Genomic DNA, 57671 nt, shown 5'->3' with positions numbered 1-57671 from the left:
TTCAAGATGACCGTGCAGCCTGCCAATAAGGCAGGAACCATCTTGGCAAGCGCCGATTGGTTTGGTGCATTCCAAGGAATAATAGCTGCGACGACGCCGACCGCTTCGCGACGAATGATCGGTCCCTTGCCGTCGTTTAATGTCTCTTCCCATTGGAGGTTCTCAGCTGAGCGAACATAAGCGTTCGTTTGTTCCGCCAAGGAGTGCTGAAGACCATTCGTGAACCAGCCCGGCGAACCGTTCTCGGACGTAATCAAAGCTGCGATCTCGGCTGCGCGCGCCGCATGCAGCTCATTAAATCGTTGGACGGTTGCCTGACGTTCAGCCGGCGTCATTCGGGGCCATGGACCATGATCGAAGGCGAATCTTGCTGCGGCGACAGCAGCATCGATATCAGCCGGAGACGCTTGAGCCGCACGGCCGACGAGCGACTGGTCATGCGGTGACCGGATGTCGAGCAGCTGCTGTGACACTGGTGCTTTCCATTGACCGCCGATAAACAATTTGTCATATATCTTCATGATGATTTCTCTCCTTTATGTTTTGGAATGTTTGTTCCAGAGTCAGTATAGGACGATTCGGTTCATACGTCAATGATTTTTGGAATGTATATTCCAACCAATTAATAAAGAAAGAATCTGCCGGAGCATGAGCAAGAATGCTTCCAGTAGATTCTTCAAGTTCGTACTATACGAGTATCGCTTTCCAGGCCGACTCGATCATTTGCCTGATTTGCTCTTCGTTCAAAGGATATTTATTGACATAATAACCTTTCAAAATCGACGATATGATACCGTGAATGAGCTGGTGGCACAAGTGCGAATCCATTTCTTTGATGATGCCCTGCCTTTGGCCATCGACGATCAAATCCTGCACGGTTTTGCTGGAGTTATAGCCATCGTCCGTATTGCGCAGCTCAGTTGATATATAAGGTGAAAACGAATAACTGTCGATAAACAGAAACTTCTTCGGAAAATGCATGCCGAACCGCAGCCGATTCATCTGCAGGCACTTGAACCGTTCATACAAGCTTGCATGGGCATCGTACCCTTGCAGGAGGTATTCCCCCATGTGCGTGCGCGACTCTTTATATACTTCATTGACCAAGTCTTCTTTGTTCGCGAAATAGTTATAGATCGTGCCCGATCCGACATTCGCTCGCTTGAATAACTTGGCGAACGTAACGGACTGCAGCCCCTCTTCATGAATCAAGTCGAGCGTGGCCATCATAATGTCCTCTTTTTTACTCATATCTCCCACCTCTGTTTTTATTGTAAACGCATTTCGTCGATTTTAACATGGCGGGATTCAAAAAGCCTTTCCTGATAAACATCAGAAAAGGCTTCTTGACCGTTTAAAGTTACTTATAATTGCTCGCTATTGTCTCCAAATATTGTTCGATCGGCATGGAGTTTCGCATCGCGAGCAGCCCATTACCTGCTGCGCCCACGACGGTCCGGAAGTTGCTGCTCTCTCCAGTCGCCTGCGACACAATCGCATCCACAATGACCTGAGGATCATCCAGTTGACTTGAATCCCGGCTAGCCATCAGTTCTGACACCTTTGTCATGAGTGGATCGTAATCGCGTATGTTCTCGTTACGATTCCAGGTGATGTTCTGTACGAAGTTATTCCCAGTAGAACCGCCTTGCTCGATGAGTCTAAGCTCGATATTCAGCGGCTTCAGCTCGTAATACAGACCTTCCGTCAGCCCCTCCAGAGCAAACTTGGACATGTTATAGAGTGAGCCAAGCGGGACAGCTGTTGTTACACCCATGAAGGAGCTGATATTAATAAACATCCCTCCGCCATTGTTTCTGAAATGAGGCAGAAATCCGCGAATGACATTGATCGGACCGCGCGCGTTTACTGCAAACTGCCAATCAATCGCATCTTCCTCCGCTAACTCCAACGCACCGTAAGTGCCCATTCCGGCATTATTGACGACAACATCGATTTGGCCAAATGTGTCGATCGCTTGCTCCACGGCAGCTCGGACCTGATCTACTTTGGTGACATCCAGCTTGAATATCCGAATATTATCGTACCTTGTAAGCTCGGTTTCCCGCTCGGGCGAACGCATTGTAGCCGCTACGTTCCATCCCATTTCAGCGAGTCGAATAGCCGTTAATTTTCCCAGTCCAGAGCTTGTTCCTGTGATAAAGACTGTTTTATTCATAAAGAATTCCTCCAAGAATTTGATTTACTTGATTTGACCAGAACATGCTGCAGAGTTAACATAGAAAGCAGATATCTCATAACCGGAACGAGGTCCGGATGCTTATCAATATAACCGGACCGCAGTCCGGTTGTCAATGCTGTTTTTAAGGGGGAAGTCTCTATGGTAGAGCGCACATTACGCAAGGATGCAGAGGAACGAAGACAACTCATACTGGAGAAGGCGGCCGAGCTATTCGCCGAACACGGGGTCGAAAACGTCAGTATGCGTCAGATCGCAAGGGAAGCCGGCGTCGGACAAGGAACGGTATATCGCAGCTATACGAATAAAGGCGAGCTGTGCTGGGACCTGATCGGCGAGAGCTGCATACAGAATCGTGACAAGATGGATCGTTATCTGGAGGAGCATCCTTTGCAATCTCTTCAAGAAAGATTGACGACTATTTTGACCTATCACATGGAGTCCGTGGACAACCATCTGCCCACTCTCGTTGCCATTCAAGCGGACTACAATCCAGATTCAGAACATAGTGCGGCATTCTATAAAGAGCATTATGACTCCATTCATTCCGTCATTGCGAAATTGCTTCAGGAATATAAGGAATTGATCCCTTCAGCCGCATTAGATCCCGTATTTACGGCGGATGCGATACTTTCTATGCTGAGTGCGGAAGTTTATCTCTTCCTGAAAGCGCAGCGCCACTACACATTCGATGATATTAAAGAGAGAATGATTAGCACTTTCGTGAATCCGTTGTTCAAGTAAGTAAGTAAGTAAATAAGTAAGTAAATAAGTAAGTACGTAAGTAAAATTGAATAAATAGGCAAACAAGGCAGTCGATCTGGATGATCGCCTGCCATTGTTTTTTATGCTATGGTTTGCGCGAAGAGCCCGATTGTTCAGATGGTCATTGACAGACATCTCTCCCTTGTGTTACTAATTTATTAGTCAATAAATAACATTGAGGTGGCGCATTCGAAATGACATCCAAAGACGACGCTTCCCTAAATCGCAAAGAACAGATCCTCGATGCTGCTGCGGCTCTCTTCGCGGAGAACGGCTACTACAAGACGACGACTGCGAAAGTAGCGGAAGCCGTTGGCGTTACCCAGCCTTATGTGTTTCATTTCTTCAAGACGAAAGAAGCACTTTATCTTGCTGTTCTGGAGCGCGCATATCAGCGCATTCTGTACGCCTTCACCTCCGTCCAGGCTCCGCCTGAACTGCTGCAGGAAACGATGGGCAAAGCTTTTATCGAATTGCTGGCCGATCACCGGAACGAGATTCTACTCATCATGATGGCTTACACGACTCCCGAACCTGTCATACGCGATCATACACGCAGGCAGTTCGAGATGATTTACGAACGGGTCTTGAACCGATTTACGCAAGCCGGAATCGCCGATTCAGAGCAAAAAACAAGCAACTTCATCAGTTTTGGCCTTCTGATCGCAATGTCGGAAACGTTGGACCTTCCATATCTGTGCCGGTGGCGGGAGAAAGATTCCGATAGCCACCAGAATCATGAAAATCACGACAATCACGATTCTCGCTGAAACAACGATTCCATTTTGCGTGACAGATTGAAACGCAGCGGTTGTTATTATCATGACTACATGTCAATTGATTCCGCTGCGTATTATTTTCGGCATCCATTTATTAATCGATAAATAATTAACCTTTTTATGGTTATTTATTTATTTACTAATAAATAAACAAAAGGAGTGGTATCATTGTTCACATCTTCACGCGTCAAATTGCTTGTCATCACTTGTGCAGCGCTGTTCATGGCGATGCTCGACAATCTCGTCATCGGTGTCGCACTGCCTTCGATTCAGAAATCGTTTCAAGCCAGCATCTCTGATCTGGAATGGTTCATGAATGCTTACACCCTCGCGTTCTCCATCTTGCTTATCCCTTTCAGCGTCCTTGGTGAACGCTTCGGCCGCAAGCGGATGTTCCTAACCGGCATAGTGCTGTTCACGGTCGGCTCTGCCCTCTCGGGAATTAGCGGAAGCTCCATTCAGCTCATTTTGTCTCGCGCACTTCAAGGTATCGGAGGCGCCGCGGTCGTACCGCTCAGCCTCACGCTTGTCAATTCCGCATTCCCTGCGGACAAACGAGCGGTCGCGCTCGGAATCTGGTCCGGCATCTCCGGACTTGGCTTATCTGTCGGTCCGCTTGTTGGCGGCCTGATCGTTAACGGCGCGCCTTGGCAGCTTATTTTCTGGGTCAACGTGCCTGTCGGTATCATTGCCTTCTTGCTTGGCATGCGCTGGCTGCCGGAAGCACGCGGTGAACGCAAGCCGATTAACGTGCCCAGCATTCTGCTCCTCGGCACTGGATTGTTCGGCATCGTCTTCGGACTCGAACGCGGCAATAACGACGGTTGGGGTTCTGCGCTTGTCCTCTCCTGCCTGATCGGCGGCGCAGCCCTGCTGGCTGTATTCTATCTATGGGAACGAAGCCGCAAATACCCGTTAATCCGATTCGAGCTCTTCCGCCGTTCCAAATATACCGGCCTTGTTCTGGCTGGATTCTGGATGAACGCCGGCATCTTCTGCGCGATCTTCCTGCTCACCTTGTTCCTTCAGCAAGCACAAGGCAATACCGCGCTTGGCGCCGGCGTGCGTGAGATGGTATGGACCGGCTGCACCATGCTGGCCGCACCGCTTGCCGGCCTGGCAGTCGGAAAGTTCGGTACCCGTAACGTACTTCTGATCGGATTATTGCTTCAAGGAGGCGCGCTGCTCGGATTCGGGCTGCAAATTCTTAATCTCGGAGTCGATTTCTCATTCGGCTACATGGTTCCATTCATGATAATGGCCGGAACCGGCATGGGACTGAGCTTCACGCCCCTCTCCCATGGCATCCTCTCTTCGGTCCCTGATTCAGCTGCTGGCGAAGCGAGCGGTGTGAACAATGCGATGCGTGAACTCGGCGGTGTATTCGGTATCGCCATCGGCGGTCTCGTGTTCCAGTCTGGCGCAGCCATCCAGTCGCCAGCGGACTTCGGCGATCACATTGTACCGGCACTCTTCACTGGTGCTGCGATGACTTTGCTCAGCATCTTCAGCGTGATCGCCTTCTACAGCAGAAGCAGGCAGACGTCGCGCCAGCCGCAAGCAGTCAATGAACTCGGCTAACGCGCGCGGTCGGTTCATCTTACAAATCCCAAAAAACCATCGCCGTATTATGGCGATGGTTTTCTTGTTACTTGCGATCCTGAGGCATTTCTTTAACCGACTACGTTCGAGATGACTTCAATATTGCCGCGAGTCGCTTTCGCGTAAGGACAAACTTTATGCGCTTCTTCGACGATCTCCTCAGCGACACTGCGCTCTACGCCCTTCAACGTAATGTCCAGCGTCACAGCCAATACAAAGCCGTCGTTCGCATCTTTGCCGAGCGTGACATTAGAGACGATCGAAATACCTTCTGCTTTAATCTTTCTCGATCGAAGCACGGTTCCCATTGCACCTTCGAAACAAGCCGCGAACCCTGCAGCGAACAATTGTTCCGGATTGGTACCCTCGCCGTTACCGCCCAATTCCTTCGGGTATCGCAGATCTACATTCAACCTGTCATCATTGGAAACAGCTTTGCCTTCTCTTCCGCCTTCAACATTTACAGTAGCCGTGTACAGTGTTTTCTCTATTTTGTCCATATTCGTTTAAGCTCCTCTTCATTAGTTTGTAGACGTTGTGTTTGTAGACTTGTATATGATTGCCGTTTACCAGTAATCGCAATCCAGGTAAGGCTCGTTTTCTTCGACCCATTTTCCATAATTCTGTATCACTTCAGTTACACGGGAGTAAAAGCTCCGTATCTTATCCATCAATAAATCGCGCAGCATCATGTTTCCCCCTAAAATAATTTGACGTATTTCTCATATCCGCTCTTCGCCAGCTCATCCTTCGGTATAAAACGCAGCGATGCGGAGTTCGTGCAATAGCGAAGTCCCGTCGGCGCAGGACCGTCTTCGAACACGTGGCCGAGGAAAGAATCTGCATAATGGCTTCTCACTTGGATCTCGTCCGAGTAGAACCCTCCGACTTCTCGGTAATCTACGCTGTCCGGTTCCAATGGACGTGTAAAGCTAGCCCAGCCTGTACCTGCGTCGAATTGGTCCTTCGAGCTGAAGAGCGGTTCACCGGAGACGATGTCTACATAGATACCTTCTTCAGTATTATTCCAATACGCATTCTGGAACGGAGGCTCGTCCTGATCCTGCTGCGTCACTGCGAACTGCAGTTTCGTCAACGACTTCAGTCTTTCGTCTTTATTCATGCGGGAAAACGGGCTTTCCATTCCTTTCACCTCTTGGTCGTCGCCCCAGACGCGTTTCAGGAACGCTTCTCGGCCGGAAGCAACGTCGTTGTACTTGTAATCCGCGGGATGGGTCCTATAGAAATCCTGATGGACATCCTCGGCTGGATAGAATGCAGAGGCCGGCAAAATCTTCGTCACCAGCGGCTGTTCAAACTTAACCTGCGCCGACAACTCTGACTTGGAAGCCTTCGCTGCTGTTTGTTGTTCCTCACCGTTATAGAAGATAACCGAACGATATTCGTTCCCGCGGTCGGCGAACTGACCCTCCGCATCTGTCGGATCTGTATTTCGCCAGAAAACTTGGAGAAGCTGATTATATGAGATCCGTTTCGGATCGTACCGGACCTGAATGGCTTCCAGATGCCCCGTCGTTCCCGTGGATACTTTCTCGTACGTTGGATCGTTCGTGTGTCCGCCGGTATAACCGGTAATGACGCTCACGACGCCGTCCAGTTTCTCGAACGGAGCCTCCTCGCTCCAGAAGCAGCCACCGGCGAAAACGGCAGTCTTGGTGTCGCCGGCAACCGTCTCGACAATGTGATTCACTTTATCGGACACGCCTTTCGCATCCGCAGTATCTCGGTTGTGAAACGGACCAAAAGCGGCAATGGCCGCCATGGCCATCAATCCAACCGGAAGCACGTATCGTTTCACTCTCATTAGCTTTCACCTCCGAGTAGTCCAATTTAAGTCTGTGATGCGCTTAGTAATTCAAGAAGCAATTGAGTTCAAAAAAAGACCCGACCACCAGCACCAGCAGAAGCGACACCGTCGCAATCCGCAACGTTAACCTGACTTTTTTCTCCGTCATCACATTCACACTCCAATCGCTAATTGTGCTCGGGCTGAAGGATGGATTCGCGTTTGCTCTGGCCTTCGTTCTCGACCTTGCTCTCCTTCGCTCTTGCAACTTGATCTTACCAAGGATCGCGGACTGCCAAATCTGTTGAAAGTCATGAATATAGAACAAAAAAAGCATCGCCTTTGAACATTGTGCATGACGTATTGCATGCACTATGCCAAAAGTAATGCTTCTCCCATGAAATCAGATCGAATGTCGAACCGCATAGACGGCTGCTTGTGTTCGGTCACGCAGACCCAGCTTGGCGATCACATTCGAGACATGATTCTTCACCGTGCCTTCCGTTATCGACAGTGTTTCTGCGATTTCCTTGTTGTTAAACCCCTGCCCTAGCCGAGCAAGCACTTCCTTTTCTCGCTCAGTTAGCAGCGCCAAAGACAAGGCATCCTGCGTTTCTTGCAAGCTCGAAGATGCCGTATGATCCGGCTGCCGCTCCGGTATTTTCCGCACTTCTCTGAGCAGCATCGCGGTAATGTCGGGCTGGAGTACTGTCCCCCCGTTGTAAACCGTATGAATTGCGCTGACGATCGCCTCCGAAGGCAGATCCTTCAGTAAATAACCTTGGACGCCTTTCTCCAACGCTTGCAATATTAATTCCGCGTCGTCGAAGGTGGTCAGGATCAGCACCTTCGTTTCCGGCACATGGCGAAGAATCAACTCCGTCCCTTCAACGCCATCCATGCCTGGCATTCGGATATCCATTAGAACAACGTCCGGACGCAGCTCGACGACTTGGTTGTAAGCGTCTCTTCCGTCCACGGCCGTCCCCACGACCTCCATGCCATCTTCCAGGCCGATGATCGTCGCAAGCCCTTCACGCATGAGACGCTGATCATCCACGATAAGAATTTTCAATTGGTACCGCTCCGTTTCCGCCAGCGGAATAAGGGAAACGAACATCGACCGACAAGCCTATGCCCGGCTCGGTACGCACATGCATTTCCCCGTTCCACTCCTGTACTCGTTCTTGCATATTAATTAACCCAAAGCCTGGTTTTAATGTATCAGGCGTTTCACCATCGTTGCGGATACGCAGCGAGAATTCACTCTCGGCATAATCCAACACGACCTCAGCTCGACGGGCATGTCCATGCTTCTGCGCATTCGTCAGCGATTCCTGTACGATTCGATATGCCGTCAATTGCAGCTGGCCTGGCAGCTCAACCGGCTGGCCTTTCACCTCAAGCGACGTTTGCACTTCAGCCCATTTGGTAAACTCCTGCGTAAGCTGTTCAAGACGCTCTTGGAGCGAGGTCGAGCGGACCGGTTCTTCGCGGATCGCCCGGACTGACAGCCGAATTTCTTGAAGTGATGCACGGATCAGGTTCTCGCACTCCGCGTAGGTTCGTTCGCTGTACGGCGGATCCACCAAGCGTATTTTGCGCGCAGCCTGCATCTGCACGAGCAATGATGTGAGCTTATGTCCAACCGTATCATGGATCTCGCGCGCGATTCGGATCCGCTCCTTTGCAGCGCCCCACTCTTCCGTTTGCAGTGCATACGACTGCAGCTGCGCATGAGCTTGCGTCAATTCCTCATACAGCTTCAACGTCTTGTCGCGCGTGTTCCGCTGAACTTGAATCAGCACGTTCACAATACCTGCGAACACGATGAACGACCCGGCTGTAAAATAGCCAATTACGTCCCATTCCCTGTAGACATACCAATCCACGCTCCCCATCGTGATCAAGTAGACCAGCAGCAGTAATAGACAGGTCAAGATGATTTTTCGGGTGCCTTGGATGAAGATCAATATCGCGAGAGCCGTAATGCCGACGAAGAGATGATTCGGGAACATCCCGCCAATATAGATGTAGCCGTAAGCGGCAGAAATGACGAAATCCAGGATGAGCAGGTGAAACAGTCCGCTTCGACGCCTGCCCCTGTTCAAGTAGACGTAATTGACGAACAAGAAGACCGCGATCGTAATAAATATAAAGCTCACGCGCCAAAACAGGTCGATCGAATAATCAAAGTAAAAGATGCCGGCCAAAGTTAAATTAAGCAAAAGCTTGATACCGAAGATGAGCTTCCACTTTCGGGAATCGCTCCATCCGCTTGCGTCGCTATCCGCTCCCACACGGTTAACACTCATAGCAAATAATCGATCGCGGCTGCGATCGCCCGATTAAGATCGAGCGGTTGCCGAATAAGCAGGCTCCCCCACAATACGCAGCCGATCGTTGTAATGACGACGAACAATGTTTTTTCTTTTCGGCTCGCATTCTTCGCTCTCAGGATATAGAATCCTGCGATGAGAAATGCGGCATACAGCAATATGAGCCAGATCATGCAGCCGCCTCCTTCGAACGTCTTTTGTTTTTGCGCAGCCAAGCGGATATGAGGAACAAGAGCGGAAAACCGAAGGCGAACGGGATGTAATAGTAAAACAAATAACGCTCGACCCATTCTGTATTCTCGACGATATTAGCGAAGAATAGGGCGTATGCCGAGATAACCCAAACTAGCGGATAAGCGACAACGGCTCGATTCTCGACCGCGAAGAGCTGGCAGATCGCCTGAACCGCGAAAAAGAACAGGACGCTCAGCTTCACGAACACGAGCAGAAGCGCAGTCACAGACAGAAGGCTCTCTAGATGCTCGATAAGATTCGAAAATTGCATTTCCCGAAAGATAATGTAAATGGGATAGGTCAAATGCGATCCCCGGTACACCCCAAGGATGCCAATCGTAAAGAAAACAGACAACGCGAGCTGGACGCCCATAAAGACGATACCGCCCAGAAAGGCACTGCCGCGACGCCGCTGAACCAAGGGGAAAGCCATCATGAATGCGACGGTTTCCATGAACGGAAATCCCAGCGCGTATTTGGTCTTCGCGATCGTCGGCCCCCATTCGAATGTACCAGGATATGAGAAGTTCCGCCAGTCCCATTCACGAAGCATGACCGTAAACGGCGTCCAATAGGCAAGCGTCAGAATGGGCAGAATCAATACGCTCACCAGCGCAATCGTATCAATGCCCTTGATAACGGCATAAGCGCATACCAGCAGCGCTGCGATATTAAAGACGCCGATCGGCGTTCGCGGCATCAGGTTAATCTGCATGTAATCGCTCATGTTGCGCGTTACCCATGCCGCAAGTTGAACGAAAAACAGGATATAGCAAAGCGCCACGAAGCCTCCTACGTGCTTGCCGAGCGCCTGCTGGGCAATCTCAACGAGAGACATGCCGGGATAACGGCTCGCTACATACAGCCAGAAGGCGCCCGCAACTACTCCGAACAGCACGCTCCACAGCTGAACGAGCCATCCGTATTGCCGCGCTGCAGATATGAGTCCGGCCGGCAGCAAGATGAACGTCGTCCCCGCGACGAACGCGGAAGTCATTGCAAATAAAGGCCAGCCGCCGAGCTGCTCAGGTTTCTCCATATCGTCTCTCTCCTTATTGATACGGCGTTCTCGTGTTGCCGAACACGGTAGCTTTGGAGCTTACGTCGAACGTCACGTCGAAGTCCCTCCACCTGCCTCGGCCTTGCTTCGTATCTCCGATGCCGAGCAAATCCCAATGTTTTTGTTTCGCCAACTGGACGAATTGGTCTGCTTGTTTCTGAAAGCTCTTGTTGAAGGCCATCTCAATCTGGTGCGCGTTCCTGGCGGTGAGTGGGCTCTTCTGCCCATTGTACAGCACTTTCAAATTGGAATGGATCGTTATGCGGAGACGCGATTTCCCCCAGTACCGCTTGACCTTGATATGATTGGCTTCCACATCCACGTGAGCGCCGTTCACTTTCAAGTTATCAAAGCTTTTGCTTGCCTCGCCGTTCAGAACGAAAAATAGCGTCATCGTGTCCCGATCGACTTTCCCCGCCATTTTCGCTTGAAGGAACACCGCGCCGTCTGCAAGCTCAAATCCTGGCTCAATCGCGTCAATGCTCTCCACGCGATCCGATTGCGACGCCTGGCCATCGCCATGGAAATGCAGCATCGGCACAATCGTCGGCCGGCTAAGCGGAATCCCTTCCACGATATCTTTCAATTGCGTCATCCTGCGGGACATGCCCAAGGATCTCGCCTGCCAATCCATCATCATCCGGATATTGCGCCCCGGTATACGGTCTAGCGGCGTGAAGCTATACATGACTTTCTGAAGCGGCGCATCGGTCACAACGGCGTACACGTTGGTTCGCCTGTCCGTGAATTGCTCCAGGTAATTGATCAAATCGCGCAGACCTTGATTTGCATATCTTTCGGTGAACACGTAGCACTGCAAATGAGGCGTGAACAACATTCGCGACATCACCGTATTGGTCTTCTCGGTAAGCAAGCCAGGGCTCTCTTCCGTGACCGTATAGGTATAGACGGAAGCCTTCGTCGGACCGGATTGTTTGGCCGACATGCTGGTCGGATTGATCACCTGGTAATAAGCAATGAATTTACCGGTCTTCGGATCGATGTCCGCGGCAGTCATGTTCACGATGGCCAGATAATTGATTTCCCGCATATCCCAGCAGCCGGTGCACAAGAACAGCAGCATGATGATTAGCATTCGCATAAGTAAACGCATCATGATTCGCTCACCTCTTCACTTTTACCGCTTTGAACAATTCCGGACGCCGTTTTAACCGCGGTCTCGGCGCGCGCACGAATGTATCTTTCCAATCCGGAAGGTACAGCGGGGCAAGCGGGGCGAAATACCGCACGCCAAATGATCGAAGCGAAGCGAGATGAATGAGCAGAAAAAAGACGCCGCACATAAGCCCGAACAACCCCAGCACGCCCGCGAGCATCATGAAGGTAAACTGGACGATCCTCTGGGCGATGCCGAAGCTGTACATGGGCGACACGAAGTTGGCAATCGCGGTGATCGAAACGACGATGACCATGGCCGCGGAAACGATCCCTGCTTCAACCGCAGCCTGTCCAAGCACGAGGGCGCCTACGATGGAAATCGCCTGTCCGGCGATTCTCGGCATTCGAAGTCCTGCCTCGCGCAGCAATTCGAACGTCGCCATCATCAACGTTGCTTCGATGAAGGCCGGAAATGGTACCCCTTCTCGCTGCGCAGCCAAGCTCGCCAAGAGCGGAGTAGGGAGAAGCTCTTGATGATAGCTAATGACCGAAATATAGAGTGCGGGTACGAATATTGCGAGCAGGAAAGCAGCCATCCGAAGCCAGCGAAGCAGCGTCGCGATATCGGCGCGCTGGTAGTAGTCTTCGGGCGCGGTGAACAGCTGGAAGAACGTGAGCGGTCCGGCAAGCGCAATCGGCGTGCCATCGGTCAGCACCGCAGCTTGGCCTTCCAGCAGCTTCGCCGCGATCGCATCCGGACGCTCAGTGGTCAATAATTGCGGGAACGGCGTTATCGTCTTGTCTTGAATCCATTCCTCGATGTAGGCGCTCTCCAGAATACTGTCGGTTTGTATCGCGTGAAGACGTTTGCGAAATTCATCCACCAGATGATCCGATGCGATTCCGCGCATATATGCAAGGCAGACCATCGTCTTCGTCTCCGAGCCGATAACCATCGGTTCAAATACGAGCTTGTTGCTCTTCACACGCTTGCGGATAAGCGACAGATTGCGGATCAAATCCTCCACGAACCCTTCCCTCGGTCCACGGATCGTCGCTTCCGTGCTCGGTTCCTCCACGCTGCGCTGTTCCCGTTTGCACATGTCCATTGCAAGCGCATTGCGTTCCGGAATTATAATGAGACAATGACCGTTGAGCACGGCATCCACGCAGTCGTCTACTCCGGTCTTTTCCTTCACTTGTCCATGGAAAATATTCGCTTGCAACCAGGAGAAGGAATCGAATTCATTGCTCTTTGTTTCTGTCTGCTGCGAAGCGAGCAGAATCGGACGAATGACGACTTCATCCACTAGTCTCTGATCCACGAGCGATGTAAGATAAAGGCAGGAGAGCGCAAGCCCCTCCCGCGTTCGAAGATGACGGCATACGACGTCCGGAGAAACACCAAGCCGCTGCGTGACCTCGTCCGCGAAATCCGGGTTTTGCATGTTCATTGGAAGACTTTCCCTCCTCCCTTTCTTTCCTTAAGCGTGTCCAGAAAGAGAATCGTTCATTCGGCTTGCTGTTAGCAGCCTGTAAAATATAAAGATTGAACATCCCGGGTAATCAAACAAAGGTAGCCGATCGTTTCTGACCAGCTACCCTCGTATATTGAGCCTATGGCTTATTTTCCTTCCGCTTCTTTCTTCGCAGCGACTCTTCGGCGATATTCCAGCGCGGGGAGTCCGCCCCAGCCCCAATTATCGGTATCGACTTCCTCGATCACTACGAAGGTGGATTCCAGCGGTTTGTTCAGGACGTCCCGCAGCACTTCGCTGACCCCTTTAATGAGCGCAGCCTTTTCTTCTGCAGTGACGTAATCGCGGTCTGGCGTAGTACCCTCTCGGGTTACTTGTATATTAACGATTGGCATACTGAATTCCCTCCATTGGTTTGCTTGTCATAGTATGGGCAAAAGCCCGTTTTCAATGCCTTATGCACGCAAGGTGACTGTTAGTTAGTGCCGGTCAAAGGCGCGGATAAAATCAGCTGGCGACTGGAGTCCGGATAAAGCGGTCTTCTCGTTGATCACGTAGAACGGCACGCCTCGAACGCCAAACTTTTGCGCGCGTTGTTGTCCCGCTTCTACGTAATGCAGCCCTTCACCCTGCAAAAGCAGCGTTTTGAGCTTATCGGGCTCGTTGGTGACGCCGATTGAAGATGCGATTTCCACAAGAGCATCTAGATCACCAAGGTTTACTCCTTCTTCGAAATACGCCGTATACAAGCGATCGATCAATTGCGATTGTTTGTCCGGCGGTGTCAATGCGATCAATTGGTGCGAGTACGTCGTGTTCGGTGTATATTTCACCAGGTCCATGTTGAAGTTCAAGCCGAAGTGCGCGCCAGTCTCATTGTATTGCTTCATTCTCGCTTCGAATTGCGCCGTCCCGCCTAATCGGCCGATCATGACCTTCCGATAATCTTCGCCTTCCGCACGAATGTCCGGGTTCAGCTGATAGGCATGATAACGAACTGAGGCAGTAGTCCCTTCAGGCAATGCCTCGAGCGCGGTGCGCAAGCTCGCAGTTCCCATTCGGCACCAAGGGCATACGGTATCGAGATATACATCAATCGTCACGTTGTTATTCATGATTTGGATGCTCCATTCTATATGATCTATCTACTGATTGATAGGTTAACCATAATTGAATTCTATCTATTAGTAGATAAATTGTCAACTATTATATGAAGTGAATATCTTCCATTTCCTTCAGCCTCAGACTTATTAACCCCATCGCATCGGCAGTTCAGCGGGTTGACACACAAATTCTATAATTATATATTATTTAACATTAATATAATGGGCCTGATTAAGGAGTGCTGCAGTATGACTGAGCGAGATGCTGATGGCAAGGCACTTGATTTAAGATTGATCCGGGTAATGGTTAGAGCTGTGGACACGTTGTACTCGAGCTTGGAACATGCCATCGAGAGTTACGGGCTTAGCATGGATACTTTTCGCATACTCGAGTTTCTTTATAATAAAGGTCCTCAGACTATTCAGAAGATCAGCGAGACATTCTCGATTCCGAGCGGGAGCATCACATACGTTGTCGATAAGCTTGAGAAGAAAGGATTCGTCGAACGGCTCCCCCGCCCAGGTGATCGCCGGAAAATCAATGCTGCATTAACGACAGATGGTGTTCATTTTTTCGATGAAATCTTTCCTAAACACGTCCAGATCATCTCCGACAATCTGTCTTTCGCGACGGATGATGAGAAGCTTCAACTGATTGAAGTTTTGAAGAAGATCGGATATGGAATTAAGAATCGCACAACAGATACGAGTAAACGAGATACGGAATAAATGAACTTCTCTCATGAAACCATCGCCTGCTTGAAGGCGATGGTTTTTATTGTGCCAATGCCACGCGTGCCAAGCTTAACGTACGCCAGCTTCTTCTTCTTCGGCTTCCCATCTTGCAATTTCTTCCCGGACACGCGGAGCGACTTCGGTCCCAAGCAGCTCAATGGCCTTCATCACTTCATCATGCGGCATCGTGCCTACAGGCATGTGCAGGATAAACCGTGTGAAGCCTAATTTCTTACGCATGTAGATGATTTTCTCTGCTACCGTTTCGGGATCACCCACGTAGAGACTGCCTTCCAATGTTCGTTCGGCGTCGAAGCGCGAGCGGGTATAATCGCCCCAATGGCGCTCTTTGCCGAATAGATTGAACGAAGCTTGCGTCGGCGGAAAATATCTGTCGACCACGAGCTGCATGTTCTCGGCGACGAAGCCTAGGGAATGCACCGCTACGCGCAGCTTGGACGCATCATGTCCGGCGTGAGCGGCTGCCTTCTTATAGAGCTGCACAATTGGCGCGAAACGAAGCGGGCTTCCGCCAATGATCGCGAGCACGAGCGGCAATCCGAGCGCTCCGGCACGTATGGCCGATTCCGGATTGCCCCCACTTCCGATCCAGACAGGCAGCTGCTCCTGTACAGGTCTTGGATAAATGCCGAGATCCTTGAACGCCGGCCGATGCCCGCCTCTCCAAGTCACCTTCTCCGAGTCCCTGATCTTCAGCAACAGCTCGAGCTTCTCTTCGAACAGCGTTTCATAATCGTTCAGATCAAAGCCGAACAAAGGAAACGCATCGACCATGGATCCTCTTCCCACGATAATCTCCGCTCGTCCGTTCGAGATGCCATCCAGCGTAGCAAACTCTTGAAATACGCGTACGGGATCTGCAGCGGATAGAACGGTTACTGAGCTGGTCAGGCGAATGTTCTTGGTCACGGAGGCAGCTGCTGCCAGCACGATTGCGGAAGCGGAATCCCCGAATTCCTTACGATGATGCTCACCTACTCCGAATATGTCCAGCCCGACCTTGTCGGCCAAAGCGATTTCTTCCACGACCTGACGCAACCGCTCGGCATGCGTGATGGTATTCCCTGTACGAACATCCGGTGTTGTTTCGACAAAAGTATCAATGCCAATTTCCATTTTCATTATAATGACCTCCTCAAACTCTCTTTTTTACCTGCAAATTAAATATTCTAATATTAGATAATATACTTTTAGGTCACTAATCTGTCAACGATCAAATCTCCCTTCACATCCACATCGTTCCAGATGAAATCCCATAAAAAAAGCCGCGATATACGCGGCTAAACAATGAATCATTCGGATCTTATATCCAATTAGCGATTAGCGTGTGGACTTCTTTGGTACAGTTGTCGAAATATATGCGTCGTCCTTAAGAATCTTCGCAATGTACAGAATCTGCCCCATGTGCTCGGAGAAGTGTGTCACGCTCTGAATAAAAATTTCTATATTCGTTTGTGCTCGACTTCCCGTTTGTTGCAATTCGGATAGCTGCTCTGGGGTCATGGAGATTAAAGTCGACGTGACTTCTCCAAACATGGTTTCGGTCATCTCGATTAATTCCTGTTTGCTCTTTACTTGCGATTCAAATTCATCATCGCGATTTCGAGTATAAGGTTTGTTATTCATCCCTTTACCGATTCGGTCGTTTATATTCCCATTCATATGCACGATCAAATTCGTGATGCTGTTGCTTGCCTCATTCGGCCGCCAATTGACCTGCTGATCGTCTAATTGATTCAATACCAGTAGAATTCTGCTCGCAATAGCGTCGAATCTGTCTTTTAATAACGATTTAAGATCTATCATGAAATCACCTCATTAAGTTGTTGTTCACGCTTGCCAATACCAAGGGGCAAACTAATAGCTCCTACCAAAACGATAAGAGCAGCCCCGATGATCACATGGTTATAGCTGCCATCCTGCGAGATCACCCGGCCCGCAACGAGCGGTCCGATCATTTGCCCAAGACTGAAGAAAGTAGTCAGCCAACCGATGGTCTTGCGGTTGTTGTTCGGATAAAGATCCTTGGCGTATGCGACGAATAACGTCGTAATGCCCATAAAGGTCGCCCCGAAAAATACCGCGCCGATGAGTACCGTCGTTAAAGAAGGAAGCAATACCGGAATCGCGATGCCCACGGACTGAATCAGCATGGAAACGCTCAACGTACGCTTCTTCCCCCATCTGGCAGCAAGTAACGACCATATGATGCACGAAGGCGCACCTGCAATCCCCACAACCATCCAGCTGATCGATGTCAGATTCGGCAAGCTCGATACGGTTTTGGCGAATGCAACCAGGTATGTTCCTGTTACAATATAGCCTAAACCTTCCAATCCATACGCAATCATCAGAAAGATCATGATTCTGCGTGCAGCGTTTTTCGTGTATTTCGAATACGCCTGTTTTGAAGAAGCCATCGCCTTCTTCTCCGTACTTGGCTTGTCACGCAGCGCAGACCACGCCACAATGCTTAGGATCAAACTGATTACGCCAAGACCTTTCCAAATTGTGGTCCATTCTCCGTTCGAGCTAAGGACAGGAACTACCAATCCAGTCAACAGTATGCCTGCTCCAACGCCGCCGTAGAATGAGCCGGCTTGTAGTCCCGATAGATGCTCGAGAACGATGCTTGAAGTAATAACAAACACGACTGCACTGGCGAAGCCAGATAAGAATCGGAGCACGAGCCAGCCGTCGAGGCTGCCGAACTCGCTCATCATCCAGGTGGTCGCGATACTGACGAACAGACCGGCAAACAGCAGCGCAGATCGGTTTCTCACGTTAATCAGGGACAGCAAGAACGCACCGAGCAAGTAACCGAGATAATTGCTTGAAGCCAGGTAACCCGACTCCGCTGTCGTAAACAAGCGATGTTCCAACATGAAGGGCAGGATCGGCGTAAAGGCGAACCTGCCGATCCCCATAGCCACCATCAAGGCAGCGATGCCTCCGAATAGCACGAGAAATGTTCGTTTATTCATGTTCTCCTCCTGCCTGACCTCATGCCATACGCACTGCACATTGGCATGATTATCAATTACCTGTTGACGAGCGACATGCCGTCCTCCGTATACCGTTCGCCCGATGTGATGCCAATCGGCGCGGCTTCGTCCAGCATATTGACTTCATCCGGTGTTATTACGATACCTGTTGAAGCCACGTTCTCTTCCAAATTCGCTAGGCGGCGAGTGCCTGGAATCGGGATGCTGCCCTTGGCGATCGTCCAAGCCAGAGCCAGCTGTGCAGGCTTCACTCCCCGCGATTCTGCGATTTGGCGGATCGCCTCGACGATGCGCAGATTAGCTTTCAAATTCGCAGCATTCAGCCGAGGATCGGTATTGCGAAAATCCGTCTTGTGAAGCTCGTCCATCTTCAATTGGCCCGTTAAGAAGCCCCGTCCTAGCGGCGAGTATGGCACGAAGCCTATTCCTAATTCTCGAACAGTATCGAGCACTCCATTAGCCTCAACGCCTCGCTCGAACAAGGAATATTCCGTCTGTACGGCTGTAATCGGATGAACGGCGTGCGCGCGTCGAATTGTGCTTGCCGCAGCTTCGGATAATCCGATATGGCCAATCCTGCCTTCGGCGACCAGCTTGCTCATCGCGCCGATTGTCTCTTCAATGGGCGTTGTCGGATCGATGCGGTGAAGGTAGACCAAATCGATGTAATCCATCTGCAAACGGCGCAGCGAGCCTTCGATGGCTCTGACGACATTAGCCGGTCTGCCGTCCACGACGCGTTTTCCATCGACAACCTTGATCTTCCCGTCGTCCCCGAAACCGAATCCGACCTTCGTTGCGATAACCACACGATCGCGTATGCCGGCGAATGCGCGTCCAAGCAATTGTTCATTATGCCCCATCCCGTATGTTTCTGCGGTGTCGAAGAAAGTGACACCGAGTTCAATTGCCCGCTGCAGGGTAGACAAGCTTTCTTCATCATCGCTCGGACCGTAAATGTACGTGCTCATTCCCATGCAGCCAAGGCCCATTTGGCTCACTTTCAACCCTTGTGATCCCAGATCAACGTTCTTCATGCTGTTTCACGCTCCCTAGTTGTGATAGAAGTCTGTTGTTCATGCCGCCGTTTATTCTTGAACGATTCTAACGCCGGTTAGCTGCTCGCTCAGCTGCCATAGCCGCCCTGCAGCAACGGAATCGAATGCACGAGGACGCACGCCATGCATTTCGGTCGATTCATCGCTCGGCAGCGCTGCAGCGATCTCGCAATCTGCGCAGTAGACGCCGCCCATGCCTTCAAGCTTAGGGCTTGTCGCGCACCAAACACTCGTTGCAGCTCCTTGCTGAGGAGTCTTCCGGTTGTTCTCCGGATCGATAATGGGCTTACCGGACTTATCGATGATGTCCAGCGTATCTATCTCAGTCTTGGTAAGATAGCGCTGCAGATCTGTTGCAATGCCGCCTGGATGGACGGAGAATGCGCGCACGCCATGGCGCTGTCCGATCGAGTCAAGCGCGACAGCGAACAGTGCATTTGCCGTCTTCGCTTGTCCGTAAGCGACCCAAGGATTATATTCACGATGCTCAAAGTTCGGATCATGGAAGTCAATCCCCGCCCGCCGATGCGCGTAAGACGAGAGCGCTACGACACGAGCTCCTTCCGCGCGGACGAGTGCCGGCCAAAGCCGGACAGTCAGCTGAAAATGTCCAAGGTGGTTCGCTGCAAATTGGGATTCAAAGCCCCGCTGGTCATGTTCCAGCGGCGTGGCCATGATGCCCGCATTGTTGACGAGGATATGAAGCTGATCGAACCTGGTGAGGAATCGTGCTGCAAAAACATCGATTGACTCGGGATTAAGCAAATCCATGCTGTCGATCACTACACCCGGCATATCCGAGAGGCCCTTCTCGGCTTTCTCGATATCGCGGGCTGGCACAATGACCTTGGCGCCTGCGGAGTAGAATGCGCGTACGGTTTCCAGACCAATTCCGGAGTAGCCCCCAGTTACGATGACGATTTTGCCAGTTAAATCTATGCCTTGAATGACCTCGGCTGCTGTGGAAGCAGCTCCGAATCCCGAACCAATTGGTGCTTGTGGTGTTGCCATGCTATATCTCCTCCATGTATTGTGATTGTGTAATGATCTCGGCTCGACTTGAGCATCTTCATTATGCAATAGATGAACCGAATAGGGTTATCACGATCGTCTCAAATGATTGCATAATCCTATCACCGTATTTGCGCCTGAACGGCACAGTGTACTATGATGGGACTCAAATGAAACTTCACAGGAGAATGTTATGTCCCAGCAGCTGCAAGAACAACGAGAGACACTCGTTAAGTTAATCGATCGACATTCAGGGCGTGAGAACGGCGTCCACCCTACACTCATTCCTTCACTGTTCTTATTTCGTGAGAATCAAGCGACAAAGCCTAAGCACGGAGTTCACTCCCGTTCGGTTTGCTTTGTATTTCAAGGAGAGAAGGAAGTGCTGCTTGCCAAGGAAAGATATCGGTATACTCCGGCCGAGTATCTTGTGGCGACCGTTGAATTGCCGGTTATCAGCCAAATCATCGATGCTTCCCCTGAAGCTCCTTATCTAGCCCTCAAGCTGGATTTCACGCCGGAACAAATTCTCGAGGTCATGAAGGAATCGGGGATCCATCCTTCTCCTCAAGATCAAGCAAAACGCGGCATGTTTATCAGCCCGGTCGGAGCGCCATTATTGAATGCCATCTCCCGAGTAACCCAATTGCTGGATACCCCAGCGGACATCCCTCTTCTTGCGCCGCTGTTAATCAAGGAAATCCTGTATCGTGTGTTACAAGGAAAGCACGGCGGAACGCTGGCGCAATTGGCTGTCGAAGGCGGCGGTGCCTTTCGGATCAAAGAAGTCATTGACTATATAAAGGAGCATTACGTCACTTCGTTCCGTATCGATGAGCTTGCGGAACGAGCGAATATGAGCATTCCCACGCTGCATCGTCATTTCAAAGAGGTCACCGCCATGACGCCGATTCAGTTTCAGAAGCAGCTGCGTCTGCAAGCCGCTCGGCAGCTGATGCTCGCCGAATCATTGAATGCCGCCGATGTCGCCTTTCAGGTTGGATACGAGAGTCCTTCCCAATTCAGCCGCGAGTATGCCAGAATGTTCGGCCTCTCGCCGATTCAAGATGTCAGACGGCTGAGAACGTTAGATGCATAACGCAAAGCAGCCGGTCCGATGGGCCGGCTGCTGCGTTCCATTCATTTCGCTGGAGCTGGGAAGAAGGGTGCATTGTTCATGAAGATCTCATCGATTTTCTCATACAAGGGTCCATTGCTCTCCGTTTGCTTACGGATTTGGGCCCATTCGGGATCTTCCATGAAAGCCTGGAAGTTCTTCTCGCGCGCTTCTAAATCCTTATGCTCGATCACATAATAAAACTGGTTCACAGCTTCGTCGGCGTTCACCCAGAAGTTCGTGATGTTCAAGTCATACTTCGGGAACAGCCGCAGATTGTGTACCCGAAACCGATTCAATAGCTCTTGCAAACGCCCTGGTACAACGTGATAAATGCGCAATTCATACAGCATGGTCTCTATCCCCTTTATTATTTGTGTTAGAGTTGCTTGCGCTCGCTGCTTACCACTGACCTGCGTTTTGTCCGCCATCTACATGCAAGATTTCGCCGGTAACGAACGGCGCGGAATCCAGATAGAGAACGGCATCCACGATATCGTTCACGCTGCCCATTCTGCCAATAGGATGAAGCTTCGCCAGAAATTCATGCGTCTCTTCCGGGTGCATCGGTGTCTTGATGATGCCCGGCGCGACGGCATTGACGCGAATGCCTGTGCCGGAGAGCTCGATCGCCAGCGATTTCGTCGCCGTATTCAATGCGCCTTTGGTCAGCGCGGCAAGCACGGACGGAACGGATTTGAGCGGTTGCTCCGCGACTCCGCTCGCGGTGATTGTAACGATATGGCCGGCACCTGCGCCCAGCATTGCTCTGACCGCTTGCTGCGTGACATGGAAGAATCCGTTCACGTTGGTTGAAAGCGCCGAACCGTATTCTTCGCTCGTGATCTCGGCGAATGGCTTGGCAATGAAGATGCCCGCGTTGTTAAGCAAAGTATCAATGCGACCAAACCGTGTAATTGCTTTCTGAATCAATCGTTCGGCAATTTGAGGATCGGAGATGTCGCCTGCTACGAAATCTGAATGTTGACCACTCGGATCAATCTCTTGAAGGGCATGTTGAAGCGCCTCTTCACGACGGCCGTTAATCACGACGTTAGCGCCTTGCTTCGCGAATTCAATTGCTGCCGCCTTGCCCATACCGCTGCTTCCGCCTGTAATAACGACTACTTTTCCTTGGAACTTCATTCGTTTTCTCTCCCCTATTATATCTATTAGTAGATAGATTTATTTGAAAAAATTTTTTTAATAATTAATGAATTACGCTACTGTTACTGGTACTGCACCGCGAATGTGTTTGATATAATCAGCCGTACTCTTTGCCAAGCGTTCATCTGATAAATTCGATACGTCGCTCAATGCGAAATGTGGCAGATAAGTGCCGCTGATAAATTGCGTTGTTGCTTCGATCGGACGCAGAATTTCTTCAAGCGTGAAGCGATTGGAACCCGTAGGCTGATACGATTCTGCCGAACCATATGTCGAGATTGCCGCGCCGAATTCTTTGCCGGCTGTCTTCGAGCCATCCGGACCATAAGCCCATCCGTATTGCAGCACGGAATCGAACCATTTCTTCAGCAACGACGGAGAGCTATACCAGAAGATCGGATATTGGAAGATTACTCGGTCATGCGCTTCGATTAATTGCTGCTCCTTCTCTACATCGATGTTCTCGTCGGGATAAGCTTTGTATAGCTCGTGAACGGTAATATCGCTGTGCTTGCGAAGCTCTTGCAGCCACGCTGCATTGACGCGGGAAGTTTCGATGCTTGGATGTGTAACGATAACGAGTGTTTTCATGGTTGATTGCTCCATTCTTATAGTTAGTTTTGTTGTTTGTGGTTGATTAAGTTGATGTCCTTCATGAAATAGCTTTCTTGCTTCTTGACCAACGGGCCATCCACCTCGGATGCTGATTTAACCGCAATCCACTCAGGATCACTCCTGAAGCGTTCATAATTCATGTTGCGAATACTCATGCTGTCATGTTCAACAATGTAATAAAGGCGATTGTTCGGCTCCTCGACATCTTCCCAGAACTGCTTAATGCGCATGCCATGCTTCTCGAATAATGCGATCGTATCGTTCTCGAAGCGATCCATCAGAGCTTTCATCTTGCCTGGCTGAACGTCATAGACGCGGAGTTCGTAGATCATTTTGCCACCTCCCTTCAAGTAATCTCGCAGTCTATCTATTAAAAGGTAGATAGTGTCTGAAAAAAATCCGCTTCGTTAACTTGCAGTCAAAGCGGAAAGCAAGCCAGTCGCAATCATATCGAACCGGTTTGCATCGCGAAACCCTCGTGACAGCAGCTGCGCGCCTTGCAGTGAAGCGAGAAATTGATGTGCTTGAGCCTGCGCACTGCCGTCGAAGCGCAATTCTCCTTCGAGACGTCCTTGTTCGAGTACTCGCTCGAGGAACGTCAAGTTGGCCGTGAAGAAAGTGGCAAGCCCTTCTCTTACTTCCTCCGACAACGTCGCAAGGTCTGATGAGAGCATCACGCTCAAGCAAGCGCAGTTCTGCTGAACAGGTCCGCTGAAGATCAACGTGAATCTGCGAAGCTTGTCGAGTTGATTCGTCGCCTCGGCATCGATCTGAGCGCTGGCAGCATGGAAATGCTTGAGATACCGTGCGATCAGGGCTACACCCAAATCCTCCTTATTCGGGAAGTAATAATGGATGCTGGCGTTTCGAATCCCGACTTTCTCTGCAATGTGCGAATAGCTGAAGCCGTTAAATCCGAATTCCTGGACGAAGGCTTGAGCCGTATCCAAGATCAGCTCGGCCGTGTTGTTTGTTTTCGTCATGTGCTCATTCTACCTTTTAGTAGATAGTAAGTCAACTCATTTTTCGATCCTGATTTTGGTTACCTAACCGGAGCTGGTTTTGTTGTAGTTTGCATAGCCTCGCCCTGCTTTATTCTGAACATCCGATATGCTGCAGTTACAGACATAAGCACGCCTGTCGTAATAAAGACGCCAACCGGGAACCACCATGTTCCCCATGCCGGATAGATGAGTGGCATCAATGAGACGCCGAATGCCACAGGGACAGGAGCTTTAAACCATTTGCACAGAAGAAATGTGATCACTACGTTTATGACTCCAACCCAAATAATCGAGTCCGGCAACAAGTGTAACACGACAACCGCTACAATAGCCGCAATAGTTAACACCGTTAAACGCGGTGGGATCATTCGATAACCAAATTTCTGTGCATGAAACAGTTCAAATATAAGCGCAAATACAGGCGGAACAACGATGACCTCCATCCCTGCAGCGAATGCTACCCCAATCCATGCACATAGAATGATGCTGATGATGAGCGTGTCTGTCTTCTTTCGAAAACCCGCAGAATTACTCGTTCCCTTCTCTTGTTTCCGCATGTAGAATGCAGCCAACATGATCATAAAGGTAAAGATCGTCGTTGAAGTCGCAAATACATAATCATGCAGCACTAAGAAGATGGGCAGTAATCCAGCAGGAATGGTTGGTCCAAAATGAACGCGAAACACATGCATCAGGATGACGATGATGATAAAACCAAGCCAAAGCTTTAGCAGCGGCGATACATGTAATTCATTTAAGGCAGTTCCTAAGAAAGCAGCCAAACTTGGCGAAAGCCACAAGTGAACCGGCCTTCTTATCCAATGAGCGACAGGGAAAACCATGACGCCCATCGCCATGCCGGCAATTTCGGGGAAGAGAATATCCCGCTGACCGAAAACGATCGAACAAATGAGCATCGCGCTGATTAGCAGTAATGCTGCTGCCCAATTCCTGATCTTCCGCATATCTTCGAACATTTAGATATCCTCCTTTATTATGAACTCATCTCAGGCGAAGGCATTTGAATGAATGAGGTTTGAGCTCTGGCATACTGTTGACCATTTACCCATACATGATCGTTGTCATAACGCTCGACTAAGCCCCCGCCTGCCATCTTCGCTTCCACTACAACCATGATATATTGTGCGAAAAGAATCGCATTTTCAAAATCCACGTCATATTGAAGTTTTGTATACATTGTCACTCAACCCCTTAATTGGTTTGTGTTGGAATCGGTCATTGTTTAAGCAAATTCCCACTGAATAGCAGCTTCGTTGTTCGAATAAACAGGATGACAACGACCAAACTTAGTAAGACTAGAATGATTCCCGAAACGTCGATTAAGAGCCATGAGTCAACGAACATCGCGTATTTTAAAGCGGCATTGCTAAGAGCTGCCATCGGGAAGCTTACCCCCCACCAAGAAGCGCCAAACGGATTAGACTTTCGAAATACTTTGAAGAACAAGACGACGAATAGGAACAGTCCAAAGTAGTACAGAATGGAAGCGAATGAGTCAATGCGTTGTTCCAAATTCGTATACCCTAGAAAACCGACTTCAAAAGGCGCAATCATGATGATCATGGATGGCGTTAGACCTGTCGGCATCGGCGCATGATGAATCAGCCTGGAGAAGATTAATGTAAAGAATACCAAGGCCACGAATCCTCCGACTGCAAGGGACAATAAATTAATCTCATGTGCCCAAGGGAATGGCATGGTACCTCCGGCAACCGAAATGTCTAGTGTTCCAACTACGGGAATCAGTGATGCCGGAACCTTGTTAACGGGCTCGAAATTCCCGTTCAATAATCGAGTAACGAATACGAAGCAGAGAACTAAAGCCGATATCGTACCTATGATCCAAATGACTTGCCCCGTATGCTTGCTGTAAACGCCGACTATAGATGAAAGCAAGAGAATGGCAACCGCGATTGTTCCGTAAAAATTGCCGATGATCGGATGCATGAATTCGGTTTTCACCTTATGCGGATACAGCGCCCATTTCCATAGATATCCGATACCAAGCACGATAAAAAGTAAAATTGCGATCATTCCACTGATGTCTGCGATGATCGTTGGAACGCTAAACAATTGACTTGCCTGCCTCCAAGCTAATGACAATCCCGAGATCCCCATAACCGCCGCAAATAAATTAACGGGCAAAAATTGTATGGATCCTATGCTTCTTTGTTTCGTAACGGCAGCCATAGTTTGCATGAAACGGTACCACTCCCTATTAATAGATAGACAATTTCCAGTCATGATTCAGTTCCGAAATTTGCCGATGCCTTATTCTATGAAATCTAAAATGATTGTTCAATGTCATTGTTTCGATGAGAATGATAGATAAAAACAATCATAAGGGATTACGATCATAGCGAATGGAATCGTCTATTCGTTATCCCTGCTTCAGCATTCTAACGTGCGCGGTCAGCAGATCAATGAATCCTTGCGAAGCTTTCCCCATGTATTTATCACGAAGGTACACGATGCCCACTTCCCGGCTTAGCGTCGGATTCTCAATCGGGATTGGAATCAAATCTTCGTAGTTATACATCTCGAAGAGGGTTTTCGAAAGCACAGTCCCTCCTGCACCTGAGCGAACGAGCCCAAACAACGAATCAATCGTCGTCGTTTCGATCAGAGGCTGGAAAGTGAAGCCTGCCCTTATACACGTCGAATCGACCAGCTGCCGACACCGGTGGGTCTCGGGAAACATCACGATCGGCACATTCATAATCTCTTCGAAATTGATGGAGTCGCGGCCAGCATAGGGGTGCTGCGCGGTCGCAACAAAATAAAACCTCTCCTCATAAAGGGGAATCGTGTAAACCCTCTCGTTCTCGATCGGAAGAATCGTAATGGCTAGATCCAATTCATTCTGCAAGACACGTTCTACAATGTCTTCGACGCCGAAGATCTTGATTCGAACCTTTGGATAATCGCGATGAAATTGGAGCAGCAAGGACGAGACTAACTGATTCAGCTCTCCTGGAAGCGCGCCGATCGCTAATGTGCCTCGTTCAATTTGCTGGAGCTCCCCAATCTGTTCTTTGGCACTGGATAGATTGCCGAACGCCAACTTACTCTGTCTGTATAGAATCATTCCCGCTTCCGTTATTGCAATCTTCTTCCCGATCCGGTCGAATAACGGCACGCCAAGCTCGTCCTCAAGCGCCTTGATTTGATGACTTAATGAAGGCTGAGTAATGCCGAGCTTGACGGAAGCCCTGGTGAAATGCAATTCTTCGCATGTCGCGATGAAGTATTCCAACTGACGCATCTCCATCTTGATCGCCCCTTTCCCTCCGGCTGTCCATCTATGCTCTATGCTCTGTGCTTTGATGCTTACTATCCCTCATTTTGCCTCGATTATTAGGAATCGAAAGTTTGGAGCGGCCGAGCATATTTCCTCCACATTTCTGGAAGATCCGTGACCTGCTTGCAATAAATAGCCTCTATATAACGGGACAAGCCTGCTACTTTCCCTTCAACAAGGATTTCAAATATTTCGGAAGGTTTTGCAGGTAAGTAACTTGCTTTCATGGTTTCGAATTGCGCAATGGGCAAGAACATGTCCAAGCTTTTCTTATAGGAAGTACGAGCGGGATATCGAGGCGAGCTTCCGGAATCGTACTTGGATAACTTCACATTGTCAAAGAAGTCGCTTAGCAGCGCTTGCGCATCCAGCTGCAGCACGGCAAATCCCTCATCAGGTTCCCTTCTCGTATAGGTCTCCAGCATTTTGAGGCAGTTCCTTCGGGTCGGCCAGAAGAATACGTGCTGATCGAGATACTGCTGAAATTCACGCTGCGTGACGCCCGCAGCCATCACTTGATCTACAATACGCAGATGGGCATTCGCCACGAAAACATGACCATGTAGCTGCATTTCAATGCTGCTTCCTCGACTTTCTTCAGCTAGAGCAGGATTAGCTTCTATACATGAATACAGTGCATCGGCACGCGCCATGGAAGCGAGATTGCGGACTCTTGTAAAATGGAATAATGATTTCCGCTTCGCGCTGTTCGTTATTTTGTTCACGATTACTTCATCCCTATCCATCCAAGCTACCGACCTTTCAACGCTTCGTTCGTATCAAATCACAGCAACAGCAATCTGGATAACATCGATCAGTTTATTGAGCTGTCTTGTTATTTGTTCAAGCGTTTTATCATCTCCGGCTGTCACAATGATCATACGGGACAAGCCTGGTTCTTCCGACTGCCCTACAGACAGACTCTCAATGTTGAACCCGCGGCGACTGAATAATCCTGCTACTCGCTGCAGGACACCAGGATGGTTGTTTACTAGCATCGAGATCGTGTGAGTGTTCATTGTTCATCCCCCATAATCATGTCATCTATCGTCGAGCCTGGGGTAACCATTGGATACACGTTCTCGTCCTGACTGATTACGAAATCAATGAGTACGGGACCTGAGGTATCCATAGCTTCTCTCCATGCATTGCGCGCTTCGTCTTTGTTTGTGGCTCGGAGCCCTTTAACGCCGTAAGCTTCAGCCAGTTTGACGAAATCGGGGCTTCCGGAGAGGTCCATATGACTAAAGCGATCATCATAGATGAGTTCTTGCCATTGCCTGATCATGCCGAGAACTTGATTATTCAGAATGACAATCTTCACAGGAAGATTATGAATCGCGCAGATCGCAAGCTCTTGCGCGCACATCTGAAACCCGCCGTCCCCGTTGATGGAAACTACAAGACGGTCTGGGTTACCTGCCTGCGCCCCTATTGCAGACGGAAATCCGAACCCCATCGTTCCCAGGCCGCCTGAGGTAATGAGCGAACGCGGATGTTTAAACGAATAGAATTGAGCTGCCCACATTTGATTCTGGCCGACATCCGTTGTAAGGATTGCCTCGCCATTCGTTGTATCACTAATCATTTCAATCACGAATTGCGGCTTTAAGGGGTTGTCCGAATCAGTGTAACGAAGAGGGAATTGTGCCTTATTATCCTGTATTTCGGTCAACCACTCCTCTGACATGGCAGGTTTCACATGAGCGTTAGCGAGCATCAGTACGGATTTCACATCGCCAATGCACGGAATTGCAGTATGGACGATCTTCCCGACTTCTGCCGGATCGATATCAATATGCGCGATTGTTCTTGCTTTCGGAGCAAATCCGCTTAGCTTCATCGTTACCCGATCGTCGAATCGCGCACCGATGCTAATGAGGAGATCGCAATTCTGTAACGCTCTATTGGCTGTGTACGTACCATGCATCCCGGGCATCCCCATCCATAATTCATGCGCGCTTGGAAATCCGCCAAGACCGAGCAGTGTCGTCGTAACAGGAATTCTGGTTTTCTCAGCAAACGCAAGCAATTCCTTGGATGCATTCGAATATACAACGCCGCCGCCGGCCAAAATCACTGGCCGCTGCGCATGTTCAATAGCGCTCAGAAGCTTCTGAATTTGTGACTCGTCGGGATTGTCGTTCGGGCGATATCCTCGAATATTCGGCACATCTAATGGATATTGGAACATCATCATTTGGCTTGTTACATCCTTCGGTATATCGACTAGGACAGGGCCTTTTCGTCCAGTGGATGCAATATAGAAGGCTTCGTGTATAATCTTCGGAAGCTCATAGACATCACGAACGAGAAAGTTATGCTTGGTTATCGGCATCGTTAATCCGGTAATATCCGCTTCATGGAACGCATCCGTGCCAATTAACTCCGTCGACACATTCCCAGTAATGACGACCAGTGGAACGGAATCCATGTTAGCGGTGGCAATGCCGGTAATCAGATTCGTCGCTCCTGGACCAGAGGTGGCAAAGCAAACGCCAACTTTACCTGTAGCGCGGGCGTACCCGTCTGCGGCGTGAATCGCCCCCTGCTCATGCCGCGTTAATACGTGTTTAAAAGCAGGTACTTCATGAATAGCATCGTAGATGTTCAACACACTTCCACCGGGAATACCAAATACGCATTCCACGCCTTCAATAAGCAAGCTGCGAATAAGTGCCTCTGATCCTGTTACCATATCGTTACTATGCAGTCTGCCAAGCCAACCCTTCCTCGACTGTTCCTTCTCCTGCTGTCTCAACTCGTTCCCCTCCACTCACTATGACTAACTACGTTTGACTCATTCTATGAAAATCAAAATTATTGATCAATATCATTGTTTCTATGAAAATGATAGACAACATCGATAGTTACCAAATTCTGCATAAGGTCGCTCCATATCATCCATAATATTCAGAACGACGACGAGCAGGAAAGGAGCTGGACAGCCTTGCGATTAATCAGCAGTAGTCTTCAAGAGAATGAAGCCTCTTTACGAGAACAATTAGCGAACTGTTCGGATCTTGTGATCCGATCCTTTACGTTAAAGGATGAATCGCTGCTCTTGCTTGTTTATTTAGATGGCATGACCAAGCTGCAAAGCGTCGAGGATAATTTGCTGAAGCCTCTGATCTTCAGCGGCTTGCCGCATGGCATTGCACGTATCCAGACACTCACCGAGATGATCAAGCACGAATGGCTTCCATTATCCAATGTGAAGACGGACGAGAGTTTGGAGGATCTGATCCAGCATATCCTGCAAGGAAATTTGGCCATTTTGGTGGATGGCGAAGCTTCTGCGATCATCGCGGGGGTCCAAGAATTTGAGAAGCGAGGAATCGAAGAGCCGAAGAAAGAATCCACCTTGCGCGGCGCCAAGGAAGGCTTCGTGGAGAATCTTCGTACGAATACGTCGTTAATCAGACGGAGAATTATTCATCCCCAACTGAAAATGGAATCTTATACGATAGGCAAATACACGCAAACCGGAGTGGTCCTTGCTTACATGCAAGGCATCGCGGATGAGAAAGTATTAGCGGATGTAAGAGGTAAGCTCGATGAGATCGATGTCGACGGCGTCATCGAGTCTTCTTATCTCGAGGAATGGCTGGAGAACACCTCCTTCTCCATGTTTCCGCAAATCATGAACACCGAGCGCCCGGATATTGTGGCTGCTAGTTTATTAGAAGGCAAGATCGCACTCATCACGAACGGAACCCCGTTTGTGCTTATTCTTCCCATTACCTTCTGGTCAGGACTGCAATCAGCGGACGACTATTTTGAAAGGTTTGTGTTCGTCGTTTGCATGCGTGCGATTCGCTACCTCATGGCGTTTATCGCCTTTTCCTTGCCAGCGATTTACGTTGCGCTATCGACGTTTCATTCCGAGATGGTCCCTGTGAATCTGATGCTTGGCATTGCGACGGCCAGGGAAAGCGCGCCTTTTCCAACTGTCATTGAAATGTTGCTCATGATGGTCATCTTCGACGGATTGCAAGAGGCTGGCGTTCATCTTCCCAATCAACTCGGACCGATCATTAGCATTATTGGTGCGCTTATCATCGGGCAAGCAGCGGTTGAAGCAGGAATCATCTCGACGCCGATCATTATCGTCATATCCTTGACTGGCGTTGCCGCATACACGATTCCGAAATATAGTGCCACCCTTCCATTTCGCATGATCAGATACATCCTATTGCTCATTTCCAGTCTGCTCGGCTTTGTCGGCTTCACGTTCGGCATTATCTTCTTGCTCATTAATCTGGTGATGCTCGAATCATTCGGAACACCGTATATGAGCCCTGTTGCCCCGTTCGATGGTACGCGGATCAAAGACATGATTATTCGTTACCCCTTCTGGATGAAGAACGGTCGAAACAAGAAAGTGCGTTCGTGATGCTTAGGTTCATGGCACTCGCATTCTTTTCTTTAATCATGATTCTGTTCTTCTCTGGGTGCACGGATTTTGACGAACCGAATCAATTGGCTTTTGTCCTCGGTACAGCCATTGATCGTGCGGATAATGGAGAGATGGAAATTAGCCATCAAGTCGTAATCACCTCTCAAGCTCCGAGTAAAGGTGGAAGCTTCGGCGGTTCCAATCATTTCATTATTCTGTCGGCCAAAGGCAAGGATATCTACGAAGCGCAACAGAAAATTCAAAGGGAAACCTCCCGCAGATTGATGATGAACCATCGTATCTTGATTGCGATAAGCGAAGAGTATTTCAATCAGAATGATGTAAGGAAGATATTTGATAAGCTTGGCAGGGATCCAGCGAATAACTTAAGAGATATTATCGTGCTAATTAAAGGTGCCAGCGCCAAACAATTCCTGAAGATGAAGCATCCGATGGAACCGCTCTCCAGTATCGGGGAAGACAAGAAAATGCAGACGAATGCAATCAGGAACTTCTCTTCCAGGACTCTCATCATTGAGACTCTCTCGGAAGGCACGCGCTCTATGCTGCCCGTCATTCAGATTAAACCTTCCAAGAAAGGCAGCAATCTAATGAGTACGAATACCATCGTGTCGAAGTACGCAGTCTTGGACAAGCAGCTTAAAGTCAAAGGCATAGTAGATGATGTCGAAGGTGCAAAGGTAGGATGGATGTCGGGAAATGAAACCGTCCAAGGCATAACTATTCCATGGAAGGACGGCATTGGCTACCTATCGTTCCGATTGAACCATCTTAAACGCCGAATTCATGCTGTTCGCGTAGAAGAATCTAAACAAATCATAATGAGCGTTAAGGCACAAGCTTATCTTCTTGAAAATACGACACAGCTAAACTTGTCAGAGGTCGATAACATGATTGTCATCCAGAACTACATGAATAAACAACTGGAGAAGGAAATGCAGCAGACTGTTGATAAAGTGCAGAACTGGGGAGCCGATGTATTCGGGATCGGCGAATATCTTCATCGCAAATATCCATACTGGTGGAAGTCGAAGAAAGAGGATTGGGATCAGCACTTCAAGGAAATGGACGTTAAAGTTCAGGTGAATATCGAGCTCAAATCCATCGGGATGATCGGTAAGCTGTAAATAGTCGGAGGTGATCGAAGATGAAGATAGGCAGTTATCCAATGTTCTGGATGGTCAGTATTTCCTCGATAATCGTGAGCTCCTTCCTCCCTATTCGATTAGCTATGGAAGAATCAAGGCAGGATTGTTGGATTTCCATGCTGCTCGGAGGCATGATCATGATGGCCGCCACATGGATCATGCTCCGGGTATGCATGCAGAATAAGGATAAAACGTTAGTGTTCTTCATCAAAGACCTCTTAGGCACTCTGCTAGGCAAAACGATTGTCATCGTATATTTCCTGCTGTGGCTCTGGCAGTTATCGACGTTAACTACGGCTATGGTCGAATTTCAAAACTTAATTCTGTTGCATAATACACCTACGATCGTGCTCATCGTGTGTACGTTGTTTCTCGCGGTTTATGCGGTATATAGAGGCGGATTAACGGCAATTAGCCGCTGTGCAGAGGCGATTGGCCCCTTCTTTATCATCTTCTGTTACTCTCATCTGTTCCTGAATTTCAAATACATCGATATGAAGCGTATACTGCCCATCTATGCGGACTCGGGCTGGATTCACATCCTGAAGGGAACCTTCTATTCGTACAACTATATCGTAGATCCAACAATCATTCTCATGCTGTTCTTCTTCGCCGAAAATAAGCGAACTGCCTCGCGCGCGATTCTCTGGGGAACGGCGGTTGCAATGATATGGGGTATATTATCCACCTTGGTTGTCCTATTCGTGACCGGTCCGAACTTGGCTTCCGAATTGGTGCACCCGACTTACTACCTTACGAAATTTGTAACAATTCTCAATTTCATTCAAAACATCGATTCGTTCTATGTCACCTTCTGGATGTTCGGCAACTTTATTAAGCTATCCGTTTATCTGTTTATCCTTAGCTATGGGTTATCCGAATGGACGGGCTATAAGAACTGGAAACTGATCGCTTGTTTCATGACGATTGTCTGGCTCGCAATTGTCATCTACAGCTCGCACCATATCCGAATATCGCATAGCTTCAAAAACCTGTATCTCATCGGTTACTTCTACCCTTTCGTTTACTTTGGAATCCCTTTACTATTATGGTTGATTGGAAGTTTGCGAAAAGCTGTGAAGCAGCCACTATAACGCGGGTAAAGGAATGAGATTCGATATGAATATAACTTCATTTAAAGCACTTATGGTCGATAAGCAGAGCGATCGCTTCGAAATCGGCATACGTGACCTTAGCCTTGCTGATCTCCCTCAAGAGAACGTAACCATTCGAGTATCCTATTCCAGTATTAATTACAAAGACGGATTGGCTGCGACACCAGACGGTCGAGTTCTCCGTGCGTATCCCATGATCCCCGGAATCGATCTGGCAGGAACAGTCGTCTCGTCATCAGATTCGCGTTGGCGAGAAGGCGATGAGGTTATTGCGACAGGATATGGGCTAGGGACTGATTATTTCGGTGGTTACAGCGAATACGCGCGAATACGAGGTGACTGGCTCACGGCATTACCTCAGGGTCTAACGCTGCGCGAAGCGATGATAATTGGCACTGCCGGATTCACTGCGGCACTCTCGCTGCACCGGCTTGAATCCAACGGGCTTGTTCCTGGAGCTGGCCCGGTGCTTGTGCTGGGCGCTACGGGCGGGGTTGGGAGCCACGCTGTCGCGATGTTGGCCCGAGCGGGATACGACGTGACTGCCAGTACGGGCAAATCAAGCGAACATGACTATTTGCGAATGCTCGGCGCACGTGAAATCATCAGCCGCGAGGCGCTGCAAGCTCCGGAAGGCTCGCGCAGAGCATTGAACTCGGAGCATTGGGCCGCCGCTGTCGATCCAGTGGGCGGCGCATCGCTGCCGTACGTCTTAAGTACGATTCGCTATGGAGGCTCTGTCGCTTTAAGTGGTCTGACTGGCGGCGGAGAGTTCCCAGGAACGGTCTTCCCTTTCATATTGCGAGGTGTGAACTTGCTTGGTATCGACTCTGTCTACTGCCCTTCTCCGATGCGCGAGACGTTGTGGCAGAGAATTGCTTCGGACTGGAAACCGGCAAGGCTAGATGCGATGGTGTCCGATGAAGTCTCTCTTGCTGATCTGCCTGCTGCGCTGCCCGCAATACTGAAGGGCGGCGTCCGCGGCAGAACTGTTGTGAGAATTGCACAGGAATAGATCGGCCCAAGTTACACCGCTATCAGCTGGAGCTTGGCTACACAAACAAAAACCATCGTCTACATAGATGATGGTTTTTGAGTTTGTTTGTGTTACGGGTCATCTTATATCTTACCGTTTAAGCAGATTGATATGGTCAAGGTTTGTACTGCTATTGAAAATAAACGCGAGTTTGTATGTGCCGCGATTATAGGTGATTTTCTGCTGGACCAGGGAGCCGTTCCGAATCACATTCGACTTGGAAGGCTTGCCCCACTTCCCAAGGAGCATTCGCTTCGTTATTCCGCCAATATTCGTATCCCGTTCAACATTGGTTCCGAAGTAGCGAATTTCCCGAGCTTTATTCAGCTTATAGGCGATGGCATAACCGGGGTGCCCCATATTCGCATTATATTGGTCAAATCCATCCGCATTCGTTCTCGTCTTGTCCGGCTGACCAATTAATGCAAGCACATTCTGACGGGTGCTGACCCCGATCTTCAGCCCATTCACCGCGCCGGGGAACCTGCCATTCAACGCAGGCTTATAGAAACTATTCAGTGTCTTCAGAGCTGAGGCTGCATCCTCCGCACTCAGTTTCCGTATCTTCGCTGCTTCATGGCCATATGTCTGAGCGGTAAATCCCGATGTGAGTGCAAAGCTGGCGATCGTCACGGTGAGAGCGACCTTATAAAGTTGTTTCAAGATTGGCAATCCTCCTGATGTCGATGTATGAGCCGCATTTCGTATGTCATAGATAACTTACCACGATGTCCAATTCATTATTAGGTCATTTTCCCTCATAGTTACCCCATTTTCTGCCAAAAATAACGAGACTTCTATGGAGGAGGCGAATTGAAATCGCAAATTCTGTTCAGGAATTGAAATTGACGTTCGCTGAGCAACATGATTTTCACATTCGGGAAGAACGCTTCGATGACGCCACGATCTATCTTGTCGGTTTCAACACGCTGATCGATTTTACGAAAACCACCTTACATGTTCGGCAGATGGCTGAACGATTTACTTCCGTACACGAACTATTCCTAAATCTCCGCGAGCAGCTTGATGCGGATGCATCACAGCTCAAACAGGCTGTACTTGATGGCAAGCTAGTACTGATCTCGGAGAACGGCAATAACGCGATCATGGAACCTGTCCCTGTTTATGGAAAATCAACCGTTCGCGCTTGTTGTTCCCCATCTGTTCTCGGATATGCTCAGTACTGCAAACGATCACAATCTCCCTTATGGGCTTTCCATCTTAGTTCGAATTCTAAGGGGCTTAGGAGCTTTTGCCACACTTTTACCAAAAGAAAAGTTGCGATAATCTTCCTCGAAATGAAGGAATCGACTATCCTTTTCCAGAAAACATAGGAAAGCGTTTACGAAAGGAACGACTCCATGGCCTCCAATTCCGACTTCATTCTTAATGCGTTTATTATTTTTCTGCCGCTCATTTTTTACCGTCCTTTCTATAAACGAAAGTATCATCCTCTATTCGTGTACGTATTATTCTTGATACCGATGATCATTACGATGAGCTTTCCGGTCAAAATCTTCGATTCCATACTTGATCTAAGAGGAGTTCCGCTCGTGATCGGCTCACTTTACGGCGGTCTCTCTACGACTCTCCTCTTATTCGCTAGCTTGCTTGCTTACCGGCAGATCTTGGGCGGCATCGACCTGTTTCATTATTTCCTTTCACTGCTGCCTGCGATCATTCTGATCCTGTTTCTCTTGAAGAAGTTCGAGAAAGCGAGCTCCAAGAAGAGAATGCTGCTTGTTCTCGCCGTGTGCTTCTTTCTGCGCGTGACGGTCGTCAATCTGTACGCCTTTCTCGAAGGCGCGGATTCATTCTTCATGGCATCATTCGTACCCACGCTGCCGATTATCTTCTTGCAGTGCTTCATGGCGGTGATGCTGGTGTTCATGATTGAAATGCTGCGAACGCAAAACCAGATGAAAGAGGAAATCATTCAAGCGGAGAAGATGAAGGTCGTCAGCGAAATCGCGGCTTCCGTCGCGCATGAGGTCCGCAACCCATTGACGTCCGTCCGCGGCTTCATCCAGCTGATGTCCGATCCGGCACTCAGCGATCGGAAGCGTCAACAGTTCTCCTCCATAACGCTCGAAGAACTGGACCGGGCGGAATCGATCATATCGGATTATCTATCGCTGGCCAAACCGCAGATCGAGAGCCTCGAACCCATTGCGCTGGGGGAAGCGCTCACCAAGGCGTCTCAGATCTTGAGTTCTTACGCGAATTTGCAAAATGTCGAAATCGTCACGGACATGAATCATTCCGCAACGATCTATGGAAGCAAGTCCAAGTTCAGACAAGCGATCATCAATATCGGAAAAAACGCCATCGAAGCTATGCCTGGCGGAGGGATTCTGACCATAGCTTACACGGTCAATGAATCGAACCAAACAGTCGTCATCACGATCACCGATACCGGCATTGGCATGAACGAGGAACAGCTTAACCGGCTGGGAGCGCCTTATTACACGACGAAGGACAAGGGTACCGGGCTTGGGACCATGGTAATCTTCAGCGTCATTCGCGGCATGAACGGGAAGGTCGAGGTCAGCAGCAAATTAGGCATTGGTACCACGTATTTCATAACGCTGCCGTTAACGCAGCAGTCTTAATAAACGGACTTTTTCGTCAGAGAATAGAGGGTCAGAGAATAAGAAACGGCAAATCTGGTTTAATCAGCTGCCGTTTTTTGTTATCTCCACTCATTCAACTGGCATTGTTACGCCCCGTCTTTACCGACTTCAGCGTGATGGCATGGTCGGTACCGCTGCGCCGCTCGTAGAACAGCTGCCGCTTCCTGTTGAACAGACACATGATAAGATGAATGCCGAATATGGCGTTTACGGCGAAGACGATCAGTAGTAATGGGAGTATGGCTATCGAGCTGCCTCCCCGATGTGCGCCGATGCTGATCATAAGCGCATTTACACCCCCGACGATACCGTAGAGCAGGCCGTACCGGATCAGCAGCTCGCGAATACCCAGCCGACTTGCCGCCCCGCGTACCCGGATGCGAACAAACCATTTGCCGAACGTCTGTCCATTGCTCAAATATGGTATTACGATGAAGTAAGATACGACTGCAATGATGTACGGCACAGGTACTTTCAGGATTGCAAGCACGGCGATGACTGGATTTAATACGAACCAATCTAGCATGAACGCAAGCATTCTTCGCGTGTACGACACACGCTTTGAGGCGAGATCGATGTTCGCGTCAAGCTTGTCGATTCGGGGCAGACGCAGAGACAGCCATTCAGCGGCCACGAAACCGAGCATCCCTCCTACCGTGTTCGTCATCACATCGTCGATGTCCATCAGGCGGTATGGATAATCGAAGATCCCGTAAATTCCGGTCACCTGCGTCACTTCAAAGAAAAGCGATAATCCGAGTGTCAGCAGCAGACATTTCAGCCAGCCGGTACGGAAGTAATAACGCAGAAACATGCCAAACGGCACGGTCAATAACACATTGAAAACGACTTGCAGTACCGCCCTTTCTTGGACCAAACGAAGATAAGTCGAAGGATGCCCCCAGTCGACGCCGGTTTCCTTCATGATGTCGAGTACGAAATGGAACGGTATCCACTGCACATACGAACCCGTTGTTGGCGGTTCATTATGAACGCTCGAAGGAAACGGCAGCAATATCAAGTAAAACGCGTTCATGAAGTAAAGCAGGAACAGATATAGCAACATTGCCCTGTATTTATTCACGTACCCATGTCGCCGATATTGCACGAGCAGAAACGGAAGCGTGAACAGCAGCGCTGCAATCGGAAAGCTTAGAAACGCATATGAGATCGGGAACAAGTAGAAAGTCAGCATGCCGGGCACCTTTCGCGCGGACAGGCATGAATCGCGCCGGTCCAAAATTGCTTGCTTGTGTCATCTATTTTACCCAAGTTATGGTGAAGCGAAGCCATATAGGAGGACGAAGTGCCGCCTAAGTGCCGCCTAACAAAGTAGCGTCTATATCGCTCATTACATGTCTAGCTCAGACGGCAGTTTCCTTGCCGGAAGACCAGGGAATCGAAGGGCAAAAGGCATGATGATAACCGTGACCACCACGAGCGCGCCGATCGCAAGCACTCGTTCATTCAGCAGCAGTTGTACAAGCAGCGACAGCACGATGCCTCCGAGATTGCCGAACAAGAGCAACAATCCCGTTACTGCGCCTGCAGTTCGCGCTTTTGCCTTGGCTTCCGCGAACGATAGGACAATTGGCAAGTCGGCAAGCAGGAGCAAGCCGGTCAGTGCAAGCAGCGCCATAAACAGCCAGGTAGGCATGCCTGTCGCAAGGAAAACCAGCAGCACAACGCTGACCGCGAGCGATAGAAGCAGTACCCGCCGCGCACGATATCCTCGCATGGCGAAGTCCGGCAGGATTGCCGCTCCGATGATGCCAGCTGCTGTCATGAGCCCAAGGCCAGCTCCGACCTGCACCGAATCGTAACCGATCGCATCTGCCAGCACTTCAAGCCATGTTGCCAGCGTAATAAAGATTCCAAAGCCTGCAAACAGCAGCAGGCTGAATAAACGCACCCATCGCTGCGACCAGATCTCCCGAAGCGTGCTAAGCATTGGAGCTTGTGCTTGTGCTGCATCCCTCGTCTCCTCTTCATAGAGAGGAGCATGCCGAAGCGCGAGCAACAGCGTCGCACAAGCGATTGCACTAAGCGAAGCCTGCGTCCAAAGTACGGCAGGAAGCCCGCCCCACTTCATGAGGAAAGGCACTGTCACGTTGGATATCATAATACCAACGAACAGGCTGGCAGTGCCGGTCGCAATGGCAATATGACGTTTGGAAGGTGCCGCATAGAGGGTTGCTATTTTGTTAACGGCGTTAAGCACCAAGGGTTGCCCCACTGCAATCGCGATCTGACCGGCCAATGTGAAATCATAACCGGGTACCAACCGAATAAAGGCTCCAACGACCGTAAGTCCCGCTCCCCAGGCCAACGCGCCGCGGAAACTGCGGTCTGCTGCGAAACCGAACGGGATGGACAACAGGACGTAAATAAGAGGAAACACGAGTGACAACCACCCGACAGCATCAACCGATACTCCCCACTGCTCTGCAGCATCTGTCGTAATGGGAGTGAATGTGACCCAAAGAATCTGCGTGACAGCCGCAAGCGCAGCATAAGCGATGATGACAGACCAGCGAGAAGACGTGTGGTTCAAGCCGATGCCCCCTTATATATGACGACAAACGCGATGTGGAACAAATCTCATACTATGTATTCCATGTATATATTGTAAAACCCTGCAATATTTTCGGGCGCGAAAGAGACCGCCATTGTTATGGCAGCCTCCACGTCTATGCTAGATATCTACTGACTTAAGTTCTAATCTTACCGGAAAGAAATACCCCATTTTCTCTAACAACAGCATTGCTTCCTTATTCTGTTCATTCACAATTGTATCAACTTCGTACCGACCATTCTTAGTGTGATACTCAAAAGCTTTTGATATAAGCAACTTCCCCAGTCCCTTATTACGCCAGCGAGGAATTACGAACAATCGTTCAACTGCACCGGTTTGCCAACACATCACGCTGCCAACGAGTTCATCTCCATCAAATGCAGAGACGGTATGTAACTCTGGACCGCCCATCATCCATTCCAGCATGTTGACACTTCGGTACACGACACCTTGATAGAACTGATTTTCTAATTTGGTATACTTGACTCTTTCCTCCTTCGACTCCATGGGATTGAACATGACTTGAACCCCGGCAGGTGCGCTGACTTCAGGTAAAGGCTTATCCAGCGATCGCTTCGCGATGTAATAAGTTTGATAAGGACTAAAGCCAATTCTCTCGCAAAATGTTCTGTCCCCCCAAAAGTCATTCCACGCAACCAGCTTTGTCTTCTTGTTCAGCTTGCGCAGCTTGTGACAAGTTTTTATGAAATATGGAAAGAGAGCTTCTCGCACTTCGTTCATACGATTTGAAGCGAATTCGTTGGTGGGCATTTCGATTTCGAATATATCATGGTCATCCGCAATCCCATGCCGCAAGTACCCCACACCGACTAATTGATCGTCCTCGTTAAACACACAGCTCATGATCTGATGACCGAAATCTTGATTGTATTTGAAGAGGATCCATGCTTTGTGACTTAATTCTTTCACGATGTCCTCTAATTCATCACAATACGGACGAACTTGTAGTGCCATTTGAGTGCCTCCTATCTTCTATGTAAGTTGCCTTGCATATCGTAGCAAAAGTTGCGCTCCATAAACTATATAAAAGACTCCTCCTAATCATTTGTTGCACAAAAATGTTAAACAAAAAAATCACATCGCGAGTTCCGATGTGATTTCAAAATTAAAATCGCAATATTTTATAGCGCTGCCGACTCCGCCATCTTCATCGCTTCATCACCCGAGATAGGCCCAATGATGCCATAATGGACATCGTCGACGGTCCAATATAACTCCGTCATATTCGGTTGTTCGAATTCGACTCCTTCCACATTGCCAACCTTCGTCTTCGTGAACAGCTCGGGTGGATAAGCCGTCTCCATGCGGCTCGCCGAGAATACTACAGTTTGCTCACCTAAATTGTATGTGAACAGGATATCTCGCGCCGGTTGACCCGGCATCCCCACAGCTTCCATCTCCGTCAAGGTGTACCCATCCGGAATGACGGCTGGAAGCCGCAAGCCTTCGCCAAAAGCCGTCTTTGCTTCTTCAACAGAACGAAGCGTAGTTGTCTTCAAATGGCTCACTTCTGATCCAACTGCACCATCGTTCGACTGTCCGGGCTGCACGTTCTCCGTTGTATTGCCGACAGGAGTCTGAGAGCTCGGCTGTCCTAACAGCGGAACGGCAATCGCAATTAAGACTGCAGCCACAATCCCCGCAGCTGCTATCTTCCATGACTTGGCAGCTTCCCATTTGCGGCGCACTGGCTTCTCCAATGCTGCTTCTTGACGGATTTTCTGCATCAATGATTCCCCCATTTCCAATTTCACAAATAAAATCTCGTCTATTTCCTTTCCCAACTGCTCACGAAGCTTATGATCTCTATCTATCATGCAAGGTACCCTCCTTATCGATCTCGCGGGCAAGCATTTCTCTCGCCCGATGCAGTCTGCCCCGCACGGTTCCTTCCGGTGTGTTCGTTGCTTCAGATATCTCTCGGATTCCGAGGTCCGCGTAATAATACAAGTACAATGCTTCCTGATACAGTAATGGAAGGCGAAGCACATGCTGCAGCACTTCGCTCTTCGCAAGCCGCTCGAGCGCCTCTTCTTCCACGCTGATCGTACGGCCCAGCTCGAGCTTACTTGGCTCGGTCGGTTGCTCCGTAAACATACGAACGCCAATCTTATCGCGGCATACATTAACCGTGATTGTTGTCATCCATGTCTTAACGGCGCTATCGCCGCGGAAAGTCGTCCACTTGCGGTACACACGTAGGAAGACCTCTTGGCTAATATCCTCAGCGAGATGGGCATCGCCTGTATAGAAATAAGCGGTTCGGATGACAATCGAGCCGAATGCGTCCATGAGCTGCTCGAGCGCTTGCGCAGGGTCTTTCGCGAATTCATCTTTGTGTCTTAAGCCGGCCGGCTTCACGTGATCACCTCCACCCTATTAGACGGCCTGAGTTCGAAATCCGCTGCATTGCAAATAAAAAAAGCCGCGAATATCGCGGCACCTTATAACGATAAAGTTAATCGCCTGATGAGCTCGGCCTGCGTGAATGGCCGTTTCCTCCCCCAACGCTTTACACGAACAAGGTAAGGGCTTGACGGATTCTTCCGGTGGTAGAAGCCGGGTACACGCATGACGCGGGCAAGATCCGTGATTTTGGGATCAGAGTTGAATTTGCGGACAAGCGCTTGCTGTATAGGCACGAACCGGCTGAGCGCTCCATTCTTGATTGCCCAATAGATATGATATCCATTTTTGGTTTCCACGATGAGCGAACCGCGAATCAGCTTACGGTGTTTCACAAGGAATCTCCGTTTCGCTTGCCGCGCAAAGCGAGCAGCCGGTAACGTCACCCTATATAAAGCAGAAAAAGTCGCGGGTTTCGCGGCTTTCTACAGCTCCATCTATCTCTTGTTGTTTACATGTTTGTGGACCATGTCCTTCATCGCAGACACCGTTGTTCGCTTATATCGAAGTCCCAGCCGAAGCACCTGCAGCTGCTGCCTGCGAGATAGGCTCTTGAACTGAGGCTCCTCCTTCAAGAAACGCCGGATAATCGCCCAGCTGCTTGCTGGCGTTCGTTCTCGCTTCATATACGGAACCTCATACGGCAAATTCCTCTTTCGTATACGATGCATGAACGAATCCAACTTGGCTGACGCTTTAGACTCGTCAACAAGACAAGGCGCGGCTGTTTTCCTCGTATGCTTCGTTAGATAATCATAATGGCTGCTGCCACTTACTATAACGTAGCCGCCAGCTTTCTTGTTCTTCCGAACAATCATGAGCTGCATGCAATCCTGCGCGGTCCGTTTCAGTTCCTTGATTCGATTGGTAATCTGCGTCGATAGTCCGGGTTTAATCTTCTTAAGGGGGATATACTGAACCGTATATCTCATGGCATTCACCCACCCCTTCAAGGTTTTCTTATATATATGCAAGGACCCAAGCTCGAGCCACCTTTACATATGAAATTTTCGATTGCTTTTCCCTCAAATGCACAAAAAAAAGCCGCGATTTACGCGGCTTTCTGGTCATTCGTTTTCGATGCGTGTCCGGATCTTCCGAGGAAGAAGTAAGCGAGAATTGCAGTGGTGCTCGACACGAGTATGATGACGCCAAGCGGAACTGCTGTGTCTTCACCTGCGATGCCAACCAACGGAGCGACAACTGCACCAAGAAGGAAAGGAACAACACCAAGCAACGCAGCCGCGCTCCCCGCCATGTTCGCTTGACCTTCCATCGCCAGCGGAAATGCAGCCGTGGATGTAATGCCGATTGCAGACACAAAGAAGAACAATGGAATGACTAGTGAGAAAAGCGGTCCATGAACGGTAGCTACCACCAATACAGCGACGCTAGCTAGCAAAGCAAGGGCTAAGCCGAATAAGAGTAACGCTTGCTCGGATACACGATGTGACAACCGTCCGACGATTTGCGAACCGATGATTAGGCTGATCCCGTTCGAACCGAACAAGAGAGCAAATACTGTCGGGCTGACGCCATATATATTTTGATAAATGAATGGCGTTCCCGAAACGTAAGCGAAGACACCGGCGATCATAATGCCCTGAGCCAGCATGCATCCTAGAAAATGACGATCCCGCAAGAGCATTCCATAGTTGCGGATCTGATGTCCGAAATCCATAGGACTGCGACGCTCCAAAGGCAGCGTTTCCCGAAGACGCATCTTGGTCATCGATAACAGGAACGTTCCGAGCAGTGCGAGCGCGATAAAGACGCCAATCCAAGACGTAATGGACAGTACGCCGCTTCCTGCAACCGGAGCTGCAAGAGGTCCCAAATTGCCCACAAGCACTAACAACGAGAAGAATTTTGTCAGCTCATTACCGCTATACAAGTCACGTGCAATCGCACGCGAGATAACGATACCTGCTGATGCTGCAAAACCCTGGATAAACCGGAATGTAATTAATAGTCCGATATTTGGTGCAAATGCGCATGCTAACGATGAGGCAACATAAAATGCCATCGATATTAGCAGTGGATTTCGTCTTCCATATACGTCGCTTAGCGAGCCCATCACCAGCTGGCCTACGCCAAGTCCAAGCAGACAAGCCGTCAAACTAAACTGGACGAGTGATGCCGTGGAATGAAACTGTTTGACGATCTCCGGGAATGCCGGTAAATACATATCAATCGTAAATGGTCCAAGTGTCGAAAATAAGCCCAGCAGCAGCGCCAGTCCAACTACGGACTGATTGCTCTTCGCGGCCATGACAATCCCCCCTATTCTTCTTCATAAATGAAGAAGCACGCCAGAAATGGCGTGCCCCATAGCATTATGTAAGAATATAAGAGCTGAGCGGATACGTCAAGTCCCTAAATTTTGTAGAGTTACTCTAGAATCGTAATTGACTCTCCATTCCTAGATCTTGAATGGAATTCAAACAATCGGATTAGGCACGAAAGCGCCGCCCCGGCAGCGTTTCAAGTAGTGCAGCGCATGGACTTGGCCGGTCATTTCCAGCTCGTCCTTATAGACCGGGTCATGCCAGCCTTCGATATCAATTGTTCCTTGATAATTCGCTTGCATCAGAATCGTTATAATATCCGACCAGTTCGTGTCGCCGAATCCCGGCGTGCGGTCCCAAACACAACGGTTTGGTCCGCGTATGCCGTATTCTCGAACGATATCCCAAGCAATCGTCGCGTCTTTGCCATGCACATGAAACACCATGTCCACCCGCGCTCTCATTAGCGCATCCGGATTGTGCATGAACACAAAAAAAATCCGTGCAACTCAATGATTTCTGCTCCATTCATGCTGCCGTTCTAGCGTTCAGAATTCCGCTGCATAGCTGCCAGTCTCGCTTCAATCGAAGTAAGCACCTGCTTTATCTGAACTAGTTCATCATTAAACTGTTCCTTGTTGCTGACACCGTTCGCCTCAATACGGTGCAGATGATTTTGCATATCCTCGATTTCTTGTTCGGCTTTATAGTTAATGGCGAAGTCGATCACCGATTCGTGCTTATCCCGGGCATTTTGCCGATTCTGGCTCATCATAATGATTGGCGCTTGAAATGCAGCTACCGCAGCAACGAATTTCGCATTCATCAATCGATTGGAGCTGCAATTACAGTCGGAGTTCGCGAAATAATTGTGATGCAGCTTGATCTCGAATCGTTGAATGATAGGAGAAATGCCGTTCACTCCCACATTAAGGGAGCGAACGGCATTTTTTACTTGCTTTGCCGTGCTAGCCACGACATCAGCGTGACTTCCTTGCCTTCTTCGACAACCGGTTTACCATCATAATCCAGGCGACAATCATCGTTCAACGCATAGATCCATGTGAAATGACCATGGTAGACATAGGGTTTTTCGCCTTCTTCCGTAAACAAGCCATGCAAATCGACCACGTTGTCAAAGTAGGAGAAGTGCACGTTCCGAGCACCAGCCTCGATCAAACGTTTATAAGTCGGGACCACCGTCTCTTCCGGTACCACGATGGTATCATCCTTGGCATGTGTGAACCAGATCGGTATCTGTTTAATCGCATTAATGTCTTCGTCGCTGATAGTTTCATCATAGAGAGCCTCGCATACCGGATATGCCGCCGTGAAGAAATCCGGGTAATCGATCAACATCCGCATCGTCATAAATCCGCCATTCGAACAGCCCCCGAGATAGATCCGGTTCCTGTCAATCGCCACATCATTACGGACGATGAACTCATCAATCGCAGCCTTTAATGCTTTCACGTACATGGATTTTCCCGACCTGCCGTATTCTCCGCTGCCATCGTCCAACCAGAAAGTTGGGGCTTGGGGAACGAAAAGGAAAGCTCCGCCAAATTTAGACTGAATATCCTCGCTTGCCAAGTTCACGACCTTGTTACCCGCGTAGGCAATTGCCGGATCCTGACCGCCCTCTCCTCCTCCGTGCAGCCAGATGATCAGCGGATACTTGCCTCTCCCGGTCTGGGGCACGAAATATCCATACTTGAGAGGTTCTTCTGCGTTGGATGAGATGCCATGAAGAAAGCCTTCGGTTTGCTTCGTCGTATTCCCTGCGCATAAGTCGAATACGAGTCCGCTCAGCATTTCGCCCTTAGCAGCTATTTCCGCAACCTGTGTGACCCTGTAATCGCTGAAGACAAACTCGTTCATCATGTTCGGAGCAGCAACTTCGGCGGACAATCCGAGCGGCTCGGCTTTCAATTCCAAGGTAATGTAATCTCCTCGCTCGCTTCGCACGCCATTCCGGCATGATGGATAAGCTTCTTTCACCAAGCAGTAGCCTTTGCTCGGTATCTTCTCATCACGCTCAAACCAGCTCTTCGGCAGGAGATGAACTTCTCCCCGATTATCTTTGCGCTCCACATAGACACTGAAACAATTGGCCTTCACCGCTTCAGCGGTTACGCTTGCTTTCAACGGCAGCACAAGCTTGGTTACGTATGGACCGAAATCCGTTACTTCGCTGATTTTATAATAAACATTTCCCATCCGGTTGCCCTCCCATTCGCTCTTCTTCAGCTTCATTCCTATTGTATTGGACAAGGGTGCGTGCTGCTTACTAGTAAAACGACTTCCAACTTTTGATATACCGACATTACATGCAAAAAGGCTGAACCGCTTAGGCTCAGCCTTTCTGTATAGAACGAAATATAAATTTTGCTGACTCTATAATAATGGAGAATGTGAAGTATGAAGCTCAAGCGTGTAATCTTCGAGCGCTTGTTTGGCCTGCTCCACATCTTCCTTGTGAACCTGCAGCTGTACGGCGGAATAGTTAGGCGATGTGTGCATCGTACCGGCTGCGATGCCAGCTGTCGGCTGAGCGCCCTCTTCGCGAATACGGGACCGGATGCCGCGGCCGTGTAGATAAGCATGCTTATTCTGTAATTCTTCCGCTTGACTTCCAGGTGCGGTCAGAACTGTTCTGTAGCGGCTTGTGCGGGCAATAAGGATCACTAAAACCAAGAACACAGAGACACCAACGACAATCAAAGTAGCATTCATCGTGATTCACCTCTTCGTTCCGGGGAAGTATTTTCCCCTGTTTCCATTACCTTAACCAGCACCGAACAGTCGTGAAACAGCTGATCAAGCCCATTTACATGAATGCATATGGATTCGGCTGGAGCCTTTACGATTTCCAACGTTCGATTTGCTGCCGCCAATTCTCTCGAGTTAGCTTCCACTTCTGCAGCACCGGGCTAGGCACCATGCTGTTGTACTTGTTAATTTTCTCGTTAATATCGCCCAGTTCAGATTCCGAAATAGCTGCGGATCCCGTTTCGAGAAGCCGCTGTAATTGATCTCGGATTTCATGCTGCAGCGTGAGCCAGGGCGGCAAGAAATTCGACTCTTTAAGGATACTATTCATCATATCGCCTGATGAGACGTGAAGCGGCTTGCCTTTACCGGCCAGATGCTCAAAAGCCCCTTTCCGTTCCTGCTCTCGATACATTTCGCTGATCCAATCCTGTGCGGACATGCCTGAGTTCCAATATTGTCTGGATGGTACCGCGGTATCCGTTGCTGGCATATCGCTCGGCTTAGTATCGGGTTGTACCTCGTTTGTTTCAAGTGGTGCTGGTGTTGGCGCTGCTTCTGAAACGATCGGCTTTTTATTCTTCTTAAACCAGAATCGCATATTGTCCACCGCCTATTCAGGTTAATATACCGGAAACGCTTACACTATTATTGTACATAACAGAGGAGTACAGCGTACCGATAGAGTTTGGCGGTTTGATGAATACGTTGGTTTTGTTCGATGAGCTAAATAAAAGCCCCTCCTGCAAATTGCCAGGAGAGGCTTCTCATCATGTATTAGTGCGCAAATTCACTTATCGTCTCTGCCAGTTGATCTGCAATATAGTTCGTGCCATTAGCGAGCTGGCTGCGGTCGAGACGTAGACGGACGAAGCTCTCGTCGGTATCGAACGCGTCTGCGAACAAGCCGGAGAGGCCGCGAGCTTTGCGGTCGATTTGGAGCAGCATTTCGATGCCGCTCTCCGTTGGGCTGAAGATGATCTCCAGCTCATCAAGCTGTCCGCGGAACTGGGACGTCGGCACGAACTCGAACTCTTGCACGAAGGGCATGCCGGTCATTCGTCCAAAATGCGGCGCATGTTCACAGGACACTTCACGAAGGCGGAATCCAAGCAGCTTCACGGCTTCCAGTACGGCTTCTGCGTGAGGATGCGGCAGAACCTCAAGATAGTCACGATCTTTCGGATCGATCGATTCTTTGATCTCTAGCCCCGTCCGAATCCAGACCGGTGTGTGGCCCATCGATACCGGCGTACAGGGCGGCAGCTTGAAGGAAACTGGAAACTCGTACACCTGCTCCGCCTGCACCGTGAATTTTCCGGCTAGAGGGAACTTCGCGATCATCGCGTCATGTTCAACCTTCGAATCATTATGTTCTTTCAAGTAACGGGTCATCACATAGGCGTAAACGTCGTCGACCTCCTGGTCGACGCGGCCGCCTTCAATCCGGACAACCCCATTTACGGTATCCCCTGCACGAACTACATCCTCGTGAAGCATAAGATCAACTTGAGCTGCGCCGATACCGACGCTCGCGAGCATTCGCTTGAACATGGACATATACTAAAAACCCTCCTAGAGTATGCATGCTCCCTAATACGGTGCAGAATAGGCAGTGGTTTCACAGCTACAGCTTCCTGCCAAGTTATTACTTATTAGGTCCAAATCGTCATTCTATTCTGCAAGAGATAGAGTGCTTCCTCAACCTCTACAACCGTTTCCGACATTTCGTTCATATCTTTCAACCGCAGTTTACCTGCCTGAGCTTCACTCTCTCCAATCAAGATCACATATGCAATACCTTTCGCCGAAGCACTCGCCAATGATTTTTTTAATTTCCGTTTCGTCGTATCTACTCTTGTCCGTATACCGGCATTTCTTAATTCCGCTGCGACTTTTAACGCTTCAGAGATCGTGTCCCCAATCGGTAGAACAACTACCGAAGGAGACTGGAGTTGCAGATTGTCCCGGCTGCTAATTAACTCCATTAATGATTCCATCCCGAATGATAGCCCTACCGTTGGATATTGCATATCCTCTTTGCCAATCAGCTGACCGATTATGGCATCATACCTGCCTCCGCCGCCTAAGCTGGAAGTAAACGAATTTGTAGCATCGAAGATTTCATAAACAGTTCCGGTATAGAACGATAATCCGCGCGAGAGAAACGGGTCGAATTTGCAAGTTTGACCTAATCCCAACTCCTGAATTAGCTTCTGTAAAGCTATGACCTCCATCGAGCCTGGTGATCGCTGAACCCCGCATTTACTCGAGATTTGCTCAAACGTCGGGTTATCCATCTCGATCAGCTCCATTAGTGAGCTAATTGTGCGGCTATCTAGTTCCTTGCCCGCTAGCTCATTCTCAATCTCGTCTTTTCCAATTTTCTCCTTCTTATCGAGAGTCAGCATTACGGTTAGCTTCTTATCCGATGAGATTCCGATTGCTTCAAGAACTTCTCCTAAGAAGCGTCTGTTATTCCACCTTAGAACGATCGGGATATCCAATCTTCTAAACACTTCAGTTGCTAATTGCATGAGTTCGGCCTCTGCCTCAGGGCCCTCTACACCTACTACATCCACATCACACTGTATAAACTCGCGTAAGCGTCCGCGTTTGACGGGTCCATCTCGAAATACTTTGCCCATCTCATATCTTTTGAATGGAAGCTCGATACTCGGGTTTAACGCAATCACTTTGGCGAAAGGTAACGTTAAGTCATAGCGCAGACCGAGACTTCGCTTACCTTGATCCGTCAACTGGTACATTTCTTTGAGAATCTCATCGCCGCCTGCATATTTGGAAGTCAACAGCTCCAGCTCATTTAAGATCGTTGTATCCATTCCGTTGAAATCATACAGCTCGAATACGTCCTGCAGTTCAGCTTGAACATACGTTCTAATCGCTCTTTCCTTGCCAAAGTAATCGTAGGTTCCTTTCACATTTTGCACGATCGTTAGTCCCCTTTCTATTGTCGGAAAATAAAAAACGCGCCGGACCCCATGGTCCTGCGCGCTTGATATGCCGCAGGGAGGCCAACGCGAAATGCGTTAGCCCACCCCGTTGTTAAAAAGGTGTGCTAACGCTCTTTGTGATGATGAAGTTGATTTAGCATGATTGTTTTCATGGTTGATCTCCTTCGGAAATGCTTGATTTATGGTGATTATAACGAACTACGACTTCTCATGCAAGGGGTTGGAGTACCCTGCTAGTTTAACTTTCTATGGCGGAGGCTATTTCTTCCAGTGCTCTTCATGAAAAGCATCGCGACCCGAGTTGATCCGCTCTTCCTTATATTCCTTCGGGTTTTTGCTGTGATAATTTTGGTGATATTCCTCTGCAGGATAGAAAATGCCAGGTGGTTTAATCTCAGTTACGATCGGTTTATCGAACCGCCCGCTATTCGCAAGCTCTTCTTTCGACTTCAACGCAAGCTGATGTTGTTCTTCATTATGATACAGAATAGCTGTACGATACTGACTGCCGCGGTCAATATACTGTCCTTCATCGTCTGTAGGATCTATTTGCGGCCAATAGAGCTCAAGCAGCTTCTCATATGGGAAGATGGCCGGATCAAACGTAATCTGGACAACTTCCAGATGCCCCGTTGTACCCGTCTTTACTTGTTCATAGGTAGGGTTCTCGACGGTACCGCCCATATACCCGGATAAAATACCATGTATTCCTGGTTGCTCTTCGAACGGGCTTACCATGCACCAGAAGCAGCCGCCAGCGAAAGTTGCTTTTTGCATCACATTCTCTCCTCAATCCGCTGTTTTGTCTTTTTCACATCTTGGAGTGATATGTTGAATTATACGCTTCATTTTCTTGGATGTACAACGATCCGGTATTCGATACCGAATCACGGATCTATTATAGTCGCGAACAGCGGAACCAAAGTCGGAACCTTCCGGACGGTCATTCGCGCACATTCGACGCAAAGGATTCGGGCATACTTTTGAGGCGCCTTACTACCGTTTTTCCTGTACAAGCATATGATAGAGCATCCCAGTTTGAGAGGGGGACGACTATGGCAGGTGCTAAACTCTTTATCAATAATACGGACGCGACCCTGCAGATGATACTGTTTGTGCGTGCGGGAGAAGAAGTGTACAATCAGGCAGATGCAGTGCTTTTTACGCTAGATCCACAACAATCAAGAGAGATATCCTACGGCAATGACTCCAACATCTTTCTTAATGGAATCTCGCTCTTCACGATCTATCAGGGCTGCCTTTATAGCAAAATCCAATTTGCAACCGAACGCGGAAGCTCGCAGGATAACGCGCTGAATACGAACAGTGTTATCTCCGTTGTTCTCTCGAACACGGACTATGTATTCGAATACAGCTAAGCAAAACAAATAAGCTAACAAGCTCGAGGCAAAACTCAACCCCGCATCACATATGTGAAGCAGGGTCTTTTTGTGCAGCTATGTGCGGCAATTTACTTATTCCATGACGTTTCCGTTTTATGCTCGATTACTGCTGCAACCTTCTTCGCAATATCCTTTTCCAAGGAGTCACGTTTGCTCTTCGGGACTTCACCTTTATTTTCAGCCTGAATTTGTCCCTCAATCTGTGTTTCAGAGATTGCCTCAATCACTTCTTTTTCAGTTACATGTCTAGATGCTGCAATCTCAAGGACAGACTTTCCTGTTGCCAGCTCATCCTTCAACTCTTGCGCGCTCATCTTCAATAACGAGAACAATTTAACATCATTAAGGAAATAATCAGCAGTCGGATCGGGCTTACCATTACTTGAGAACATACCTTCCACTTTAATCGTTGCAGGTTTGTGCTCGCCTTTTAATACAGCATCAACTTCTGCCGCGGTTGGTTTTTTGTCGGTTGTTGGTCCAACTTGTTGAACTTGAACTTCTTGTTGTTGCTGAGCAGCATAAGCGCTTGCCGCCCCTACCAAAAGTACTGCAGAAAGACCGATTGCACTGAATAACTTTGCCTTATTCTTAATCATGTTAATTACCTCTTTCCAACTGTATTTGCTCTTGCAGAACTAACTATAATGGGAGCAAGTTAAGATGAAGAGAAGATCAAATCAAGGTTATGACAAGATTTCCGGCATCCGGAAGCAAAAAAGGGAAAGAGCTGTGCTCCTCCCCTATTGTCCCTCATACTCCGAATCGCTTACATGCTCCATCCATTCGACCGCTTTACCATCCAGACGCTCTTGTATGGCAATATGGGTCATGGCTGTCGTTGGCGAAGCTCCATGCCAGTGCTTCTCGCCCGGCGGGAACCAAACAACATCTCCTGAACGAATTTCTTCGATTGGACCTCCCTCGCGCTGCACCCGTCCTTGTCCGAACGTTACAATGAGTGTTTGCCCGAGTGGATGAGTATGCCACGCTGTCCTTGCCCCAGGCTCAAAAGTAACGCTGGCAGCAGCAACCCTTGCTGGATTTGGCGCTTCATTAAGCGGATCGATACGAACTGTCCCTTTAAAATAATCGGCTGAACCTTTTGATGATGGCCGTGACCCAATTCGTCTAATTTCCATAATCTAAATTCCTCCGCTATAGTTATTCGTCTACCATCGTTCCCCACAAGACAAGTTCGCATGCTTTGCCGGTTCATGAATACATTTAAGTATTCGAAGAACAGGAGGTCCCAAGATGGCTCTAAAGAAGGAATCGTTCATGAGAGGAACGATGGCCTTGTCTGTCGCTGCGTTTATCAACCGGATCCTTGGTTTTATTAGCGGGATGTATGTCGCTCGCGTGTTAGGCGCGGAAGGAATCGGCTTGTTAATGATGGCACATCCTCTCGTGCCGCTCGTCATTACAATTACGGAGCTCGGCTTGCCTGTTGCGATTTCGAAGCTTGTCGCGGAAGCTTACGCACGCGATGAGAAGGAGAAAGTCAGGCGCATTCTGTACGTCTCGCTGTCGGTGACCACCTTCTTGAGCGTGACGCTCACCACCTTCTCCCTGCTTGGCTCCCATTGGATCGCATCCATCCTGCTGAGCGACCAGCGTGCATATTATGCCATGCTCGCGATTACCCCAATTGCACCGATAGTCGCAGTATCCGCCGTGCTGAAAGGGTACTTCCGAGGCATTCAGCAGATGAAGATCATTGCTGCTTCAGATGTGCTGGAGTATTCGGTACAGATTGCTTGCGTCCTTGCCTTGGTGCATCTTCTCTTGCCTTATGGGGTTGCTTACGCGGCAGCGGGTGCAATGGCAGCTTCAGTTGTGAGCGAGGCAATCAGCTTGTCGTTTCTCGCGATTAGCTACAAGCTGCGCGGTGAAGCCAGAGCGCCTGGCGAGACATGGGCGGGACACATAAGGCATGGCAAACAAACTTTAAACGAGCTGCTGCAGATCGGACTTCCTACAACAGGTCAAGGCGTCGTGCAATCGGTATACAGCGCATTCCAGCCCTTGCTCATTGCAACCAGCCTCGGCTTAGCTGGCCTTAGTACGGCATTGGCCACGAAGCAGTTCGGGATGTTGGCGGGATATGCGTTCCCGCTTCTCTTCATGCCAAGCTTCATCACGCAATCATTGTCCACGGCGCTAGTTCCCGCCATCGGGGAGGCAGCCGCGAACAAGAATGATCGACTCGTTCATGAGAGAATGAATCAGGCGATGCGTTTAGGCTTGCTGATCGGCGCCCCGGCAACCGTTATTTTGTTCGAATGGGCAACGCCCCTAACGACTCTTGTCTACAAGACGCCCGAAGCAGGACTGCTGCTCAAAATCTTAGCACCCATGTTCTTCCTCCATTACTTCGACGCTCCAATGCACGCCATTCTACTCGGACTTGGCAGGGCGAGTGCTACGCTCTGGAACTACATCATCTCTACGGCATTCAAGGCGATTGCGATATTCGTATTTGGCAGCCAATTCGGCATCGTCGGCATCACCTTCGGCATCGGCATTGGAATCGTGATGCAAACGCTGCTCAACTTCTTCTCCATATCCGGCTCGATCGGAATCTATATGAGTATTCAGCCGTATCTAATGGTCACTGTCTCTATGCTGCTCATGGCGATCAGCGGACATTGGATGTTTGACTATCTAACCGCGGTCCAGCATCTCTCGCTCGTATGGAGCGTCGTCGACTCGATCATCTGTGCGCTGATGGTGTACTTCGTTGCCTTCCTATCGTTGAATGCTATACATAAGGCAACCCGTACGATTTTGATTCCGCGTTAGTAGCTAGTCCAACAGAAGCAGCCGAGCTTTCTTCTAAGCAGGCTGCTTCTATTTTTTTTGCAGTAGCAAGTCGACTGTACCCACCATTTTCCTTTTGCTGTATACGGCTCGTACGTAGAAAAAACAGCTGACCGCAACGGCCAGCTGTCCTAGAGTACAACCTTCTTGAGTCCCCAATTCAAAGTCGAGACGTACATGCAGTCCCCGCAGCTGGATAGATCGGTTACCGGATAACCGGTCAGCATCGATCGCATAATTACCTGAGATTCGAGCATCTGAATTCGGTACAGTCCCCGGCTCGAACAAGCATGCACGCCCGTTTCCGTCGACTTGAGGGAATAGATCGTCACATCTTCGAAGTCGCTAACGATGAATCCACCTCGTTGATTCCCCAGAACCAGCCCTCCGCCCATACTCGCTCCAACCAATCGACTCTGAACGATCGCCATGCTTGTCACACCCGTTCCGAGAGGGAAATCCGCTGCCGAATCCGTATACCGGTCATAGAGGGAAATGCCCTGACTTGTGCCGAGTATGTAGTACTGGGGAGTAAGGAGCAGATCGTATATCGCCTTGTTTGCATAGGCAACGCTCTTCCATTGCGTACCGATTTTGAACCAGATCCCGTATTCTGTTGCTGCTGCAAGAATGGCGCTTTTCTTGACGACTTGGTAGCATGGAATCGTGATATCGGTTAGAAACCAACTGTTGGAATCGTGGAAGAATAACCCTTTATTCGTGCAAAGGAAGAATGAGCCGTCAATGACTTGCAGCCGGTTTACAATGACACCGTCCGGCAATCCATCATCTGCTGGGGTCCATCTCCCGTCGGCACTTTTTCGGAACATGCCCTTCCCGAAAGCAGCAGCGAACATGCTATCCCTGCTCGCGCTAATGGACAAAATATCTGGCGATGGACAATCGGTCACATCGGAAACAACTTTAAATGGAGTTACCATACGGCCATGCCACATCCTTATCAACTAGAAGTGATTGATTTGTTATTGTTCTATAATAGTTGATAATGATTCTCATTGTCAAACCTTGCAATCAACAAGTGTCTTTTCATGCGAATAATGGTAAAATGCTAGTTTAGAACGAATACATTTCGATATCTGGAGGGTGTGCTTCACTATGGCTTCGACTTTTGCCTTTATCGGCTCCTATGCGAACGCGAACGAACCTGGCATTTATGCTTGTGCATATGACACACAAACTGGCGATCTTACGCTGATTGGTCAAGCGGATGGCCTGCAGAATCCGACTTTCCTCGTCCCGAACGGAACGAATCGGACGCTTTATACGATTATGGAGGGCAAGAATGCCGAAGGTGGAAAATGCGGCGCTGCTGCTGCGTACCGTTTCGACCCTGCGAATGGCAGCTTGAATCGCTTGAACGAAGTCGTTACACTTCCTGCTACAACATGCCATATTACAACTGACGCGGAATACCGGATTGCTATGACCGCGAGTTATCATGGCGGTATGATCAGCCTCTCTCCGATTCTTGAGGATGGCAGCATTGGGGAGACAGCAGATATTAAGCGTCATGAAGGTTCCAGCGTGCATCCTGCACAAACACAGGCTAGAGCGCATTCGGTGATCGTCGACAACGCCGGCCGTTATGTTGTGGTGTCCGATCTCGGCATGGATACGCTATTCGTCTATGAGCTAGACATCACGAACCAACGATTCGTGTTACATAATAAGACCGCCATAACTCCTGGATCAGGCCCGCGCCATTTCGTCTTCCATCCGGAGCTGCCATACGGTTATGGCATTAATGAATTGAACAGCACAATAACGGTGTATGCATACGATGGTAAAGCAGGACAACTCACGGTCGTGCAGACCATCTCCACGCTGCCTGAATCATTCGATGGGGAAAATGGCACTGCGGACATTCACTTGTCTTCGGACGGCAAGTTCCTGTACGGCTCGAACCGTGGACATGATAGCATTGCTGTCTACTCTGTTGATCCGTCTGATGGTCACATCGAGCCGATCGAATATGTGCCTACGCTTGGCGGTCATCCGCGGAACTTCGGCTTGTCGCCAGACGGACGCTTCGTGCTTGTCGCGAATCGCGATGGCAACAATATCGTCACGTTCAGCCGTGATGCCGAGACGGGTAAACTGCAGCCAACAGGCAGCGAGCTTCACGTATCCAAGCCGGTATGCATCCGCTTCGCTGACATAACATAATCGAGTAGGAGGAGGCGGCTAGCCTCCGTCCTCTCACACCACCGTACATGCGGGTCCGCATACGGCGGTTCCAAAAGGTTAACAAAGCTCCAAATAACGAGAAAGCATACTCTTCAGCCCTTTCACTTCCCAATAGGAAGTCGGAAGGGCGTTGTTTGTGTTTCGGGACATTTCCCATGCACCACGCCTTGAATTCGCCATGATCAGACTCGCCCATTTTGGTACGCCAAGTGCTCGAAGCTCGCGGATCCGGGTGCGTACCCGTTTCCATTGCTTCCACAGACACATTCGAAGTCTTCGGCGTATCCATTGATCGAATCGTTCGCAG

The 57671-nt window shown here is 49.3% G+C and carries 64 protein-coding genes and 1 pseudogene (1 of these 65 running past the window's edge); 14 read left to right on the top strand and 51 right to left on the bottom strand.

Annotated elements, in window-relative coordinates; translation table 11 throughout:
- The 3 genes from A8990_RS25775 to A8990_RS25765 form a co-directional block, all read right to left on the bottom strand.
- Nucleotides 1-521, bottom strand: partial view of an aldehyde dehydrogenase gene (locus tag A8990_RS25775; RefSeq protein ID WP_116191911.1) — the 5' end (the start) only. Its footprint begins 907 nt before the window's first position; only the first 521 of its 1428 coding nucleotides appear in the window; the start codon lies at nt 519-521; its stop codon lies beyond the left edge, outside the window.
- Between the two features lie 166 nt (nt 522-687).
- Nucleotides 688-1251 carry a TetR/AcrR family transcriptional regulator gene (locus tag A8990_RS25770; RefSeq protein WP_116191910.1) on the bottom strand — a complete coding sequence of 188 codons (564 nt, stop codon included), beginning with the start codon at nt 1249-1251 and terminating at the stop codon, nt 688-690.
- Between the two features lie 109 nt (nt 1252-1360).
- Nucleotides 1361-2179, bottom strand: a complete 819-nt coding sequence (locus tag A8990_RS25765; protein ID WP_116191909.1) for an SDR family oxidoreductase — start codon at nt 2177-2179, stop codon at nt 1361-1363.
- 162 nt (nt 2180-2341) lie between these two features.
- Here A8990_RS25765 and A8990_RS25760 point away from each other — a divergent pair, with 162 nt between their 5' ends.
- The 3 genes from A8990_RS25760 to A8990_RS25750 all read left to right on the top strand — a co-directional run bounded on the left by A8990_RS25760 (nt 2342) and on the right by A8990_RS25750 (nt 5325).
- A complete protein-coding gene (locus A8990_RS25760; protein ID WP_116191908.1) occupies nt 2342-2944 on the top strand; it encodes a TetR/AcrR family transcriptional regulator in 603 nt (200 codons plus the stop codon).
- Between the two features lie 215 nt (nt 2945-3159).
- Complete coding sequence (locus A8990_RS25755) at nt 3160-3735, top strand: TetR/AcrR family transcriptional regulator (RefSeq protein WP_116191907.1); 576 nt, start codon at nt 3160-3162, stop codon at nt 3733-3735.
- Between the two features lie 177 nt (nt 3736-3912).
- The gene (locus tag A8990_RS25750; RefSeq protein ID WP_116191906.1) at nt 3913-5325 is read left to right on the top strand and encodes an MFS transporter; all 1413 of its coding nucleotides are present in this window, start codon (nt 3913-3915) and stop codon (nt 5323-5325) included.
- Nucleotides 5326-5417: 92 nt separating this feature from the next.
- Here the strand turns inward: A8990_RS25750 and A8990_RS25745 are convergent, their stop codons facing one another.
- The 10 genes from A8990_RS25745 to A8990_RS25695 all read right to left on the bottom strand — a co-directional run bounded on the left by A8990_RS25745 (nt 5418) and on the right by A8990_RS25695 (nt 14498).
- Complete coding sequence (locus A8990_RS25745; RefSeq protein ID WP_116191905.1) at nt 5418-5846, bottom strand: organic hydroperoxide resistance protein; 429 nt, start codon at nt 5844-5846, stop codon at nt 5418-5420.
- 200 nt (nt 5847-6046) lie between these two features.
- Complete coding sequence (msrA, locus tag A8990_RS25740) at nt 6047-7171, bottom strand: peptide-methionine (S)-S-oxide reductase MsrA (protein ID WP_116191904.1); 1125 nt, start codon at nt 7169-7171, stop codon at nt 6047-6049.
- 385 nt (nt 7172-7556) lie between these two features.
- Nucleotides 7557-8228 carry a response regulator gene (locus A8990_RS25730; RefSeq protein WP_116191902.1) on the bottom strand — a complete coding sequence of 224 codons (672 nt, stop codon included), beginning with the start codon at nt 8226-8228 and terminating at the stop codon, nt 7557-7559.
- A complete protein-coding gene (locus tag A8990_RS25725; protein WP_245996222.1) occupies nt 8206-9453 on the bottom strand; it encodes a sensor histidine kinase in 1248 nt (415 codons plus the stop codon). Before A8990_RS25725 ends, A8990_RS25730 begins: the two co-directional genes overlap by 23 nt.
- Before the next feature lie 11 nt (nt 9454-9464).
- Complete coding sequence (locus tag A8990_RS25720) at nt 9465-9665, bottom strand: hypothetical protein (protein WP_116191900.1); 201 nt, start codon at nt 9663-9665, stop codon at nt 9465-9467.
- Nucleotides 9662-10765, bottom strand: a complete 1104-nt coding sequence (locus tag A8990_RS25715) for a GerAB/ArcD/ProY family transporter (RefSeq protein ID WP_116191899.1) — start codon at nt 10763-10765, stop codon at nt 9662-9664. The genes A8990_RS25720 and A8990_RS25715 overlap by 4 nt, the downstream gene beginning before the upstream one ends.
- A 13-nt stretch (nt 10766-10778) precedes the next feature.
- Nucleotides 10779-11903, bottom strand: a complete 1125-nt coding sequence (locus tag A8990_RS25710) for a Ger(x)C family spore germination protein (protein WP_116191898.1) — start codon at nt 11901-11903, stop codon at nt 10779-10781.
- Nucleotides 11904-11910: 7 nt separating this feature from the next.
- On the bottom strand, nt 11911-13359 hold the full coding sequence (locus tag A8990_RS25705; protein ID WP_116191897.1) for a spore germination protein: 1449 nt from the start codon (nt 13357-13359) through the stop codon (nt 11911-11913).
- Nucleotides 13360-13529: 170 nt separating this feature from the next.
- Nucleotides 13530-13778 (bottom strand): tautomerase family protein, encoded by a 249-nt coding sequence (locus A8990_RS25700; protein ID WP_116191896.1) that lies wholly within the window; start codon nt 13776-13778, stop codon nt 13530-13532.
- Between the two features lie 84 nt (nt 13779-13862).
- The gene (locus tag A8990_RS25695; protein ID WP_116191895.1) at nt 13863-14498 is read right to left on the bottom strand and encodes a DsbA family oxidoreductase; all 636 of its coding nucleotides are present in this window, start codon (nt 14496-14498) and stop codon (nt 13863-13865) included.
- A gap of 237 nt (nt 14499-14735) precedes the next feature.
- Between A8990_RS25695 and A8990_RS25690 the strand changes: the two genes are divergently transcribed.
- The gene (locus A8990_RS25690) at nt 14736-15215 is read left to right on the top strand and encodes a MarR family winged helix-turn-helix transcriptional regulator (RefSeq protein WP_116191894.1); all 480 of its coding nucleotides are present in this window, start codon (nt 14736-14738) and stop codon (nt 15213-15215) included.
- Between the two features lie 75 nt (nt 15216-15290).
- Here the strand turns inward: A8990_RS25690 and A8990_RS25685 are convergent, their stop codons facing one another.
- The 5 genes from A8990_RS25685 to A8990_RS25665 form a co-directional block, all read right to left on the bottom strand.
- Nucleotides 15291-16358, bottom strand: a complete 1068-nt coding sequence (locus A8990_RS25685) for an LLM class flavin-dependent oxidoreductase (protein ID WP_116191915.1) — start codon at nt 16356-16358, stop codon at nt 15291-15293.
- Between the two features lie 204 nt (nt 16359-16562).
- A complete protein-coding gene (locus A8990_RS25680; protein ID WP_116191893.1) occupies nt 16563-17048 on the bottom strand; it encodes a DUF1572 family protein in 486 nt (161 codons plus the stop codon).
- Nucleotides 17045-18226: a YbfB/YjiJ family MFS transporter gene (locus A8990_RS25675; protein ID WP_116191892.1), complete on the bottom strand. Its 1182-nt coding sequence runs from the start codon at nt 18224-18226 to the stop codon at nt 17045-17047. Before A8990_RS25675 ends, A8990_RS25680 begins: the two co-directional genes overlap by 4 nt.
- 56 nt (nt 18227-18282) lie before the next feature.
- Nucleotides 18283-19284, bottom strand: a complete 1002-nt coding sequence (locus A8990_RS25670; RefSeq protein ID WP_116191891.1) for an aldo/keto reductase — start codon at nt 19282-19284, stop codon at nt 18283-18285.
- A 51-nt stretch (nt 19285-19335) separates the two neighbouring features.
- Nucleotides 19336-20316: an oxidoreductase gene (locus A8990_RS25665; protein WP_116191890.1), complete on the bottom strand. Its 981-nt coding sequence runs from the start codon at nt 20314-20316 to the stop codon at nt 19336-19338.
- 193 nt (nt 20317-20509) lie between these two features.
- Here A8990_RS25665 and A8990_RS25660 point away from each other — a divergent pair, with 193 nt between their 5' ends.
- Complete coding sequence (locus A8990_RS25660; RefSeq protein WP_116191889.1) at nt 20510-21415, top strand: AraC family transcriptional regulator; 906 nt, start codon at nt 20510-20512, stop codon at nt 21413-21415.
- 41 nt (nt 21416-21456) lie between these two features.
- Here A8990_RS25660 and A8990_RS25655 read toward each other — a convergent pair whose 3' ends face one another.
- The 12 genes and pseudogenes from A8990_RS25655 to ilvB form a co-directional block, all read right to left on the bottom strand.
- Complete coding sequence (locus A8990_RS25655) at nt 21457-21786, bottom strand: NIPSNAP family protein (protein ID WP_116191888.1); 330 nt, start codon at nt 21784-21786, stop codon at nt 21457-21459.
- A 49-nt stretch (nt 21787-21835) separates the two neighbouring features.
- Nucleotides 21836-22579 (bottom strand): SDR family NAD(P)-dependent oxidoreductase, encoded by a 744-nt coding sequence (locus A8990_RS25650; protein WP_116191887.1) that lies wholly within the window; start codon nt 22577-22579, stop codon nt 21836-21838.
- A 72-nt stretch (nt 22580-22651) separates the two neighbouring features.
- A complete protein-coding gene (locus tag A8990_RS25645) occupies nt 22652-23191 on the bottom strand; it encodes an NAD(P)H-dependent oxidoreductase (protein ID WP_116191886.1) in 540 nt (179 codons plus the stop codon).
- 23 nt (nt 23192-23214) lie between these two features.
- A complete protein-coding gene (locus A8990_RS25640) occupies nt 23215-23547 on the bottom strand; it encodes an NIPSNAP family protein (protein ID WP_116191885.1) in 333 nt (110 codons plus the stop codon).
- A gap of 75 nt (nt 23548-23622) precedes the next feature.
- Nucleotides 23623-24198, bottom strand: coding sequence for a TetR/AcrR family transcriptional regulator (locus A8990_RS25635; protein ID WP_116191884.1), 576 nt, complete (start codon nt 24196-24198; stop codon nt 23623-23625).
- A 59-nt stretch (nt 24199-24257) separates the two neighbouring features.
- Nucleotides 24258-25196 (bottom strand): HPP family protein, encoded by a 939-nt coding sequence (locus tag A8990_RS25630; RefSeq protein WP_116191883.1) that lies wholly within the window; start codon nt 25194-25196, stop codon nt 24258-24260.
- Nucleotides 25197-25213: 17 nt separating this feature from the next.
- Nucleotides 25214-25417 (bottom strand): hypothetical protein, encoded by a 204-nt coding sequence (locus A8990_RS25625; protein ID WP_116191882.1) that lies wholly within the window; start codon nt 25415-25417, stop codon nt 25214-25216.
- A 38-nt stretch (nt 25418-25455) separates the two neighbouring features.
- Nucleotides 25456-26430: an SLAC1 anion channel family protein gene (locus A8990_RS25620; protein ID WP_245996224.1), complete on the bottom strand. Its 975-nt coding sequence runs from the start codon at nt 26428-26430 to the stop codon at nt 25456-25458.
- Nucleotides 26431-26620: 190 nt separating this feature from the next.
- Nucleotides 26621-27511 (bottom strand): LysR family transcriptional regulator, encoded by an 891-nt coding sequence (locus tag A8990_RS25615; RefSeq protein ID WP_116191880.1) that lies wholly within the window; start codon nt 27509-27511, stop codon nt 26621-26623.
- 86 nt (nt 27512-27597) lie between these two features.
- Complete coding sequence (locus A8990_RS25610) at nt 27598-28266, bottom strand: DUF7002 family protein (RefSeq protein WP_147306868.1); 669 nt, start codon at nt 28264-28266, stop codon at nt 27598-27600.
- A gap of 72 nt (nt 28267-28338) precedes the next feature.
- A pseudogene (ilvN, locus tag A8990_RS25605) lies at nt 28339-28560 on the bottom strand (acetolactate synthase small subunit); the annotation flags it as partial.
- Nucleotides 28557-30239 carry a biosynthetic-type acetolactate synthase large subunit gene (gene ilvB, locus A8990_RS25600; protein WP_116191914.1) on the bottom strand — a complete coding sequence of 561 codons (1683 nt, stop codon included), beginning with the start codon at nt 30237-30239 and terminating at the stop codon, nt 28557-28559. The gene ilvB and the pseudogene ilvN, both read right to left, overlap by 4 nt.
- 252 nt (nt 30240-30491) lie before the next feature.
- On the opposite strand from ilvB, the gene A8990_RS25595 reads away from it, so the two are divergent.
- The 4 genes from A8990_RS25595 to A8990_RS25580 are packed head-to-tail and all read left to right on the top strand — an operon-like array spanning nt 30492 to nt 35239.
- Nucleotides 30492-31937, top strand: a complete 1446-nt coding sequence (locus tag A8990_RS25595) for a spore germination protein (RefSeq protein WP_245996221.1) — start codon at nt 30492-30494, stop codon at nt 31935-31937.
- A gap of 11 nt (nt 31938-31948) precedes the next feature.
- Nucleotides 31949-33088 carry a Ger(x)C family spore germination protein gene (locus A8990_RS25590; protein ID WP_181909781.1) on the top strand — a complete coding sequence of 380 codons (1140 nt, stop codon included), beginning with the start codon at nt 31949-31951 and terminating at the stop codon, nt 33086-33088.
- 20 nt (nt 33089-33108) lie between these two features.
- Nucleotides 33109-34203: a GerAB/ArcD/ProY family transporter gene (locus A8990_RS25585; RefSeq protein WP_116191877.1), complete on the top strand. Its 1095-nt coding sequence runs from the start codon at nt 33109-33111 to the stop codon at nt 34201-34203.
- Nucleotides 34204-34228: 25 nt separating this feature from the next.
- Nucleotides 34229-35239 carry an acrylyl-CoA reductase family protein gene (locus A8990_RS25580; RefSeq protein WP_116191876.1) on the top strand — a complete coding sequence of 337 codons (1011 nt, stop codon included), beginning with the start codon at nt 34229-34231 and terminating at the stop codon, nt 35237-35239.
- A 111-nt stretch (nt 35240-35350) separates the two neighbouring features.
- Here the strand turns inward: A8990_RS25580 and A8990_RS25575 are convergent, their stop codons facing one another.
- On the bottom strand, nt 35351-35923 hold the full coding sequence (locus A8990_RS25575; RefSeq protein WP_245996219.1) for a YjgB family protein: 573 nt from the start codon (nt 35921-35923) through the stop codon (nt 35351-35353).
- 182 nt (nt 35924-36105) lie between these two features.
- On the opposite strand from A8990_RS25575, the gene A8990_RS32320 reads away from it, so the two are divergent.
- Together A8990_RS32320 and A8990_RS25565 are read left to right on the top strand one after the other, a co-directional pair.
- Nucleotides 36106-36594 carry a hypothetical protein gene (locus tag A8990_RS32320; RefSeq protein WP_245996218.1) on the top strand — a complete coding sequence of 163 codons (489 nt, stop codon included), beginning with the start codon at nt 36106-36108 and terminating at the stop codon, nt 36592-36594.
- A gap of 27 nt (nt 36595-36621) precedes the next feature.
- Nucleotides 36622-37872 carry an ATP-binding protein gene (locus tag A8990_RS25565; RefSeq protein WP_116191873.1) on the top strand — a complete coding sequence of 417 codons (1251 nt, stop codon included), beginning with the start codon at nt 36622-36624 and terminating at the stop codon, nt 37870-37872.
- A gap of 94 nt (nt 37873-37966) precedes the next feature.
- Here the strand turns inward: A8990_RS25565 and A8990_RS25560 are convergent, their stop codons facing one another.
- The 16 genes from A8990_RS25560 to msrA (A8990_RS25485) form a co-directional block, all read right to left on the bottom strand.
- Nucleotides 37967-39088, bottom strand: coding sequence for a VanZ family protein (locus A8990_RS25560; RefSeq protein WP_116191872.1), 1122 nt, complete (start codon nt 39086-39088; stop codon nt 37967-37969).
- A gap of 156 nt (nt 39089-39244) precedes the next feature.
- Nucleotides 39245-40447, bottom strand: coding sequence for an MFS transporter (locus tag A8990_RS25555; RefSeq protein ID WP_181909780.1), 1203 nt, complete (start codon nt 40445-40447; stop codon nt 39245-39247).
- A gap of 141 nt (nt 40448-40588) precedes the next feature.
- Nucleotides 40589-41443, bottom strand: coding sequence for a GNAT family N-acetyltransferase (locus A8990_RS25550; protein WP_116191870.1), 855 nt, complete (start codon nt 41441-41443; stop codon nt 40589-40591).
- Between the two features lie 167 nt (nt 41444-41610).
- A complete protein-coding gene (locus A8990_RS25545) occupies nt 41611-42306 on the bottom strand; it encodes a DUF4367 domain-containing protein (RefSeq protein WP_116191869.1) in 696 nt (231 codons plus the stop codon).
- Nucleotides 42296-42850 (bottom strand): sigma-70 family RNA polymerase sigma factor, encoded by a 555-nt coding sequence (locus tag A8990_RS25540; RefSeq protein WP_245996217.1) that lies wholly within the window; start codon nt 42848-42850, stop codon nt 42296-42298. The genes A8990_RS25545 and A8990_RS25540 overlap by 11 nt, the downstream gene beginning before the upstream one ends.
- Before the next feature lie 83 nt (nt 42851-42933).
- Nucleotides 42934-43230, bottom strand: coding sequence for a DNA-primase RepB domain-containing protein (locus tag A8990_RS25535; RefSeq protein ID WP_181909779.1), 297 nt, complete (start codon nt 43228-43230; stop codon nt 42934-42936).
- Nucleotides 43231-43332: 102 nt separating this feature from the next.
- Nucleotides 43333-43827, bottom strand: a complete 495-nt coding sequence (locus A8990_RS25530) for a hypothetical protein (protein ID WP_116191867.1) — start codon at nt 43825-43827, stop codon at nt 43333-43335.
- Between the two features lie 119 nt (nt 43828-43946).
- Nucleotides 43947-45167 carry a multidrug effflux MFS transporter gene (locus A8990_RS25525; RefSeq protein ID WP_116191866.1) on the bottom strand — a complete coding sequence of 407 codons (1221 nt, stop codon included), beginning with the start codon at nt 45165-45167 and terminating at the stop codon, nt 43947-43949.
- A 168-nt stretch (nt 45168-45335) separates the two neighbouring features.
- The gene (locus A8990_RS25520; RefSeq protein ID WP_245996216.1) at nt 45336-45629 is read right to left on the bottom strand and encodes a hypothetical protein; all 294 of its coding nucleotides are present in this window, start codon (nt 45627-45629) and stop codon (nt 45336-45338) included.
- Between the two features lie 95 nt (nt 45630-45724).
- On the bottom strand, nt 45725-46159 hold the full coding sequence (locus tag A8990_RS32315) for a DUF1003 domain-containing protein (protein ID WP_245996215.1): 435 nt from the start codon (nt 46157-46159) through the stop codon (nt 45725-45727).
- Entirely contained in the window at nt 46135-47457 is a 1323-nt protein-coding gene (locus A8990_RS25510) for a prolyl oligopeptidase family serine peptidase (RefSeq protein ID WP_245996214.1), read from the bottom strand. The genes A8990_RS32315 and A8990_RS25510 overlap by 25 nt, the downstream gene beginning before the upstream one ends.
- 123 nt (nt 47458-47580) lie before the next feature.
- Nucleotides 47581-47919 (bottom strand): hypothetical protein, encoded by a 339-nt coding sequence (locus A8990_RS25505; protein WP_116191864.1) that lies wholly within the window; start codon nt 47917-47919, stop codon nt 47581-47583.
- Nucleotides 47920-48046: 127 nt separating this feature from the next.
- Nucleotides 48047-48556 carry a DnaJ family domain-containing protein gene (locus A8990_RS25500; RefSeq protein WP_116191863.1) on the bottom strand — a complete coding sequence of 170 codons (510 nt, stop codon included), beginning with the start codon at nt 48554-48556 and terminating at the stop codon, nt 48047-48049.
- 176 nt (nt 48557-48732) lie between these two features.
- Nucleotides 48733-49515 (bottom strand): sporulation protein, encoded by a 783-nt coding sequence (locus tag A8990_RS25495; RefSeq protein WP_116191862.1) that lies wholly within the window; start codon nt 49513-49515, stop codon nt 48733-48735.
- Nucleotides 49516-49610: 95 nt separating this feature from the next.
- On the bottom strand, nt 49611-50906 hold the full coding sequence (locus A8990_RS25490; protein WP_116191861.1) for a histidine--tRNA ligase: 1296 nt from the start codon (nt 50904-50906) through the stop codon (nt 49611-49613).
- 282 nt (nt 50907-51188) lie between these two features.
- Nucleotides 51189-51707 carry a peptide-methionine (S)-S-oxide reductase MsrA gene (gene msrA, locus A8990_RS25485; RefSeq protein WP_116191860.1) on the bottom strand — a complete coding sequence of 173 codons (519 nt, stop codon included), beginning with the start codon at nt 51705-51707 and terminating at the stop codon, nt 51189-51191.
- 278 nt (nt 51708-51985) lie between these two features.
- Between msrA (A8990_RS25485) and A8990_RS25480 the strand changes: the two genes are divergently transcribed.
- A complete protein-coding gene (locus A8990_RS25480; protein ID WP_116191859.1) occupies nt 51986-52309 on the top strand; it encodes a hypothetical protein in 324 nt (107 codons plus the stop codon).
- A 92-nt stretch (nt 52310-52401) separates the two neighbouring features.
- On the opposite strand, the gene A8990_RS25475 is transcribed toward A8990_RS25480, so the two are convergent.
- Together A8990_RS25475 and A8990_RS25470 are read right to left on the bottom strand one after the other, a co-directional pair.
- Nucleotides 52402-52932, bottom strand: a complete 531-nt coding sequence (locus tag A8990_RS25475) for a hypothetical protein (protein WP_116191858.1) — start codon at nt 52930-52932, stop codon at nt 52402-52404.
- Between the two features lie 144 nt (nt 52933-53076).
- Nucleotides 53077-53475 (bottom strand): (R)-mandelonitrile lyase, encoded by a 399-nt coding sequence (locus A8990_RS25470; RefSeq protein ID WP_116191857.1) that lies wholly within the window; start codon nt 53473-53475, stop codon nt 53077-53079.
- A gap of 115 nt (nt 53476-53590) precedes the next feature.
- Here A8990_RS25470 and spoVB point away from each other — a divergent pair, with 115 nt between their 5' ends.
- Nucleotides 53591-55138, top strand: a complete 1548-nt coding sequence (gene spoVB, locus A8990_RS25465) for a stage V sporulation protein B (protein ID WP_116191856.1) — start codon at nt 53591-53593, stop codon at nt 55136-55138.
- A 149-nt stretch (nt 55139-55287) separates the two neighbouring features.
- Here the strand turns inward: spoVB and A8990_RS25460 are convergent, their stop codons facing one another.
- On the bottom strand, nt 55288-56097 hold the full coding sequence (locus A8990_RS25460) for a hypothetical protein (RefSeq protein ID WP_147306866.1): 810 nt from the start codon (nt 56095-56097) through the stop codon (nt 55288-55290).
- A gap of 175 nt (nt 56098-56272) precedes the next feature.
- Between A8990_RS25460 and A8990_RS25455 the strand changes: the two genes are divergently transcribed.
- On the top strand, nt 56273-57343 hold the full coding sequence (locus A8990_RS25455) for a lactonase family protein (RefSeq protein WP_116191854.1): 1071 nt from the start codon (nt 56273-56275) through the stop codon (nt 57341-57343).
- Nucleotides 57344-57421: 78 nt separating this feature from the next.
- On the opposite strand, the gene A8990_RS31875 is transcribed toward A8990_RS25455, so the two are convergent.
- Nucleotides 57422-57671 (bottom strand): group II intron maturase-specific domain-containing protein (locus A8990_RS31875; protein WP_342772946.1); only part of this gene is annotated, 250 nt, incomplete at its 5' end.

The organism is Paenibacillus taihuensis (genome assembly GCF_003386535.1).
In the GTDB taxonomy this organism is placed as follows: Bacteria; Bacillota; Bacilli; order Paenibacillales; family Paenibacillaceae; genus Paenibacillus_Z; species Paenibacillus_Z taihuensis.
This window is presented reverse-complemented; position numbering and strand designations above follow the sequence as displayed.

Coding starts and splice junctions, on each gene's coding strand:
- A8990_RS25770 (WP_116191910.1), bottom strand. CDS start 1,251: ATGAGTAAAAAAGAGGACATTATGATGGCCACGCTCGACTTGATTCAT.
- A8990_RS25765 (WP_116191909.1), bottom strand. CDS start 2,179: ATGAATAAAACAGTCTTTATCACAGGAACAAGCTCTGGACTGGGAAAA.
- A8990_RS25760 (WP_116191908.1), top strand. CDS start 2,342: ATGGTAGAGCGCACATTACGCAAGGATGCAGAGGAACGAAGACAACTC.
- A8990_RS25755 (WP_116191907.1), top strand. CDS start 3,160: ATGACATCCAAAGACGACGCTTCCCTAAATCGCAAAGAACAGATCCTC.
- A8990_RS25745 (WP_116191905.1), bottom strand. CDS start 5,846: ATGGACAAAATAGAGAAAACACTGTACACGGCTACTGTAAATGTTGAA.
- msrA (WP_116191904.1), bottom strand. CDS start 7,171: ATGAGAGTGAAACGATACGTGCTTCCGGTTGGATTGATGGCCATGGCG.
- A8990_RS25720 (WP_116191900.1), bottom strand. CDS start 9,665: ATGATCTGGCTCATATTGCTGTATGCCGCATTTCTCATCGCAGGATTC.
- A8990_RS25715 (WP_116191899.1), bottom strand. CDS start 10,765: ATGGAGAAACCTGAGCAGCTCGGCGGCTGGCCTTTATTTGCAATGACT.
- A8990_RS25710 (WP_116191898.1), bottom strand. CDS start 11,903: ATGATGCGTTTACTTATGCGAATGCTAATCATCATGCTGCTGTTCTTG.
- A8990_RS25705 (WP_116191897.1), bottom strand. CDS start 13,359: ATGAACATGCAAAACCCGGATTTCGCGGACGAGGTCACGCAGCGGCTT.
- A8990_RS25700 (WP_116191896.1), bottom strand. CDS start 13,778: ATGCCAATCGTTAATATACAAGTAACCCGAGAGGGTACTACGCCAGAC.
- A8990_RS25695 (WP_116191895.1), bottom strand. CDS start 14,498: ATGAATAACAACGTGACGATTGATGTATATCTCGATACCGTATGCCCT.
- A8990_RS25690 (WP_116191894.1), top strand. CDS start 14,736: ATGACTGAGCGAGATGCTGATGGCAAGGCACTTGATTTAAGATTGATC.
- A8990_RS25685 (WP_116191915.1), bottom strand. CDS start 16,358: ATGGAAATTGGCATTGATACTTTTGTCGAAACAACACCGGATGTTCGT.
- A8990_RS25680 (WP_116191893.1), bottom strand. CDS start 17,048: ATGATAGATCTTAAATCGTTATTAAAAGACAGATTCGACGCTATTGCG.
- A8990_RS25675 (WP_116191892.1), bottom strand. CDS start 18,226: ATGAATAAACGAACATTTCTCGTGCTATTCGGAGGCATCGCTGCCTTG.
- A8990_RS25670 (WP_116191891.1), bottom strand. CDS start 19,284: ATGAAGAACGTTGATCTGGGATCACAAGGGTTGAAAGTGAGCCAAATG.
- A8990_RS25665 (WP_116191890.1), bottom strand. CDS start 20,316: ATGGCAACACCACAAGCACCAATTGGTTCGGGATTCGGAGCTGCTTCC.
- A8990_RS25660 (WP_116191889.1), top strand. CDS start 20,510: ATGTCCCAGCAGCTGCAAGAACAACGAGAGACACTCGTTAAGTTAATC.
- A8990_RS25655 (WP_116191888.1), bottom strand. CDS start 21,786: ATGCTGTATGAATTGCGCATTTATCACGTTGTACCAGGGCGTTTGCAA.
- A8990_RS25650 (WP_116191887.1), bottom strand. CDS start 22,579: ATGAAGTTCCAAGGAAAAGTAGTCGTTATTACAGGCGGAAGCAGCGGT.
- A8990_RS25645 (WP_116191886.1), bottom strand. CDS start 23,191: ATGAAAACACTCGTTATCGTTACACATCCAAGCATCGAAACTTCCCGC.
- A8990_RS25640 (WP_116191885.1), bottom strand. CDS start 23,547: ATGATCTACGAACTCCGCGTCTATGACGTTCAGCCAGGCAAGATGAAA.
- A8990_RS25635 (WP_116191884.1), bottom strand. CDS start 24,198: ATGACGAAAACAAACAACACGGCCGAGCTGATCTTGGATACGGCTCAA.
- A8990_RS25630 (WP_116191883.1), bottom strand. CDS start 25,196: ATGTTCGAAGATATGCGGAAGATCAGGAATTGGGCAGCAGCATTACTG.
- A8990_RS25625 (WP_116191882.1), bottom strand. CDS start 25,417: ATGTATACAAAACTTCAATATGACGTGGATTTTGAAAATGCGATTCTT.
- A8990_RS25620 (WP_245996224.1), bottom strand. CDS start 26,430: ATGGCTGCCGTTACGAAACAAAGAAGCATAGGATCCATACAATTTTTG.
- A8990_RS25615 (WP_116191880.1), bottom strand. CDS start 27,511: ATGGAGATGCGTCAGTTGGAATACTTCATCGCGACATGCGAAGAATTG.
- ilvB (WP_116191914.1), bottom strand. CDS start 30,239: ATGGTAACAGGATCAGAGGCACTTATTCGCAGCTTGCTTATTGAAGGC.
- A8990_RS25590 (WP_181909781.1), top strand. CDS start 31,949: ATGGCACTCGCATTCTTTTCTTTAATCATGATTCTGTTCTTCTCTGGG.
- A8990_RS25585 (WP_116191877.1), top strand. CDS start 33,109: ATGAAGATAGGCAGTTATCCAATGTTCTGGATGGTCAGTATTTCCTCG.
- A8990_RS25580 (WP_116191876.1), top strand. CDS start 34,229: ATGAATATAACTTCATTTAAAGCACTTATGGTCGATAAGCAGAGCGAT.
- A8990_RS25565 (WP_116191873.1), top strand. CDS start 36,622: ATGGCCTCCAATTCCGACTTCATTCTTAATGCGTTTATTATTTTTCTG.
- A8990_RS25560 (WP_116191872.1), bottom strand. CDS start 39,088: ATGCTGACTTTCTACTTGTTCCCGATCTCATATGCGTTTCTAAGCTTT.
- A8990_RS25550 (WP_116191870.1), bottom strand. CDS start 41,443: ATGGCACTACAAGTTCGTCCGTATTGTGATGAATTAGAGGACATCGTG.
- A8990_RS25545 (WP_116191869.1), bottom strand. CDS start 42,306: ATGATAGATAGAGATCATAAGCTTCGTGAGCAGTTGGGAAAGGAAATA.
- A8990_RS25530 (WP_116191867.1), bottom strand. CDS start 43,827: ATGAGATATACGGTTCAGTATATCCCCCTTAAGAAGATTAAACCCGGA.
- A8990_RS25525 (WP_116191866.1), bottom strand. CDS start 45,167: ATGGCCGCGAAGAGCAATCAGTCCGTAGTTGGACTGGCGCTGCTGCTG.
- A8990_RS25520 (WP_245996216.1), bottom strand. CDS start 45,629: ATGGTGTTTCATGTGCATGGCAAAGACGCGACGATTGCTTGGGATATC.
- A8990_RS25505 (WP_116191864.1), bottom strand. CDS start 47,919: ATGAATGCTACTTTGATTGTCGTTGGTGTCTCTGTGTTCTTGGTTTTA.
- A8990_RS25500 (WP_116191863.1), bottom strand. CDS start 48,556: ATGCGATTCTGGTTTAAGAAGAATAAAAAGCCGATCGTTTCAGAAGCA.
- A8990_RS25495 (WP_116191862.1), bottom strand. CDS start 49,515: ATGTCCATGTTCAAGCGAATGCTCGCGAGCGTCGGTATCGGCGCAGCT.
- msrA (WP_116191860.1), bottom strand. CDS start 51,707: ATGCAAAAAGCAACTTTCGCTGGCGGCTGCTTCTGGTGCATGGTAAGC.
- A8990_RS25480 (WP_116191859.1), top strand. CDS start 51,986: ATGGCAGGTGCTAAACTCTTTATCAATAATACGGACGCGACCCTGCAG.
- A8990_RS25475 (WP_116191858.1), bottom strand. CDS start 52,932: ATGATTAAGAATAAGGCAAAGTTATTCAGTGCAATCGGTCTTTCTGCA.
- A8990_RS25470 (WP_116191857.1), bottom strand. CDS start 53,475: ATGGAAATTAGACGAATTGGGTCACGGCCATCATCAAAAGGTTCAGCC.
- spoVB (WP_116191856.1), top strand. CDS start 53,591: ATGGCTCTAAAGAAGGAATCGTTCATGAGAGGAACGATGGCCTTGTCT.
- A8990_RS25460 (WP_147306866.1), bottom strand. CDS start 56,097: ATGGTAACTCCATTTAAAGTTGTTTCCGATGTGACCGATTGTCCATCG.
- A8990_RS25455 (WP_116191854.1), top strand. CDS start 56,273: ATGGCTTCGACTTTTGCCTTTATCGGCTCCTATGCGAACGCGAACGAA.